Source organism: Cupriavidus sp. SHE (assembly GCF_000812445.1).
In the GTDB taxonomy this organism is placed as follows: domain Bacteria; phylum Pseudomonadota; class Gammaproteobacteria; order Burkholderiales; family Burkholderiaceae; genus Cupriavidus; species Cupriavidus metallidurans.
Window position 1 is genome coordinate 1 of sequence record NZ_JWMB01000010.1, and the last position, 55,584, is coordinate 55,584.

61 protein-coding genes and 1 pseudogene (1 of these 62 only partly in view) are annotated in these 55,584 nt (G+C 62.9%); 32 read left to right on the top strand and 30 right to left on the bottom strand.

Features of this window, described 5'->3' with window-relative positions; translation table 11 throughout:
* The coding region (locus tag RN01_RS34990) for a hypothetical protein (protein ID WP_304413579.1) at positions 1 to 184 on the top strand (184 nt) is incomplete at its 5' end.
* The gene (locus RN01_RS32445) at positions 184 to 552 is read left to right on the top strand and encodes a hypothetical protein (RefSeq protein WP_051705547.1); all 369 of its coding nucleotides are present in this window, start codon (positions 184 to 186) and stop codon (positions 550 to 552) included. The genes RN01_RS34990 and RN01_RS32445, both read left to right, overlap by 1 nt.
* A 102-nt stretch (positions 553 to 654) precedes the next feature.
* Here the strand turns inward: RN01_RS32445 and RN01_RS05130 are convergent, their stop codons facing one another.
* Genes RN01_RS05130 through RN01_RS05140 form a run of 3 tightly spaced genes read right to left on the bottom strand, consistent with a single transcriptional unit; the run spans position 655 to position 2,289 of the window.
* Entirely contained in the window at positions 655 to 1,059 is a 405-nt protein-coding gene (locus tag RN01_RS05130; RefSeq protein WP_035884567.1) for a polymer-forming cytoskeletal protein, read from the bottom strand.
* 11 nt (positions 1,060 to 1,070) lie between these two features.
* Positions 1,071 to 1,664: a hypothetical protein gene (locus RN01_RS05135; RefSeq protein WP_035884566.1), complete on the bottom strand. Its 594-nt coding sequence runs from the start codon at positions 1,662 to 1,664 to the stop codon at positions 1,071 to 1,073.
* 22 nt (positions 1,665 to 1,686) lie between these two features.
* Positions 1,687 to 2,289 carry a hypothetical protein gene (locus tag RN01_RS05140; RefSeq protein ID WP_051705546.1) on the bottom strand — a complete coding sequence of 201 codons (603 nt, stop codon included), beginning with the start codon at positions 2,287 to 2,289 and terminating at the stop codon, positions 1,687 to 1,689.
* A 550-nt stretch (positions 2,290 to 2,839) separates the two neighbouring features.
* Between RN01_RS05140 and RN01_RS05145 the strand changes: the two genes are divergently transcribed.
* The 12 genes and pseudogenes from RN01_RS05145 to RN01_RS05195 all read left to right on the top strand — a co-directional run bounded on the left by RN01_RS05145 (position 2,840) and on the right by RN01_RS05195 (position 13,540).
* Positions 2,840 to 3,247, top strand: coding sequence for a hypothetical protein (locus tag RN01_RS05145; protein WP_231582255.1), 408 nt, complete (start codon positions 2,840 to 2,842; stop codon positions 3,245 to 3,247).
* Positions 3,196 to 4,512, top strand: a complete 1,317-nt coding sequence (locus RN01_RS05150; protein WP_035884565.1) for a hypothetical protein — start codon at positions 3,196 to 3,198, stop codon at positions 4,510 to 4,512. The genes RN01_RS05145 and RN01_RS05150 overlap by 52 nt, the downstream gene beginning before the upstream one ends.
* A gap of 98 nt (positions 4,513 to 4,610) precedes the next feature.
* A complete protein-coding gene (locus tag RN01_RS05155; RefSeq protein ID WP_035884564.1) occupies positions 4,611 to 6,065 on the top strand; it encodes a DNA repair exonuclease in 1,455 nt (484 codons plus the stop codon).
* Between the two features lie 175 nt (positions 6,066 to 6,240).
* Complete coding sequence (locus RN01_RS05160) at positions 6,241 to 6,756, top strand: hypothetical protein (protein ID WP_035884563.1); 516 nt, start codon at positions 6,241 to 6,243, stop codon at positions 6,754 to 6,756.
* Positions 6,744 to 9,068: an AAA family ATPase gene (locus tag RN01_RS05165; protein ID WP_035884562.1), complete on the top strand. Its 2,325-nt coding sequence runs from the start codon at positions 6,744 to 6,746 to the stop codon at positions 9,066 to 9,068. The genes RN01_RS05160 and RN01_RS05165 overlap by 13 nt, the downstream gene beginning before the upstream one ends.
* A gap of 72 nt (positions 9,069 to 9,140) precedes the next feature.
* Positions 9,141 to 9,479 carry a hypothetical protein gene (locus RN01_RS05170; RefSeq protein WP_051705545.1) on the top strand — a complete coding sequence of 113 codons (339 nt, stop codon included), beginning with the start codon at positions 9,141 to 9,143 and terminating at the stop codon, positions 9,477 to 9,479.
* Between the two features lie 2 nt (positions 9,480 to 9,481).
* Entirely contained in the window at positions 9,482 to 9,718 is a 237-nt protein-coding gene (locus RN01_RS05175; RefSeq protein WP_035884561.1) for a hypothetical protein, read from the top strand.
* A 202-nt stretch (positions 9,719 to 9,920) separates the two neighbouring features.
* Complete coding sequence (locus tag RN01_RS05180; protein WP_035884560.1) at positions 9,921 to 11,411, top strand: hypothetical protein; 1,491 nt, start codon at positions 9,921 to 9,923, stop codon at positions 11,409 to 11,411.
* A gap of 19 nt (positions 11,412 to 11,430) precedes the next feature.
* The gene (locus RN01_RS34245; protein WP_035884559.1) at positions 11,431 to 11,874 is read left to right on the top strand and encodes a hypothetical protein; all 444 of its coding nucleotides are present in this window, start codon (positions 11,431 to 11,433) and stop codon (positions 11,872 to 11,874) included.
* Positions 11,804 to 12,034: pseudogene (locus tag RN01_RS34875) on the top strand (DUF4372 domain-containing protein); the annotation flags it as partial. The gene RN01_RS34245 and the pseudogene RN01_RS34875, both read left to right, overlap by 71 nt.
* A 73-nt stretch (positions 12,035 to 12,107) precedes the next feature.
* Entirely contained in the window at positions 12,108 to 12,992 is an 885-nt protein-coding gene (locus tag RN01_RS05190) for a hypothetical protein (RefSeq protein WP_035884558.1), read from the top strand.
* 299 nt (positions 12,993 to 13,291) lie between these two features.
* Complete coding sequence (locus tag RN01_RS05195) at positions 13,292 to 13,540, top strand: hypothetical protein (RefSeq protein WP_035884557.1); 249 nt, start codon at positions 13,292 to 13,294, stop codon at positions 13,538 to 13,540.
* 88 nt (positions 13,541 to 13,628) lie between these two features.
* On the opposite strand, the gene RN01_RS05200 is transcribed toward RN01_RS05195, so the two are convergent.
* The 4 genes from RN01_RS05200 to RN01_RS05215 all read right to left on the bottom strand — a co-directional run bounded on the left by RN01_RS05200 (position 13,629) and on the right by RN01_RS05215 (position 16,363).
* Positions 13,629 to 14,051, bottom strand: a complete 423-nt coding sequence (locus RN01_RS05200; RefSeq protein ID WP_035884556.1) for an HU family DNA-binding protein — start codon at positions 14,049 to 14,051, stop codon at positions 13,629 to 13,631.
* 128 nt (positions 14,052 to 14,179) lie between these two features.
* Positions 14,180 to 14,605 (bottom strand): hypothetical protein, encoded by a 426-nt coding sequence (locus RN01_RS05205; RefSeq protein WP_035884555.1) that lies wholly within the window; start codon positions 14,603 to 14,605, stop codon positions 14,180 to 14,182.
* 204 nt (positions 14,606 to 14,809) lie between these two features.
* A complete protein-coding gene (locus tag RN01_RS05210; RefSeq protein WP_039016651.1) occupies positions 14,810 to 15,724 on the bottom strand; it encodes a site-specific integrase in 915 nt (304 codons plus the stop codon).
* Positions 15,725 to 15,889: 165 nt separating this feature from the next.
* On the bottom strand, positions 15,890 to 16,363 hold the full coding sequence (locus RN01_RS05215) for a DUF6884 domain-containing protein (protein WP_051705544.1): 474 nt from the start codon (positions 16,361 to 16,363) through the stop codon (positions 15,890 to 15,892).
* Positions 16,364 to 16,598: 235 nt separating this feature from the next.
* Between RN01_RS05215 and RN01_RS05220 the strand changes: the two genes are divergently transcribed.
* The 4 genes from RN01_RS05220 to RN01_RS32450 all read left to right on the top strand — a co-directional run bounded on the left by RN01_RS05220 (position 16,599) and on the right by RN01_RS32450 (position 20,341).
* The gene (locus RN01_RS05220; protein WP_039016652.1) at positions 16,599 to 17,498 is read left to right on the top strand and encodes a DNA-binding protein; all 900 of its coding nucleotides are present in this window, start codon (positions 16,599 to 16,601) and stop codon (positions 17,496 to 17,498) included.
* Positions 17,499 to 18,463: 965 nt separating this feature from the next.
* Positions 18,464 to 18,844, top strand: coding sequence for a hypothetical protein (locus RN01_RS05225; protein WP_152564941.1), 381 nt, complete (start codon positions 18,464 to 18,466; stop codon positions 18,842 to 18,844).
* 16 nt (positions 18,845 to 18,860) lie between these two features.
* Positions 18,861 to 20,077 (top strand): IS3 family transposase gene (locus tag RN01_RS05235; protein WP_231582256.1). Its coding sequence is split into 2 segments (ribosomal slippage): positions 18,861 to 19,119 and positions 19,119 to 20,077, totalling 1,218 coding nucleotides; the frame shifts between segments, so codons are not numbered across the junction.
* Positions 20,078 to 20,098: 21 nt separating this feature from the next.
* Positions 20,099 to 20,341 (top strand): hypothetical protein, encoded by a 243-nt coding sequence (locus RN01_RS32450; protein ID WP_152564940.1) that lies wholly within the window; start codon positions 20,099 to 20,101, stop codon positions 20,339 to 20,341.
* A gap of 121 nt (positions 20,342 to 20,462) precedes the next feature.
* Here RN01_RS32450 and RN01_RS05240 read toward each other — a convergent pair whose 3' ends face one another.
* The 6 genes from RN01_RS05240 to RN01_RS34995 form a co-directional block, all read right to left on the bottom strand.
* Complete coding sequence (locus RN01_RS05240) at positions 20,463 to 20,717, bottom strand: hypothetical protein (RefSeq protein WP_008640683.1); 255 nt, start codon at positions 20,715 to 20,717, stop codon at positions 20,463 to 20,465.
* A gap of 169 nt (positions 20,718 to 20,886) precedes the next feature.
* A complete protein-coding gene (locus RN01_RS05245) occupies positions 20,887 to 21,105 on the bottom strand; it encodes a hypothetical protein (protein WP_029309003.1) in 219 nt (72 codons plus the stop codon).
* Between the two features lie 42 nt (positions 21,106 to 21,147).
* Entirely contained in the window at positions 21,148 to 21,642 is a 495-nt protein-coding gene (locus tag RN01_RS05250) for a hypothetical protein (protein ID WP_152415025.1), read from the bottom strand.
* Between the two features lie 190 nt (positions 21,643 to 21,832).
* A complete protein-coding gene (locus tag RN01_RS05255) occupies positions 21,833 to 22,318 on the bottom strand; it encodes a hypothetical protein (protein ID WP_008648221.1) in 486 nt (161 codons plus the stop codon).
* Positions 22,319 to 22,502: 184 nt separating this feature from the next.
* On the bottom strand, positions 22,503 to 22,892 hold the full coding sequence (locus tag RN01_RS05260) for a DUF2513 domain-containing protein (protein WP_008648220.1): 390 nt from the start codon (positions 22,890 to 22,892) through the stop codon (positions 22,503 to 22,505).
* A gap of 172 nt (positions 22,893 to 23,064) precedes the next feature.
* Positions 23,065 to 23,541 carry a hypothetical protein gene (locus tag RN01_RS34995; protein ID WP_008648219.1) on the bottom strand — a complete coding sequence of 159 codons (477 nt, stop codon included), beginning with the start codon at positions 23,539 to 23,541 and terminating at the stop codon, positions 23,065 to 23,067.
* A 1,169-nt stretch (positions 23,542 to 24,710) separates the two neighbouring features.
* Between RN01_RS34995 and RN01_RS32830 the strand changes: the two genes are divergently transcribed.
* From RN01_RS32830 to RN01_RS34520, 12 genes are all read left to right on the top strand, one after another.
* Complete coding sequence (locus RN01_RS32830) at positions 24,711 to 25,043, top strand: DUF2933 domain-containing protein (protein ID WP_080709893.1); 333 nt, start codon at positions 24,711 to 24,713, stop codon at positions 25,041 to 25,043.
* Between the two features lie 19 nt (positions 25,044 to 25,062).
* A complete protein-coding gene (locus RN01_RS05280) occupies positions 25,063 to 25,365 on the top strand; it encodes a heavy-metal-associated domain-containing protein (protein WP_008648212.1) in 303 nt (100 codons plus the stop codon).
* Between the two features lie 9 nt (positions 25,366 to 25,374).
* Positions 25,375 to 27,039, top strand: coding sequence for a DUF3141 domain-containing protein (locus tag RN01_RS05285; protein WP_029309005.1), 1,665 nt, complete (start codon positions 25,375 to 25,377; stop codon positions 27,037 to 27,039).
* 184 nt (positions 27,040 to 27,223) lie between these two features.
* Entirely contained in the window at positions 27,224 to 27,544 is a 321-nt protein-coding gene (locus RN01_RS35050) for a hypothetical protein (RefSeq protein ID WP_369799825.1), read from the top strand.
* Positions 27,487 to 29,073: an oleate hydratase gene (locus RN01_RS05290; protein ID WP_008648208.1), complete on the top strand. Its 1,587-nt coding sequence runs from the start codon at positions 27,487 to 27,489 to the stop codon at positions 29,071 to 29,073. The genes RN01_RS35050 and RN01_RS05290 overlap by 58 nt, the downstream gene beginning before the upstream one ends.
* 138 nt (positions 29,074 to 29,211) lie before the next feature.
* On the top strand, positions 29,212 to 29,628 hold the full coding sequence (locus tag RN01_RS05295; protein ID WP_008648206.1) for a hypothetical protein: 417 nt from the start codon (positions 29,212 to 29,214) through the stop codon (positions 29,626 to 29,628).
* Positions 29,628 to 30,965: a cyclopropane-fatty-acyl-phospholipid synthase family protein gene (locus RN01_RS05300; protein WP_029309006.1), complete on the top strand. Its 1,338-nt coding sequence runs from the start codon at positions 29,628 to 29,630 to the stop codon at positions 30,963 to 30,965. The genes RN01_RS05295 and RN01_RS05300 overlap by 1 nt, the downstream gene beginning before the upstream one ends.
* 299 nt (positions 30,966 to 31,264) lie before the next feature.
* Positions 31,265 to 31,711, top strand: coding sequence for an FtsH-2 peptidase (locus RN01_RS05305; protein ID WP_008648203.1), 447 nt, complete (start codon positions 31,265 to 31,267; stop codon positions 31,709 to 31,711).
* A gap of 77 nt (positions 31,712 to 31,788) precedes the next feature.
* Positions 31,789 to 32,187, top strand: a complete 399-nt coding sequence (locus tag RN01_RS05310) for a hypothetical protein (RefSeq protein ID WP_008648201.1) — start codon at positions 31,789 to 31,791, stop codon at positions 32,185 to 32,187.
* Positions 32,188 to 32,293: 106 nt separating this feature from the next.
* Positions 32,294 to 34,723 carry a D-xylulose 5-phosphate/D-fructose 6-phosphate phosphoketolase gene (locus RN01_RS05315; protein ID WP_008648199.1) on the top strand — a complete coding sequence of 810 codons (2,430 nt, stop codon included), beginning with the start codon at positions 32,294 to 32,296 and terminating at the stop codon, positions 34,721 to 34,723.
* A 31-nt stretch (positions 34,724 to 34,754) separates the two neighbouring features.
* A complete protein-coding gene (locus tag RN01_RS34515) occupies positions 34,755 to 35,123 on the top strand; it encodes a hypothetical protein (RefSeq protein WP_231582258.1) in 369 nt (122 codons plus the stop codon).
* Positions 35,124 to 35,168: 45 nt separating this feature from the next.
* Positions 35,169 to 35,480: a hypothetical protein gene (locus RN01_RS34520; protein WP_231582259.1), complete on the top strand. Its 312-nt coding sequence runs from the start codon at positions 35,169 to 35,171 to the stop codon at positions 35,478 to 35,480.
* Between the two features lie 64 nt (positions 35,481 to 35,544).
* Here RN01_RS34520 and RN01_RS05325 read toward each other — a convergent pair whose 3' ends face one another.
* The 17 genes from RN01_RS05325 to RN01_RS05400 all read right to left on the bottom strand — a co-directional run bounded on the left by RN01_RS05325 (position 35,545) and on the right by RN01_RS05400 (position 52,688).
* On the bottom strand, positions 35,545 to 36,588 hold the full coding sequence (locus RN01_RS05325) for a type II glyceraldehyde-3-phosphate dehydrogenase (RefSeq protein ID WP_029309008.1): 1,044 nt from the start codon (positions 36,586 to 36,588) through the stop codon (positions 35,545 to 35,547).
* A 27-nt stretch (positions 36,589 to 36,615) separates the two neighbouring features.
* On the bottom strand, positions 36,616 to 38,148 hold the full coding sequence (locus RN01_RS05330; protein ID WP_029309009.1) for an AarF/ABC1/UbiB kinase family protein: 1,533 nt from the start codon (positions 38,146 to 38,148) through the stop codon (positions 36,616 to 36,618).
* 92 nt (positions 38,149 to 38,240) lie between these two features.
* Positions 38,241 to 39,254, bottom strand: a complete 1,014-nt coding sequence (locus RN01_RS05335) for a hydroxyacid dehydrogenase (protein ID WP_008648179.1) — start codon at positions 39,252 to 39,254, stop codon at positions 38,241 to 38,243.
* A complete protein-coding gene (locus tag RN01_RS05340; protein ID WP_008648177.1) occupies positions 39,251 to 39,898 on the bottom strand; it encodes a class I SAM-dependent methyltransferase in 648 nt (215 codons plus the stop codon). The genes RN01_RS05335 and RN01_RS05340 overlap by 4 nt, the downstream gene beginning before the upstream one ends.
* Positions 39,895 to 40,539, bottom strand: a complete 645-nt coding sequence (locus tag RN01_RS05345) for a DUF6629 family protein (protein ID WP_008648170.1) — start codon at positions 40,537 to 40,539, stop codon at positions 39,895 to 39,897. The genes RN01_RS05340 and RN01_RS05345 overlap by 4 nt, the downstream gene beginning before the upstream one ends.
* 127 nt (positions 40,540 to 40,666) lie before the next feature.
* Positions 40,667 to 41,566 (bottom strand): ribose-phosphate pyrophosphokinase, encoded by a 900-nt coding sequence (locus RN01_RS05350; protein WP_008648167.1) that lies wholly within the window; start codon positions 41,564 to 41,566, stop codon positions 40,667 to 40,669.
* Entirely contained in the window at positions 41,563 to 43,104 is a 1,542-nt protein-coding gene (locus RN01_RS05355) for a thymidine phosphorylase family protein (protein WP_029309010.1), read from the bottom strand. Before RN01_RS05355 ends, RN01_RS05350 begins: the two co-directional genes overlap by 4 nt.
* Complete coding sequence (locus RN01_RS05360; RefSeq protein WP_008646326.1) at positions 43,101 to 44,459, bottom strand: MBL fold metallo-hydrolase; 1,359 nt, start codon at positions 44,457 to 44,459, stop codon at positions 43,101 to 43,103. The genes RN01_RS05355 and RN01_RS05360 overlap by 4 nt, the downstream gene beginning before the upstream one ends.
* Positions 44,460 to 44,485: 26 nt before the next feature.
* Complete coding sequence (locus RN01_RS05365; protein WP_029309011.1) at positions 44,486 to 44,983, bottom strand: TPM domain-containing protein; 498 nt, start codon at positions 44,981 to 44,983, stop codon at positions 44,486 to 44,488.
* A gap of 1 nt (position 44,984) precedes the next feature.
* A complete protein-coding gene (locus RN01_RS05370) occupies positions 44,985 to 45,893 on the bottom strand; it encodes a YgcG family protein (RefSeq protein ID WP_008646324.1) in 909 nt (302 codons plus the stop codon).
* Between the two features lies 1 nt (position 45,894).
* Positions 45,895 to 46,506 (bottom strand): LemA family protein, encoded by a 612-nt coding sequence (locus RN01_RS05375; RefSeq protein WP_008646323.1) that lies wholly within the window; start codon positions 46,504 to 46,506, stop codon positions 45,895 to 45,897.
* Positions 46,503 to 47,831, bottom strand: a complete 1,329-nt coding sequence (locus RN01_RS05380) for an MFS transporter (protein WP_035833456.1) — start codon at positions 47,829 to 47,831, stop codon at positions 46,503 to 46,505. The genes RN01_RS05375 and RN01_RS05380 overlap by 4 nt, the downstream gene beginning before the upstream one ends.
* Before the next feature lie 19 nt (positions 47,832 to 47,850).
* Complete coding sequence (locus tag RN01_RS05385; RefSeq protein ID WP_029309012.1) at positions 47,851 to 50,307, bottom strand: cation-translocating P-type ATPase; 2,457 nt, start codon at positions 50,305 to 50,307, stop codon at positions 47,851 to 47,853.
* Between the two features lie 33 nt (positions 50,308 to 50,340).
* The gene (gene ppk2, locus RN01_RS05390) at positions 50,341 to 51,204 is read right to left on the bottom strand and encodes a polyphosphate kinase 2 (protein ID WP_008646319.1); all 864 of its coding nucleotides are present in this window, start codon (positions 51,202 to 51,204) and stop codon (positions 50,341 to 50,343) included.
* A gap of 176 nt (positions 51,205 to 51,380) precedes the next feature.
* Positions 51,381 to 52,031 (bottom strand): isoprenylcysteine carboxylmethyltransferase family protein, encoded by a 651-nt coding sequence (locus RN01_RS05395; RefSeq protein WP_008646317.1) that lies wholly within the window; start codon positions 52,029 to 52,031, stop codon positions 51,381 to 51,383.
* A complete protein-coding gene (locus RN01_RS32840; RefSeq protein ID WP_008646314.1) occupies positions 52,028 to 52,276 on the bottom strand; it encodes a DUF2933 domain-containing protein in 249 nt (82 codons plus the stop codon). Before RN01_RS32840 ends, RN01_RS05395 begins: the two co-directional genes overlap by 4 nt.
* 10 nt (positions 52,277 to 52,286) lie before the next feature.
* Positions 52,287 to 52,688: a hypothetical protein gene (locus tag RN01_RS05400; RefSeq protein ID WP_008646311.1), complete on the bottom strand. Its 402-nt coding sequence runs from the start codon at positions 52,686 to 52,688 to the stop codon at positions 52,287 to 52,289.
* Between the two features lie 379 nt (positions 52,689 to 53,067).
* On the opposite strand from RN01_RS05400, the gene RN01_RS34525 reads away from it, so the two are divergent.
* Both RN01_RS34525 and RN01_RS05410 read left to right on the top strand, forming a co-directional pair.
* On the top strand, positions 53,068 to 53,871 hold the full coding sequence (locus tag RN01_RS34525) for a MerR family DNA-binding protein (protein WP_008646309.1): 804 nt from the start codon (positions 53,068 to 53,070) through the stop codon (positions 53,869 to 53,871).
* A gap of 796 nt (positions 53,872 to 54,667) precedes the next feature.
* Positions 54,668 to 55,584, top strand: the 5' portion of a protein-coding gene (locus tag RN01_RS05410; protein ID WP_029309014.1) for an HlyD family secretion protein. 64 nt of this gene lie beyond the right edge of the window; the window shows 917 of its 981 coding nt (coding positions 1–917); its start codon is at positions 54,668 to 54,670; the stop codon falls past the right edge of the window.

Here is a 55,584-nt window from a genome sequence, read left to right on the forward strand (position 1 = left end):
CGTTGCAGAAGTTCCAGACGTAGTTCACCGCTCGGCTTTGCTTGTTCAGCAAACCGTTAAGCGATTTCACCCGGTAGCGGTAGACGACGATCATGCAGTCGATTTTACAGACGGAATGCCGTTGTCAAACAACGGCGCTCCTTTCCTCCTCGCCCTGAAGGACGAGGTTTCTCGGAGCAAATGATGAATGTGGAGCAGATCCCCCGGCACCGGCTGGCGGGGCGCGTCGAAGAATGGTTCTCCGGAGTCTACAATGGAGAACTTGCCCTCACGTTTGACGACTGGCTTGCAGGTGTTGCGTACCCTGTCCGGGCCGCAACAGACGGCATGCGCCTGCGCCAGGGAGTACATGAGTTCGAGCTGCGCCATGGCTTGCGTTATGCAATTGACGATACCGTGCGTGGTGCAAGGACGTTCGACTGCATTATTGATGGCCGTGTGCCGCTCGTCGCGTTCGTCAACGAGAACGGGCAGCGTGCGCCTTGGATAACGGTCAAAAATCTGTTCACGATCGAGGAGATCGTGACGATGGCAGAAGTTCCACAAGCGTAAAAGAAAAGGCCCGACACATTTTGTGTGTTGGGCCTTTTTTGTTTGGGTACCAGAATAGCGATAGCTTTCTGTGAGCTTTCCGGGATTTTTCGTCGAGCGTGCTCAGGTTCCCAAGCTTTCGGGTTCGGGGGGCTGCTCCACCGTAGCGGGTTGGGTTTCCTGCGCTGACCCGTAGGTGATATTGGGCACTCGGTTGATCGTTCCCTCGAGCGCCGCGTTCGTCCCCAGTCTGATCGTACCGGCGTAAATGATGCGTCCTTTCACGCGGCCGTTGATCTGAAGCGATTTCCTCGCTGCAACATCGCCTTCGACCGTGCCGTCCACCTGGACATGCTCCCCCGTCACGGCACCGCGGACAAGCCCCTGGGGTCCAACATGAACCAGTCCATGCGTAGCGCGCAGGTCGCCGTCGACGAGGCCGAAGCAACTGATGCCATGATCCGAGGCGACGTCCCCATGAATGCTGAGGCCGGCTTGGATGAGGCTGAACGTAGTTGGCTGTGTCATGGTCGCGACGCTTAGAAGAGTTTGATCTCGTTGCTCCGGGCTGGCGCGGCGGTCGCGGCGGAGGGTTGTGTCTGGACGGGTGTCGGGGCGCGAGACTGCTGCGCCGGAGGGCTGATGGGCTTTGTTGCTAGAGGGCGAGTGTCGAGACGAGGCTCGCGCTGTTCCGCTTGGGCCGCGGTGGGCTTTGGTGATGCGACCGGTGTCGGAGGCTCAACGGCTACGGGAGCGGAAGCACCTTCATGGCTCGTGGCAGGAGCCGTCGCGACTGCGGTGGAAGCTGGCCACTCGTGGCCAGATGCTTGCGTTGGCATTGCTTTCTCAGTGGCCGTTGAGCTTTCCTCAGCCGCCTTGCGCTTGCCTGCCGAGCCCATGAGGCTGCCCAAGCAATACATGACCACGGCGAGCACGATAAAGAGCACACCCAGCTTCCACGTCGAGCTGATGCCAGCCGGCTTCTCGCCAGCCGGTGCCGCGTCCGGAGACGACATCGGCCCAGGGAGCGCTTGAGAGGGTATGCCAGCGATCGCCGGCGTGGCGTCCATATCGATGGTAAGCGGCGGCTCGCTGTACTGCGCGTGGAGCCTTTCGATTTCTTTGATATCCATGCACTGGTCCTGATAGGTGGCGTTACGCGCCCTCGAGCAACTTGCCGTTCGGGGCGAATCGGTCGTTGTCGGGAATGCAAAGGCGATGAATGGCGCGGATATGTCTGGCGGCGCCGTTGATGGCGTTGTCCTTTTCGCCGTCATTGATGGCTTGTGCCACGTAGGCACCCAGCACGCGGTGGACGAGCCGGTCATGCTGGTTGAGTAGCCGAATCAGTCGGCCTGCGAGCGGGTGAGTAACGACGAGCTGGCGCTGATCGAACTTCAGGCTGATATGGCGCCGCGGCTTCTTTTCAATCCACGCAAGCGCAGCGTCCATCCACTGCTGGGCGTCCCTGAATGCTTCGTCAAGAGCGAGCGTCTTGGCTTTGCCTGCAACGGAGAACTTCGATGTGGCGAAGTTATAGTCGCTACGCAGGAAGTTTCTGACGAAGTCAGTGCAGTAGGAGATTTCCGCACCGCTATCGGTTTGCGGAACGATCTTGGAGACTCGTGTCTCGCTGAGCATGCGCCGAATCGGCTTCGGTCCGGCGACGGTGCTGACGGGTGAGGGCGTTTCGCTCGATGGTATCGGCGAGATGAGACGCGACTCACCATCAGCCAGATGGAGGGAAGGTTCGGCCATGTTCCATGTGTAATAGGATCTCTCTCAGTAACGAATTGTGAGCGACAAAATCATGGAGACAGCCGGAGAAAGAGGTGCCAAATTCGCGAGCTTTCCGACTTTCTTGGCACTTTGGCTGTGCCACAATCCTTTCACACCTCGCGTCATCGACGCATCGAACCTGACTCCCTAGCGAGTCCATCTCTTTTTCAAAGTCGTGCAACTGCGCACGCGCCGACTGGTTGGCTACCAGTGTGGAAATTTCTTGTGCTAAGTGTTTTCGCCGAACACTTCCCTCTTCTGCTCGTAATACGCGTCCTCGCTGTGCCTCTATGAGTGCACGCTGGACACCGTTCGAGCCTGGGACCATGTGGAGCTCTCTCAAAGGCCCCCTCCTAGGTAGAACGGCAGACGTCGAGCCGATCCGTGAACCTGCGGCCGAACCTGTGGGTTCGCGAAAAGGGTTGTTGTGCAGCGTGACCATGCTGCACGAGGACGACATTACGTCCTCAACATAAGAGCAGCGCGCAAAAGTGCGCCGCTCCCTGAGTGCCACGCCCCCGGAAGGGGCGTGGCATTGCAGGTCCTGACACAAAAGCTCGCTGCCGGCGCAATCCGGAGCGAGCTTTTTTTGTTTCTGGTGAGAGACCTCGATCTTCAGGAGAAGCTCATGCACCGGAACGCCGAGATTTCCGCCGCGATCGCGGCAACGCTTGATCTCCGGCGCCCAGAATACGTGGGCATGCCGGAAGCATGGCGCAACCTTTGTGAGGCGGCTCATGTCGCCAGTCTTCCGGAAGCCGCGAGAGCGAACTTCCTCAATTCCGTAACGACCCAGCGCGGGGCCGACACAGCCCTGCGCCTTCGGGAGCATGCTGCGTCCATCCGGGCAAACGTCGTTCGTTTCCTTGATAGGAGAAAGAACGCATGCACGCACCCATCACCTACAGCGAGCCAGGCGGGCGCCGAAGCCTGCTAGAAGAGCGGCCCATGCGGCCGCCGATCATCGGCAAGATTCGGCCGGGCATCAAGGTCTTGACCAAGGCGGCGCGCGACAAGCCCGAAGCCGTGAGGATTCACGATGCAGGCCTCGCGCGAGGCGAGAGCTTCGAACGGATCGCAGCGGACATTACAAGGGCCACGGGCATCAAGACGCCGATGGTTCCCAAGAACGTGCCCTGGTTCACCTGCCGCGGCTCTGACTTCGCCAACCCCGCGCTGGCAGAAGACATCCTGCAGCGCTACGGTGAGGACCGAAACGACGGCAATGGATATCGTCTCTGGCGCTTTCCCGTGGTCTTTGCGTTCGACGACTGGCTGAGCAACATGCCCAACCAGCTAGTTGCATGGACGAAAAGCGGCAGGCAGTACTTCTCGGAGTATGGCCATGACGGCAGGCGCTACTGCAAGATGTACGCGGCGCCTGTTCGTAATGAGCGGGCCAACCGTGCAAAGCGCATGTGGGGCGGCCGCACCATCATCCTGCGACAGGACGAGAACATCCAAGACGGCATCTGCGATCCGCAGGAATGTCCCCAGTACCAGGGCGGACATTGCAACCTCTCGGCCAGTTTCTTCTTCGCCGTGCCGTCCGCTATCGGACTCGGTCTCATCGAAATGCCAACGACCTCGATCTACGTTCTGCAGAAAGCCCACGCGGCAATGCAGACCGTGGCGCTGGCGCGCGGCAGGCTCGTCGGCGTCAAGTTCTGGATGTCGAAGCAGGAGATCGAGATCAGCCGCATCGATGACAGTGGCCAGGCAGTGCGTCAGATGCAATGGCTCATCACCCTGGACGCGGAAGTCGATATTGCGGCATTGCTTGACGGCTCGGACCGCCCCCCACCGGCATTGGAGATGGCAACTCAGGCCGTCTCGGTGCTCGAGGGTGACGGCGAGGCTCTGGCGCCAGGACAGGGCCATGTCTGTGACGCTCCCACGCAGGTAGGAGCAACTGACGGGAGCGCAGTTCAGGCCAATGCGGCGGCGCCTGCTTGTTCCAGTGCTGAGTCCGGGATTGAAGACCTCGAGCGCGAGTACCGCGATCTCGTGCAGCGCCTTGGCCTCAACAGTGAGGATGGCACCCGCCAGCTCAAGGCCTTTGCAACCGCAACCTTCGGGCGCGGATGGTCTAAGCGCGACCAGGATGTCCGCCGGTTCTTGTCAGAAATGCGTACTGCACTTGGTAACCCCATGGCTTTCCGCGAACAGGTGGCGGCCATCGCTGCAGACGTCGCTTCATAAACCGCCATCCACGTGCCGGCGTTGCAGGGAAGCCTATGGGCTTCCCTCTTTTTCTTTCTCGCCGCGAAATCGCCGGCACATCCCTTGGAGGTATCACCATGCTGAACCAAAGCGAGGGCTTGCGCCTTGCGCATTGCTCAGACTTGCATTACTCGCCGGGCAATCTTGCCGAGGCAGACCGCTGCTTCGGCTTTGCCGTGGAGCACGCGATCGAAGCTGGCTGTCATCTCGCGGTGGTGTCGGGAGACTCCACTGACTATGGCCTCGATGCTCACACGCCGGCTTTTGGCGCGCTCGCCAGACGCATCCACAGGCTCTCCGCGCATTGTCCAATCCTCATGCTTCAGGGAACATACAGTCATGAACCACCCGGCACGCTGGACGTGTTCCGGCTCATTGGCGCGCGGCATCCGGTGTACGTCGCCGACCGCATCCAGCAGGTTGCGCTTTGCGACGGTGAGTTCCACCCATCGGAGGGACCGATCTTCTCGGAAGCCGAGTTTGATGTGTTGCTTGCGCAGCATGGCATGCCCACAGTCGTCTTCACCTGCGTGCCTACCGTCAACAAAGCGGTGCTGGCATCAGCCGTTGGCGTCGCCAAGGCAGCAACGGCGATCGGCGACCATCTCGCCGCATATCTCACGGCGGCGGGGAACATGAATCGCAGGCTCCGCAACAGGGGCGTGCGCACTGTTGGCGTCTCCCACGGTACCGTGAACGGTTGTGAAACCGAGCACGGTGTGCCGATGGCGGGCTTCGATCACGAGTTTTCGATCGGGGCGCTGTTTGACGCAGAGTGTGACGCCTTCTTGCTTGGACACATCCACCGCGCCCAGCAATGGGCACGAGAGGGCAGGGTGGTGGCATACCCTGGGTCGATCGGTCGGTTTCACTACGGTGAGATCGGCGCAAAGGGGTACTTGCAATGGGAGATCACGCCTGGCCATGCCAGCGCATCGCTGGTGGAGACGCCGGCGCGTGAAACGGTGTGCGTAGACTTTGACGGCCCGCCGGACATGAACAGGCTTGCGGAGATTGCTGCGCAGGCCTCCGACAAGTTCGTGCGCGTCCGCTGGACGGTCAATGAGGAGCACCGCCAGCTTGTCGATCGTGATGCCATCGTTGCGCTATTCGGAACGAGTGCGGACTTGAAGCTGGAGGCGCGAGTCGTACCGGCCGTGCGCAGTCGTGCGGAAGGCATCAGTCGCGCTGCCACGCTGCCGGACAAGCTGTCGCGCTGGGGTGAGTTGACAGGTGTAGATGCCCGTCCGCTGGTCGACCGGCTGGCAATGCTGGATGCACTTGACGCTCAGTCAATTGCCGATGGTGTCCTCGAGCAACTGCGCGCGGCACCGTCGGAGATGTCGCTTTCTCCAGTCCATGTGCCGGTGCAGCTGGAGCCAGCGACGACGCAGTCGCCATTTACGCTGTTGGAGGATGACGCTGTTGTCACCGTGGCGCATGACGTCGCGGATGCGCGTCCGGACTCGCCCACGCCAGCTGCAGCCGACAAGCTTCCGATGGACTGGCTGACCGACGACCTTTTTGCGTAGCGATACGCCAACCCTTTGAACATGTGAGCCATGTTCCGACAGCCCATTGAGGCTGTCGAAACCCGGTTTTACCCGCGTCTTCTGACGCATCGACCCCGCAGTATCCATCCTCTTTTAATCTACCCTGACGGGTGCTCCCGTCAGGGGTGCACTCCGTCTTCAACAGGAGTGCAACATGATCCTCTATCACGCGGGCCCGGAATGGCTCTTCGTCGAAGAGACGTTTATCAATCGTTTGGAGATGGCCAAGCGCCTCTCTGAACAACACGGCTTTACGCAGTGCATGCTGTACGAGCCGTTTGGCCCTGGCCGCGGTTCGGTGATCGCCAAGCGCGATCACATGCTGGTCATGGCGCTTGGCGAGGCAGGTGGCAACACCTTCTTTGCCGTGGCCCCGGCCAAAGAGCTGCAGGACTTGATCTGGTCCTTCTCGAACGGCCTGGCTTCTCAGTGGAGCCAACTGGAACTTCGGGCACTTACGGGCCAGGATGACTGGAAGGCCGTGATGACGATGGCAACCGCACAGTTTGCGGACGCCCGCCGCTCCGTCGAGCGAGCAATTTCGGGCAAGCCCGAGCGGGACGCCCCGGCGATCGCCGAGATCCCTGTGTTCGAAGACGATGCCATGGAAGTGCCCTCGGACTATCTCCATTCCTTCAACGGTACGGAGGAAGCCGAATGCGCCCACTGAAACTCACCCTGTCGGGGTTTTACGGCATCCGGGATGGCATGCAACGGGATAGCGTCACGGTGGACCTGACGACGCTGCCCACTGGCCTGATTGCGATTGTCGGCCCTAACGGTGCCGGCAAGACGACGATCATGGACAACCTGCATCCGTATCCGATCATGCCCAGCCATGCGGCGAAGATGTCCGCCGACGCGTTCTCGTACTGGGACCATCTGTGCGCTCCGCGCGCCGAGAAGGATCTGGAATGGGAGCACGGCGGTAAGGTCTATCGATCTGCCTTTGCCTTTCGCAATCCTGGAAAGAGCCGCAAGGCCGAGTACTACCTGTTCGAAAAGGCTTCTGACGGTGACTGGAAGCCGGTGCAATTGGCTGACGGTACTGTGTCCGATGGCAAGGCGGAGACCTACGGTCGCTGCCTCGAATCGGTGCTCGGGTCGGCGGAGGCGTTCTTCACGAGCGTGTTTTCCGCGCAGAATCGCCGACCGCTGGCCAGCTACCAGCCTGCCGAGATCAAGAAGCTGCTCGCCGAGTTGCTCGGGATCGATTACCTGCGCGAGAAGTCCGCGAAAGCGGGCGATGTCGCCAAGGCACTCGGGCGGGCGCTCGAGAACCTGCAGCGGGACGTGCTTGTGCTGTCTGGCAAGCGGGACACCGCGGCGGCCATGGCCAGGGAGATCGGTCAGATCGACGAAGCCTTGGTTGCTGAGCGACGTCAACGGGAGGCTGGCCTGGCCAGCGGTAGCAAGCTCGAACAGGAACGGGCGACGCTGGCTGCAAAGCAGGCGGCATCCGCCGGTACCGAAGCACGGTTGCGCGAGCTGAATCAGCGCCAGCGTGAATTGACGGCGCGCCAACAGGAACTTGCTTCTGATGATCGTGCGGCATCCGCAAGGGCCACATCACGCAGGCAGGATCTGGAGCGGGCCGCGGCCGGCCACCAGGCCACGCTGGCGCAATCCGAGGCGATCGTGGGTGCCGCGGCACGGCGAGACGAACTGCAGATGGCACTAGGCCGCCGTCAGGCGGAACTGGAAGCCCGGCAGAAAGAGCATGCCGAGTTGCAGCCGTTGGCGACGCAGTATGCGGCGTTGACTGCAGAGCTTCGCGGCATGGCGGATCGCGGATCGGTTGCGGCGCAGTTGGCCAAGACCCTGGAGGCGCAGACTGCCGTCATGGAGGAAGTGCCCTGCAAAGACCACGACATCCATGCTCAGTGCCCGTTGCTTGCCCAAGCCCGCGAGGCGAAGGGCAAGCTTGGCGAGCAGGTTATCGAAGTCAAGAACCTGCGGACCGGGTACGCCCAGAAGCAGGAGGTGGCCAGGCAGTTGACTGCCACGTTGGAGCGTCTTCCTGCCGTCCAGCAAGCCGTCGAGGCTGGACAGCGGGAGATTGCGCGTGACCATCAGGAGATTCAACGCCTGACGAGCCTTGCAGCCAAAAAGCCAATGCTCGAAGCGGCCGGCGCCGGTCTGGAAGTGGTCCGCCGCGATCTGGATGGCCTCGCCAACGAGGAAGCGGAACGGAAAGAGCGGCTTGCCCGCGACGTCCAGGACGCGGAATCGCAGCTGGCCAGCGTACAGCGAGAGCGGGACACGCTGGCCGTGACTGACGTCACCGGGCTCATTGCTGATCTGGACCGCCAGATCGCCGGCGGCCGCGAAGCTGTGAGTGCTGCTGACGGCAGGATCGAGGCGCTAATTCGCCGCCAGAGTGGCCTGTCCACTGAGCACAGTCTCCTCGAAAGGGAGCTTGGTGGCATCGGTGCGCTCGAAGGGCAGGCAAAACGCCTGTCGGACGAGATCGCGCAATGGAAGCTGCTTGCAAAGGGGCTGGGCAACGATGGTGTGATCGCACTGTCGATCGACGATGCGGGGCCCGCCATCACCGGCATGGTCAATGATCTGCTTCTGGCCTGCTATGGACGGCGCTTCACGGTTGCCATCCAGACGCAGACCAGGCTGGCCAGTGGTGAAGCTCGGGAGGGCTTCGCGATCTCTGTGCTCGATGCCGACAACGACAGCACGAAGGATTTCGCTGTCTTGTCAGGCGGACAGAAGGTATGGATCAACGAGTGTCTCACGCGCGGTATTGCTCTCTACAGGGCGCAGGACGTGCAGCAGCCGTTCCAGACCCTGTTCACCGACGAGGCCGATGGCCCGCTGGACCCCGATCGCAAACGAGCCTTCATGCAGATGAAGCGAGAGGTATTGCGCCTCGGCGGCTATGAGCGCGAGTTCTTCATCTCGCAAACACCGGATCTCGTCGACGAAGCCGATGCCGTGATCAACGTTGTTGAGCTGGCGCAGCAGTAAGGCGCCGATATCCCTTAACCATGCCCGCTCGCCCCTTTGGGGCGGCGGGCATTTCTTTTTCCGGAAGCCATCGTGAGCAATGAATCGACGCAGTTCACTCCCGAACAGGAGCGCTGCATTGCCGCAGCAATCCAGCGCGGGAAGAGTGACATCAGACTCTGGATCGCCCAGGGCTGGGTTCCGCCCACGGTCACCAGCTTCTCCGAGCTACAGGACTTCCAGGATGCAAACACGGCCGGCGGCCTGTGCGAGGAAGGTGGTCAGTTTGATGCGGCATTTCCGACGACGACGCCAGACGAGCGCGAAATCCATCTGCACGCTGCGAACAACGTGCAAGCCGCGCTTGACGAGTGGTTGTCCAGCGAGGGCAACGATCGAAATCGTCCGATCCAGCAGCGCGGAGGGGTGTGACCATGACCAAGACTCTCACGTGTGCATGTGACACGGTGTACTCCAAGGCGGACGTAGATCGCTACAGGCGTGTCGGTATGGTGACCTCCAACGGTGTGGTTTACGACTTCTCTTTTGCCTGGTCGGCAGGTGCGTATTTCACGCTGGTTCGCGAGGAAGGGCTGTCGGACGACGTAGACCGCATTAAATGTGTCATCGTTTTCGACAGTGAAAGTGTCACTTCGCGTTGTCGGAACTGAACTTCCGTCTTCGGGCCATGAAGGCTATTCCCGCCCATCGCCCGAAAAATGAAAATCACGGCGATGGGAAAAAATAGCCTACTTCGGATACTATTCGGATTCGATACCGCGTCGGAGCGCACGTTCGGAGTCGTGTGCGCAACAGAATGGGCGTGACTCCAGCGCCTCTGGTGTTTCACTATCTGAACCTAGGGATTAAACAATGTTCTCTGAACGCGTCTATATCTTCGAGAAGATAGTTTCCGGTGTACCTGCAAATGAGTACATTGAGGGCTTTGTCCAAGCCCGTTATCCAGACTTGTCGCGCGAAGAGCGGCAGCAAATTACCGCGGATGCGCTCGATACGTACCGAGCGCTCGCCGCCACCCCCTTTCTTCTGAGCACCGACAATGACCTGAAGGCGGTACTCCCTCATGAGAAACTGGCCGAACTGCGCTTGCATCAAAGCGAATTGCGGAAGCAGATGCGGCATCGCTTTTTCTTGCCACCTACCGAACGCATAATTCGCGACGAAGTGTCCGTCCTGGTTCAGGATGGCGGGGCTTTGGCGGCTGGAACCGTAGTGTACCGACGCGAGACGTCCCATGCGGTCATGCTGTGCGCGCTCCCCTACAGCATCCTCGACATCAAAACAGGACGCTTCTCTCATGCGCTATCCCTGCGACCAGCTCATGAGTCTCAGCAGATGGAACACTATACGTGGTTGTTGGCGTTTGCCGCATCAAACAGTACGGCAACTGTCGTATCTGGCGCTGCTCCTCAGGTGGCGGCAGAAGTGGCGGCCGAGATTGCTGTCAGCGTGGCGCCGAAACTCCCTCCCTTGGCGGTCGAGTTGATCGATGATGGACTGACGATAGCCTCTGTTCTGGTGTGGGCGCTCCCGATGCCTTATGGCCCCATCGGCGCCGGCGTTGCCACCTTGGCTCAAATACTCTTCGGCGCTTTTGGCCATGACAACGGCTCTCCCGTCATCGATGCGATCAAAAACGCTGTCGAAACGCTCCAGAACTTCATTGACCAAAAAATCATCGAAGACAAACAAGGCGACTTGATCGTTTTTCAGGAATGGATTTCAAGGCAAGCCTTCATACTGAATTCCATACAGGAAAACTCTGCTCCCTACATCGAAGACAGAATACTCCCCACCCTGAACAGCATGCTGGGTCTTGTTGGCGGAACTCTACCGAAGGCAATCAATACCTTCGACTCGATGTTTTGCAAATTCGAGGTCAAAACCGTTGAAGACTACAAATACAAAATATCTCTCTACCATTTGTGGATGGCAGCGGTGAGTTTGTATTTGATGGCCTTGAGAATGCGCTTTGTTTACGGCCTCAAGATTGCCGACCATTATTCAGAAATGCGTAATGAAGAGAAGGAGAGCCGCTACACGGCGCTCTGGCTTGGCGACTATGCCGAGTTCATTGCCGTCATTCATGGCGATCAAGGCACCTTGAAGGGCTGGCCCGAACGTGTCGCCGCTCATCTGCCGGCTTTGCGCCGTATGCGAGATGATTTTGTGACCCTGGAACGGATGCCCGAAGAAGGGTACTACAAGGTCAACCCCGGAACCCATGATGGCTCGGTCTCCTGGATCAGAGAGACCCCCGCCGGTTGGGGGCTTTGTCGACAAGGTCACAGGTGTCTCGCAAAGAGCTGGCGAGGACGAGGGTCGGACCGGTTGCTGCAGTAAGACGATTGAACACAGAGAAGTGGCCGAGGCCCGGCGTGCCGCCTACCTTCAGAACATCAATCGAGACGAGTTATCGAAAGCATCAAAGACGATTGAGCAATGGAATCTTGCCGGCAATGACTGGTACGAACACCAGCCGCCACTGCCGCCGCAGAACGTCATCAAAATCGCCAATGAGTGGACCGCCACCACACCCCAAGGTCCTCGCTGGATCAAAGGCAATTCAGTTCGATATGCCGTTCGATTCAAGAACAACCGGGGACCGTCAGCCCTGGGGCCAGCCACCGATTGGATCGAGATCGACGACAAGGCTTTTCCAGTGCTGAGTGGCTTCCCGGTCGATCCTCTTGAGATGGCCACCACCCTCATGATCTACAGAAGCTTCAAAAGCGATGAGTCGCACTGGGTCCAGATCGCTCAAATCCCCGCGTCCCAAAAGACATTCAAGGATACTGTTCAGTAGCTGCGCTCGTCTCCGGCCTCGATCTCTTCATCGGCATCCGTTTGCGCGCATCGTCAATCGATATCGCGGCGATGCGGGCGTGCGTACGCTGGGCTGCGCAGACCTACTTCGAGTGATGGCCTTTGCCCAGCCGACATGGCGGGAACCAGTTGAATCTATTCGATTTTTAACCAAACGCTGGTAATTGCGAACCCATCTGCTGTCGATCAAGACAGCGCCAACCAGGAGTTTTCATGTCCCGTCACGGCCCCGCCCATCGCGCCGAATCGTCCAATCACAAAACTGCTGAAGAGGTGAGGAAGGAACTCGAACTCACTGGCACAAATGCGAAGCACGATCTCGAACCCGAGAAACTGGCTGCTCGCGAGAAAAGCCAACGCCACGCCGAATCCCTGACCCGCAGCATCGAAAATTCTGTCGACGCGAACCGCGCCGTCGAAATGCAGGAAATTTTGACGGTCGATGTCCACCAAGAAATTGCCACGCCCTCGTCGTCGCTCAGCAGCTTTGTCGGTCCGGAGCCTGGTGGCGGCAGCGACAAAGTCGCTCTCGACCTCGATGCGGATCAGAAAAAACTCACCGATCTCAATGAATCGGAGCATAAAAAGAAGCCGAGCAAGGAAGCTCGCAACCTGCACGTTCAATACGTGATGGGGATCACGGGTGTCGTGACACTCTTGTTCAGTGCCGGGTCTTTTGTCTATTTGGCGGTCAAGGACAATGCCAACGGCCGCAACGATCTCAGCGACCCGGAAATCAGACGATTGGCGAACGCCTGGAAGGACAAGCCGGACGTCGATTTTTGGGACGAGATGGCGAATTATTTCGAGAAAAATCCCCAGATTCCCATGGTCGAAGAGGCCAATGTTCTGAAGGTGATCCAACCGCTGTGCCGTGAGACCGGCTGGGTCTGGGCCTCCAAAGAGGAGTTCAACCGGGCCGTCAGTGAATTTTCATCGGACATCCAGTCCGGGAATACCGCTCCTGCCTATCGTGAAGTCACGGTCAGGACCTATTACTCGATCGATGCGCCGAACACACCAGCCCTGTTACCGCGGCGCATCGCTTGCGATGTCCTGAATCTTGCCATCGCCCGCTACCTGCGCCAGCAGCAATGACTGGATGAGACACATGGCAGTAAGGAATACCATGCACATGGTGGTCTGAGACGACCACCATGTCAGATTGAGCCACCAATCTTCATTAACATGCGCCACTTGCGCCGGTGAATCATCCTTTCTAACAGCCCCGACGTCGCGAGACGTTCGGGGCTTTTTCTTTGGGCGATCGATCGAGATCCAAAAAAAGTCCTGAAAGCTCGGGAAAACTTTGCCTGTTTCTGGGGAAACCTACCCACAGAACGTGGTGATAATAGGAGCCGGATGTTTTCCGTATAGGAAAGGGAGAGAGAGGACGCATGAGCAACGATCGGGCCCAGCAAGCCGTAGAATCAGCACGGCAAACACAGCCGGCGGGGAGAGACATTGCAAACGCTGGCACGACGGTCTATCAGGAGATCGACTTGAAATCATTTGTCGACGCGCGTTTCGCGACCGGCGAAGGCGTGTTGACGCTGTGTGAGGCCGCGCCGGATTCTCTAATCGTCATGCTGATCAAACAGGCACTGGCTGCGGGCAAGCCGTTCACGGTAGTCCCTGTCCGATAGGCACGAATACACGCCAGCGGATCTGCCGCATGAAGCAGAAAGGCCTGGCAATTGCCAGGCCTTTCTGCTTGATAGGCTTCGCCCTCAATTACAGCGCGGCGTCCTTCAGCTTCTTCAGCGGACGAACCTTCACCTTGACCGAAGCCGGCTTGGCGGCGAACCATTGGTCCTGGCCGGTGAACGGGTTCTTCCCAAAACGCTTCTTCGTGGCGGCGACTTGAATAGCCTGCACCTTGAACAGGCCAGGCAGCGTGAACTCGCCGGCGCCCTTCTTGTGGATGGCGCTCACGATCGTGTTTTCGAGGTGGGCGAGCACCGTTTGCACGGTCTTCTTGTCCAGCTCGGTCTGGGCGATCAGGTGGGCCAGCAGGCTCGACTTGTTGAACGTGTCCTTCAGCGGCTTCGCTACGGGCGTCGCAGCAACCTTCTTGGCCGCAGGGGCAGCCTTCTTTGCAGGCGCTGCTGCTTTTTTTGCCGCGGTTTTCGTGGCGGCCGTCTTCTTCGTTGCCATGTGGCTCCTGTTGCAGGATACCGGCACCATTGCCGGAATCGGCGCAGCATAGCGAAGATCAGTGCCTGTGTGCAATGGGGATGATGCAAGTATGCGGCCTGATCACTGCAAAAAGACGCACCCAGGGCCTAGCATCCCATTCGATACTGCTGATCGCGGACGCTGCGATGCTGCTGGCGCCGGCCGTCCTGCCACTGCGTACCGTTGGGCCGGCGCATCGAGGCCTCGATCTCGCGGGCCTGATCGGCAAGGGCCTGGCACGCGGCAGCGGCGGGCGGAGAAGCCTGTACCGAGTCAGTTGTGACGGCGCCTGAGTTTGGCGTTGCGCCCCCTGCGCGCGCCGCGAGGAAATCCCGCTCCTGCAGACGGATGGTCTCGCTCTTGCCTATCGTCGACACCGTGCCAACTGCCGCTGGAGAGACCGGAGTGTGGCCGGCAGGGCAGTGCGCGTCCTGCGTATAGAGCGTTTTGCCGCCGCGCTGACACTTCGTAAAGGCCTGCGACGCGGGGGCAAAACCCGCGATGCCCGCTGCAAGTACAAGCAGCGGGATCATGCGTCGGTGTCTCGACAAAGGTAGGTAAGGCATGGATCGTTCTTTACGATCCAGCGCAGTGCGACAAGAAGCGTGGCCAAGAGGCCAAAGGCATAGCCTGCCCAGGCAAGCGCAACTTCGTCCATAGTCCCCTCCCGGCTTTTTATTCAATGTTGAATCCGGAGTTCCGGCGCACAGTATGGCCGCGTGAAGGGAAGTAGGGGGCTATTGGTGCGGTGGCGTACCGATTGTGGCCGCGATGCGATCGACCGTCCTGTTGCTGGCCAGCCCCAAACGCTGCGAAACCTCGTCGCGTGCGACACCGGCGAGGAGCTGCCGGCGGCCGAACGTATTCCGCAGAATGCGGGGGCTCATGTCGTCCGCTTCAAAGTCGATGCTCTCTAGAGCTCGGCGTACGACGATTCCGAGGCTCATATCCGTGATCGGCTTGCCAGTGGCACGCAGTGCGAACAGAAGATCCCCGTCGATCGGCAGTGTGATCCGGCGCTTTTTCCAGAGGGTGAGGATTGGCACTGCAAACTCCGGGAGATGGACCGTTCGAGCAGGTCGCGGGCCATGCGCGTCGACGTGCAGATATGGTCGACGCCCACTTGCCTGAAGCGATTCGATGGTCGCGGCACGGCCCTCCGACGCCGATATTCCAGTGCCTAGGAAGAGGGCGACGATGGCCCGCGAGCGTAGAGTCGGCAGAGCATCCTCGTTGCTGGGCTGAACGTACGCCTGCAGGCGTAGGTCATCTTCTTCGGGCAGGTAGAGGGGTTCAGGCTCATCCTGTGGCCACCGGCCAGCGCGGGCCATGTCAGCCGCGGGATTGCTGTCGCGGACGGCTACGGCAACCAGGTGCCTGCAAAGTCGATCGAGCAGCTTGAGGTACCGCATACGCGTTGTTTCGGCATAGCTGCCTGCGTCAGCGGTCTGCCAGAACGCGTCGATATGGTCGGGGCCGAAGCTGGCCAGCGTTGAGCCGACGGTCAGCAGATGGTGGTAGAAGTGCTCGAACATCGCTTGGTGCTGCACGATCGAGCGCTCTGCGAATCGTCGTCGATCGGCGCCGGCGGCTTCATGGCGTTGCCAGTCGGCATATGCCGTAGCGGGATCGGTGAGCCAGAGAGTGTCCATCCGGTATTTATATACTGAAAGTTGCTTACCCCACCAGCATATCCGCCGCGTTGCGGCGGGCCATCTGCTTACAGAACCGGAGGCGGCACCCGGCACTCTCGCAGGAAACCCTACGGGATGAGGCCGATCGCCTGCGAAGATTGCAAGTCCCCGCCGCAGCGGGGATCAATTTCCGAGGCCCCTGAGATATGCCCCCAGTTGGGCGCGCTGCTGGCCGATCGCTCCAAACGTCTCGCGCGCCATGGCAGCAGCCTCTGGGCAGAGTAGGGCAAGGATCGCCCGCATGACGCGTCGATACTCGTGTCCACCGGCAAAAAACGCCGATCCGATGGAGTCTGGCCAGATCCCCGGCGCGGCAAAGCCGGCCAGCCCAGCAAGCATTTCGTCGGCTCTCTGGGGCGTCATGCGTCTGTCGTAGGGGTCGAGCATCTGTTCCGGCGAAATGAATCCGTGCTCTGCGGAGAGGATCACGATCGCGGGCATTGCTTCGGCTTTTCGGTGCGCGCGCAGCGTGGAGTACATCACGCCGTGGTACAGATCAATGGCCCTCGCTCTCGTTGCGGTCTTTCGCCCCGAACAGGCGAGGATCAGTAGGAGTGTGGCGTCGGGGGAATAGGGCACGGCGGGCAGGGCGGTCATGCGGCAAGTCCGAGATGGCAGTGCTTTTCATCATGCACTAGGCCAACCGATGTCAAGTTAGGGCCGAAGGTCGCCGGCGCCGAACCTCCCGTGGCGCCCTACTTGGGCCAATCGGGCGCGTTGCCTCACCCGTATTGCAACCACCGGGCCTCAATGCGGCACAAACTCCTTGCGCAGTGTATCGTATCGTACTATTTTTAGTACGATATCATTATTTTTACGGGGAGCAATACGTATGGCGCGTCAAGGACTCACGTACGAGCAGGTGGCCGCAGTCGCGGATATCCTGGTGGCCGAGCAGGTCAAGCCTACGCTGTCTGCCCTGCGCGAACGCCTTGGCAGTGGCAGCATGAATACCATCCACCGGCATTTCACCGCCTGGCAGGGCAAACAAAAGCCGTCTCCCCGCAAGTTGAGCGAACCGAACCCAAGGTTACTTTCTGCCCTGGGTGCCGAACTGTCCAAGGTTGCCGAAGAAGCCTCGGCCGATGCGCACGCGGAGCTTCAAAGCGCTCTGAGTGAACTCGCCGCGCTCGCAGCAAATGGGGAGGCACTGGAAGCCGAGCGCGATGAATTGAGTAAGCAGCTCGCGGATACCGCCACCGAGCGCGATACTCTTGCGGGCAAGGCGAACGAGCAAGCAGCCGAAATTGAACGTCTGAAGGAACAGGCCGATCGACAGAGCGCAGAGCTTGCGCGAGCACGCCGTGAGCTTGCTCAGGCCGAGCTTCGACTCGAAGCGGTGCCGCGGCTTGAGCGTGAACTGGGGGATCTGCGAGCCCAGATAGTCGACGAGCAAGCCCGTCGCACAGCAGCAGAAATGGCGGCAGCGGTTGCAGACGCGACGCGAGCTGGAGCGGAAACGGCCCGCGACCGAGCAGAGTCGCGATTGGAAAGTGCGGAGATCCGCGAAGCTGAGACGCGAAAGGAACTGGCCACCGCTCACACGACCCACGAGGCGACTCGCCGCCAACTGACCGAAGCGGTGGGCCAGGCCGCCGGCGCGGTTGCCGAAGTGAGAGAGTTGCGGGCCCAGCTCGAGGCAATCCCTGGCGCCCCCTCGCAGGAGAGCGCGACTGAGCTAGGGACGGACCTAACAGGGTCCCGCCAACCAGCTGCCCGCCGCAAGCGATAGGTGCGACGGCAGACGAAAATTTCCCCCGCTGGTTCAGCGAAATATGGGCCGCAACTACATCCTCGAACGAACCATCGCCGATCCCAAGGCACGCGCCTCACATATGGGGGCCCGAATGCGGGCCAGGTCCAAGCGGCTCAAGGCTGAGCAGGCAGCTTTGGCCGCCTATCGAGAGCGCGCCCGCTGGTGTGCAAATGGTTGCGGAAAATTTGTTGCCACGGGCGATCAAGACGGCAACGGTAGCTGGATTCCATGTTGTTCGGAGGCCTGCTTTTTTGGCAGTGGGATGATACTGTCAATGTTACGGCGGAAGCCCGACGCGTAAGACTTGCCCGGAGCTAGGCTTTTTGCCGCGATCCGCAGGTGCGTCACCCAACTAGGCGCCTTCTGGCATAATAAATTCCGAGGTTGTTTAGGCCAGGGGCGGCTGTGAGTAGTTCGACCCTACTGGGTGCCTCGTACTTAGCCTTTTCCTTCTTGATTGTCCTTGGCATTGGTATGGCCATGCTGGTTTGTATGAGCAAAATCAACTCGACGTCTTCGGACGTTGGAAAGGGTAAAGGTGATGGTATGGGTAAAAACTCTCTTGGATTTGTGAAGCTTTTGGTAGCCGCATTGTTGGTAACTGTTCACGGGCTAAGTATGAGTGCACTTGTGGCTGTAGCTCTGCCCTAAACGACTTCAACTTTGGTATAAAGAGCCGCCCTAGGGCGGCTCTTTATCATTCAAGGGAAGGCGGTCCAACGAAACGTCCTCGGCCGAGAACCACTCTGGGCGCAGCCACAAAACATCGGTTCTTTCAGTTGCTCGGTGGGTAGCCACACTTTGCCTTCTCGTGGTGGCCTTCGCCTTGTGGCTAATCTCTGGTAGCCAACGGGATTTGCTATGCCTTCTGCTTCATCGAGTACGGAAAGCCGTACCTGCCGACGCGGCCTACTGATTTTCCGCCTCACGGTCCAATAGCCATGCCGAGCGAAACAACGGTCACGGCCGCATTGTGGGCTGCAGGCGGTGCGCTAGTTGTAGCGGTTTTCAACCAGGCAATGACCTATTGGAAGGAACAGCGCCATCGAACGGACGAGCACCAACGCGAGCGCACACGCACGGCACTCACCGTAGCCGTCGCGCTGGAATCGTTCGCCTTGGAATGCTCAAAGTGCATCCAAGACATAGGCATGGCCGAATCGGAAGCATCAGCGCAGGGTTCGGAAGACCCCTTGCGAGGCATCAAGCTTCCTGAATTTGTCATGCCCGACGAGCCTGACTGGCGGTGGATTGCGCCTCCTCTTGCCGACGGCATTCTCGGTCTGGAGGTGACCCGTTTTTTCGGACAGTGCCTATCTTGAGAACAGGAGGTGCACCATGCCGAAAACGCGCCCACCGTACAGTGCCGTCTTCCGCCAGCAAATGGTTGACCTGGTCCATGCGGGTCGCCGCCCGGAGGATCTGGCCAAGGAGTTCGAACCGACGGCCCAGACGATCTACAACTGGGTCGCCCAGGCCGATCGCGATGCCGGGCTTCGTCAGGATGGTCTGACCACGGCAGAGCGACAGGAACTCACGCGGCTACGCCGTGAGAACCGGCAGCTCAAAATGGAGAGGGAGATACTTGCAAAAGCCGCGGCCTGGTTCGCCCGGGAGACCGACACGCTGCCCGACAAGGGTACGAATTCATGAAGGCGAATCAGGCCCGCTATCCGCTATCCACCATGGCGCGGCTGCTCAAGGTCTCGCGCAGTGGCTTCCATGCGTGGATGGAACGGCGTCCGAGTGCTCATGCCGTGTGTGACAAGCTCTTGCTCGCGCAAATCCGTGAGATTCACGCCCGCTCGCGCGGTACCTATGGGATGCCGCGCGTGCATGCCACGCTGCTGCGCCGGGGCATCCACGTCGGGCGCAAGCGCGTGGCGCGTCTGATGCGTGAGGCGGGCCTGCGCGGGGCTTGCCGGCCGCGCTTCATTTGCACCACCCACCGCGCGCCGGCGGGCAGACCCGCGCCTGATCTGGTGCAGCGGCACTTCTGTGCCGATGCGCCCAATCAGCTGTGGGTCGCCGATGCGACGTACATCCCGACCGCTGCCGGCTTTTACTATCTGGCTGTTGTGCTCGACGTCTACAGCCGGCGCATCGTAGGCTGGGCCATGGGTAGTCATCTGCGCACCGCACTGATGCTGCAAGCGCTGGATATGGCGCTGGTGCAGCGACATCCCAGCGCAGTGATTCACCACTCTGACCAGGGCTGCCAATACACGTCTGTTGACTTCGGGCGACGTTGCCGCGACGCCGGTGTTCAACCTTCGATGGGCTCGGTGGGCGATGCCTACGACAACGCCATGTGTGAGTCCTTCTTCGCCACGCTCGAATGTGAGTTGCTGATGAGTTCGCGCTTCGCCACGCACGACGATGCACGGCGGGCATTGTTTACCTGGATCGAGGGTTGGTACAACCCGCACCGCTTGCACAGCGCCCTGGGCTATCGCTCACCCGAGGAATTTGAAAAGCTGCCTGTCAGTGTCACGAATCCGTCGCTACACCCGGCCTACACCGCCCCATCACAAGGAGAAAACCCATCGACATAAATTCAAATGCAGATCTGTCCAATGAAACGGGGTAACCCCACCCTCCAACTAAAGGTGCGGTACAGCCGCGCCTATATTCGCGCCCAGGCTGATTTCGATACGACGGCCTTTGACACCGTAGCGACGATTGAAGACCACGCGCGCCGACGCGGCGCCAGAGCTTGGGAGTTGGCCAAACAGATCCGTGCTGAATGCAGCTTGCCGGCCTCCGACCTCGCCGGTGAAGAGTGGGATTTCACCAAGCACCTATATCAGGATCGGTAGCCTACAGACTCACCGAATGGTAGCTGGTAGCTACCAGATAGCTATAATATAAATTATGTTAAATCGCACATGACGACTCGGCAGGTTGTTGTGACAAAAAAGCCGCCCACGGAGGCGGCTTTTACCGGTGGAAGCGCTGAAGATCAGCTTTCCCACTTTCCCACTCGTCGCCGTCCAAGGTGGTGAGTGCGTCGTCCTTAGCCTCGTCTTCTGTAGCGAACCCCTGCTTCAATGCACCAACAGGAACGCCCTTGTCGACCAGACTCCATTGCCAAGTCGTGCCGTTCATTGACACTTCGACCGTCGCAAACCACGGAATCGAAAAGCCGGGGCGCGTCGCTTGGGGCTCGCGACCAAGCAAGGTGTGATAGGCCATCTCTAACTATGCTCCTACGGTGCCGGCCGGTGCGGGGCGCGTGGTGCGCCTAGTTGTCACTGTGGGGGCAATCGGCATGCGGGTACTTCACTGGCCAGCCCGCCGGAGATCGGTAGTCAGCGGCAGGCGCAGGCAGGGTCGTTGCCGTCAGCCCGCTCGCCCTTCCCTGTCAAACGATCTTGATCGTCCCTCGCTCCACCAGGCTGTTGAAATAAGCCTCCGTGAAGCCAGCGTTTGATCTCGTGAAGTCGGAGATATAGAAGCCGACATCTTTGCGCAGGCGGTTGCGGAGCTTCTTCTGTTCATCACGATCTGCCCTGCGAACCTTATGCAGTAGCTCGCGCACGAGCTCTGCTTCGGCAGGCGAAAAAACGCTCTTTCCCTTCATGCCAGCTCCGGTGGCACTATCCCCGCGACAAATCTTTGTACGCTAGATGTTCTCACGTACGTGGAACCGCGAGAGATCCATCGCCACGTCGAATATGCCTCCAGCCTTGTACGATCGCTCCAGTACTCTCAGGTCTTCAAGTTTTCCGAGGAGGTCGCCATCCTTCCCTGCGATCGGTGGTGCTACCGAAAAGCCGAATCTCCGCCAAAAATCCGTCACTTCGCTCCGTCTGTCCGAAATCAAACCGGTAACGCGTGTCTCGCCGCTCGACGCTGGCATCCTCCGTAAGGCTTGGATAGCAACATTTACTACCAAGGTGCCATATCCTTGGTTGTGCCTGGTTTGCGACCCAGGGCCGGTACCCGTTAAGTCCGCGATGCGCGGAGAATTCACGAGCGCGATATCGAGAAGGACGCGAGGACTGAGAACTTCCGAGAACTCAATCCAAACTTCAAGTTGCCGAAACGCATAACTACGCAGTTCATGAATCCTGCGCATTAGCATGTCCATGACGAAGACACGGTCGAACGTTGTCACGTAAGTGGCCGCAAGTGCCTCGTCGCTAAGGCACGCAGTCACTTGCGATGGCTCCACCATTTGCCGCAATGAGTAGGTCTATACGCGAGGCACGGATACGATAGTCGATCACTCGCGCATTTTTTCGATCTATCACGCGCTGCAGGTCTTCAGGCCCTAAGGATGGAACAAAGCCCGCGCGCGACGGTTGTCATATGTCATCGATGCCGCCGGGTGTGTGATAGACCCAGACCGCCTCAAACTCAGTGGACTCCAAGCCGGCGGCGATCGACGCGCCATGGGACCAGGAGACATCAACCCCTCGCGTCCCCGTATCCAGCATCGACACAATCCGAAGCAATTCGTCCGCCACAGCCGGCCACCTTCGCTTTGGAATCGGTTCGGCAAATGCCCCGGCAAAGGCCGCAGTGACCCGGAGGCCCGGCTTGATGCCGATTAGCGATGCCATTCCCTTCGCCAGTTTGCAGATCTGTGCTTCCGCAGCATCACTATGCGCGCTTCGCTGATGCATCTGCACAGTCAGTTCCACGCCGTAGCAGAGTGTGTCGGTGGTAACAACGATATCCGGATTTTCCCCTTCATGATCGACCTCGCCCTCCGGCCACAGATCCGGACGAATCTGTTGGGCCCAAGAGAAGACGCGCAGTTCCTGATTATTTTTTTGGTGTTGCGACATCGTCTATCCCTCGCACATGGTTGTGATGTCGGGCGCCTTGTACCGAGCTCAAAAGTACGCTGGCGCTATTCCCCGCGTCACCAAGGGGCAATGGCGGTGACACTCTCAATACGCACTACGTGTGGGTAATTCCCCGGACCAAAAGGAAGCCCGCACGCTGGCGGGATTTGCAAGCGACGCCGCGCTACAGCGTGATGCCGGTTTTCTCTTCGATCTGCTTTTTCATGTAGCCCTTGGCCAGATCGACCAGAAGCTGGACCGTAAAGCCACCAGCGGCCATCGCGCCCGATTTCGTCTTTGTCCAAACGGCATTGTCCCGTACCGAGTCGGCGAAATCGTGGCCGGCCCAGCTGAGGCGTTCGAATCCGTAGCCATCCATGGAGCCAGCGCCCGCGTCTTCGACCAGGCCGGCCTCATAGATCAGGCGCATGTGGTAGTCGACCTCGTCGACAGTGTAGTTGTCGAACTTCAACTCGTCGTCGTCCGGCCCAATGATGAAGATGTCACCGCGCTTCATCGGCAGGCTTTCAAGCCGCAGCACCAGCTCGCGTACCAGGTCCATATCCCGCTTCATGCAGATCTCCTAGAAAATAACCTCGATCGCACCTCGAATCACATACGCCTCGTCACCGTCCACCGCGCAGGCGCGCATGTCCGACCAGATGAACCGCTTGGCGAACTGGGCCAGCGCCAGCGGCCTGGCGGTCGGCCAGCTGCAGCTGTACCTTCAACGGTGTCGTCCATGGTCATGCCGCCCGGCGAAATAGTCGGTGGTGTTTGTCATGTTCGACGCTGGCGACCTTGAGCTGCAGCAGAAAGCTATGTTCGTCTTCCTCCTCGCGCAGCGGCGTGCTGCGATTGCGCATGCTGTAGGTGAACGTCACGGTGCTGGCGCCATCCTGGTGGCTGTAGCCAAAGTGCCGGTGGTATGGCGCGATAATCGGCGCGCTGGGTGTCATGAATCGATCGCCGGCGAGCACGGCCGCGCCGGGATCTTCCTCGGCGATGGCCGCCTCGATGGTGGCGCGCATGGTGTCGAACAGATATCGGGCGGTGGCGGTCGGTTCCCAGCGGGCACGGCTGACCGGAAAGCCGCGCTCCTGCAGGTAGCGATCCATTGCCACGCGCGCCAGCGGTGTCAGGATGACCCTGGCTGGCTTGCCGCCTTTGCCCACCAGATGCAGCCAGTGATCGTCCGCGGCATCGACCTCGATATTGCGCAACGTGGCACAGGATTCCGCTCCGTATTCGCAATGGCTGGTGGTCGCCGGCTGCCGCCCCTAGTTGTGCGCTGCGACTTCCTCCGCTGGGTCAAAGGCCAAAGAAAACGGTGCGAAGTTAACAGCGACCTTTCACGCATATTACATTTCCTTACCTCCGTGCAAATTATTCCGTACCCCGTAGCCGAGTACGGAGTGCTTATTTGATTAACATCAAAGGACTGTGCTTAGTTCAGTTTTATTCTGAACCAACCAAACTACGCCTGACTCACGTCAACCATGCTCCGCAACCGTCGCCGACTTCGCCGCTGGGCCATCCAGGTGCTCCTGGTGTGGCTCTTCGGCATCGTGACGGGAATAGCGCATGCATGCGCGGTCCGAATAGCCGATGACCATCGCGGATCAGCCCATCGCCATCACGGAGCGATGGTTGCCGATCACTCGTCGCATTCGCACGGCCACGCCGTGCTCCCCGGCGAAGATACAGCCGGGAAAGCGAACTGCCTTGATTTCTGCGAAAAGGCCTCGTTGAGTGCGCAGCCGCTGAAGTTCAGGCTGGACCCGAGTGCGGAGGCTTCGGCGATGGCTCATTCTTCGAGTGCATCGCCTGACCTGATCGACTGGCCCGCCCGCACGTTCGCGCGATCGGGCGGTGTGTTTTACCAGCACCGAGGACCTCCGCTGCGCATTGCGCTCCAGCGGCTGGCTCTCTAGCCGCTCGTAGCCTCACTACGTCTGCGCCCCACCGCACGGGGCTTGAAGCATCTTGCGCCCTTGGTCCATGCGGGCTGGGATGAGGGCCGACGATGCTGCGTTTGCATCTCCTCTCTCTTCGTGGAGTCGTTGTCATGAGTACGCGTTCTCGTTGCCTTTTCTCACTTGCCCTCGCCGTCCCCTTGTTCACCAATGCAGTGATGGCTCAGACCGATCAGCCCCCCGCGGCTGCGGCCACTGTTCCAGTCGCAGCCTCAGAGGCCCCCGTACTGACGAAATGCAGTTCGACGGCTAAGCGCCACGACCACGGTGCTGAGCGCAACGTTTCGGCGGCTAAGCCTGTTCCCTGCTTGCCGGACAGCGCCGCCTCCGGCACCAAGACGGCACCCACCTCCGTGCACGACCACGGGAAATTCCACAAGAACCAGTAAGTCCCATCCTCACCAAGGAGCATCACCATGAACCTGCCATCCGACCCACGACAGAGCGGACGAAGTGGCTCGAACTGGTCACGCATCAACCAGTGGCTGCTGTGGATCGGCCTTGCCGCCGCCGTTGCCTGGATGTTCTATCGCCACAACGCTCATCTTCTGCAGTTGTTGCCCTTCCTCTTCATCCTCGCTTGCCCGTTGATGCACATCTTCGGTCATGGTGGTCACGGGGGACACGGCGGTCACGTCGGGCACGGCAACGCACCTCGGGGCGACGAAGGCGACTCACCCGAGCGCCGTTCAGACGAAGGCCGGAACAGATCAGCATCGAGCGGCGTCCAGTCCGGACACCACCACTGAGACTCACTGAAGGAACACCATGGAATCCATCGAACTCAAGGTCGCAGGCATGACCTGCGCTTCCTGCGCGAACTCGGTCAGCAAGGCGCTCAAGCGCGTACCTGGCGTGGAAGACGTGCATGTTGATCTCGCTCGCGGCACTGCGACTGTCACTGGCGACCAGGCGGCGCAGAACACGCCCGCGCTGATCGCTGCGTTGTCCGCCGCCGGCTACGAGGCAGTCGCCTCTTCGGCGCCGGCCAGCGCGTCCGGGCAGGCGTCCTGCCATGCCCCGGCTGGCGCCCGCCCGAAGGGACACGGCGGCGGCTGCTGCTGCCGCTGATTCTCAGCCATGAACACGACGACAGACTCGCAGCGAATCGCTGCACCAGTTGCGTTGTTCGCAGCTTACTGGAGCGACATGCTGTGGCGCGCCGTAGCGACCGGCGAGGCGCTGAGACAGCGGGCGAACAACATGACCGAACACGAAGCGGCGGGAATGCCTCCGCTGCTTCATTTCGAGTCAGAGCAGGTGGCCGACGGGCACGACATGCAACCGGCGAGTAACTACCGGCTCCTCCGCGTCACGCGCTGTGGCACCGACGCCTTGGAGAAGCATGTGCGCAAGGGATCGTTGCCGGTGCTCGTGGTCGACCCGCGCGCCGGCCACGGACCAGGCATCGGCGGATTCAAGCGTGATTCCGAAGTCGGCATGGCCCTGCTCGAAGGCCATCCCGTGTACTTCGTCGTGTTCGATCCCGAACCTGTCGAGGGACAGACGATGGGGGCGGTCGTGCAGACGCTGGCCGCGTTCATCGACATCGTGGCCAAGCGCCACGGAGGCAAGGCCCCGATCGTCTACGGCAACTGTCAAGGCGGTTGGGCGATCACGTTGGCGCTGTCGCATTGCGAGCACCGTGCAGCGCTGGCGGTGCTGAACGGATCGCCGTTGTCATACTGGGCCGGCGAGAGGGGCGTCAATCCGATGCGACTGCTTGGAGGGTTTACGGGCGGCATATGGCCGGCGCACTGGGTTTCGGACCTCGGCGCCGGGCGCTTCGACGGCGCCTGGCTGGTCCAGAACTTCGAGGCGCTGCGGCCCGAGGGTGTATTCAAAAAGTACGACACGCTGTTCGCGCAGCCGGAGGCCGAGAGCGATCGCTTCCTGGAGTTCGAGCGCTGGTGGAACGGCTTCTACCAGTTGGCGCGTGAGGAGATGCTGTCGATTGCCGGCGATCTGTTCGTCGGCAACCATCTGGAGGGTGGCGAGATCGTTGTCGACGATCACTGCCGAGCTGACTTGAGCCGCGTTGGCGCGCCGCTGATGCTTTTCTGCTCGAACGGCGACAACATCACGCCGCCGCACCAGGCGCTTGGCTGGCTCAAGGCTGTGTATCCGACAACTGCAGACCTCGTGGCCGCGGGCCAGCGCGTCGTCTACCTGCTGCACCAGCACGTGGGCCACCTCGGGATCTTCGTCTCCACCGGGGTGGCGCGACGGGAACACCGTGCCATCCTGCACCACGCTGAATCGATCCAGGCACTCGAACCCGGACTTTACGAGATGATTCTGGATGATAGCGCTTTCGCCGAGGTTGCCGCCGGTGCCCGCTTTGAGCCGCGGCGGCTGGAAGACCTGCCCTTCGATGCCAACCCAGCCGGATTCGACAAGGTCAAGGCGATTTCGGAAGCCACCGAACGCCTCTATGCGCAATGGGTGTCACCCTGGGTCCGTCTCGCGGTTACGCCCGAATCGGCCCGCGAACTGCGGGCGCTGCACCCCATGCGCGTCAGCCGCAAGGTCTGGTCCGAGCAGGTGACGCCTGCTCTCGCACTGCTGCCTTGGATGCAGCGATGGCTTGAGCAATGCGGTGCACAGGACCCCCATCGGCATGTCAATCCTTGGTACCAGTTGGAGCGTACCGGTGCAGACGCGGTTGAACAAGCGATGGAGTCGTGGCGCAAGAGCCGTGATCTGTGGGCTGAGCTTGTGTTCGAGCAGACCTATGCAAGCTGAACGACCGTCCTAGGAGATGTAATGAATGCCTCCCTTCCTACGGGGACAACAAGCCCTGGAGCGCGAGATGAATAGCGTGCCCATGTGGGAGGTTGGCTTGTCCGCAAGACAAGGTGGCCCCCCCCTAATGGAATACGGCATCAATGTGCCCAGGGCGTGATAGACCGGGGTCTTCACAAACACCATCGGGCGTCCGAGATTTGTCCACGGTCGATCCGTCGATACCTCGATAGGGATGACGGCTCCGGAAGGTCTTGTGATGGGCACGCGCGGTGGCGACCTCGACCCCAGCGTTCCAGGCTTTGTCGCGCACACCCTGGGCTTGCCATTGTCGAAGGAACGGCAACAGCCGTTCCTCGCAAGCCTGGGCGGAGCAAATCCCGCCAGGCGCGTGACGAACGTTCGACCAGTTTCTACACCATCGAGACCTCACAAGGCGACCAACTCATGCAGAACAACGAAGAACGTCAGGCGTACATTGTTGGCGCGGGCATCGGGTCGCTGAGCGCCGCCGTGCTGCTCATCCGCGATGGCGGCTTTCGAGGCTGCAACATCCGCATCATCGAGGAACTGCATCTCACGGGCGGCGCTCTTGACGGATCGGGCGACCCAGTGAAGGGGTACGTTTCCCGTGGCGGACGGATGCTGACGGAGGAGACCTATGTATGTCTCTGGAACGTGCTGGACGGCGTGCCGACACTGCAAGACCCCGGCACATCCGTCAAGCAACAGGTCTGGGCGTTCAACGACGAATGGCGATCGAACGCGAAGGCACGTTTGATTGATCGCGAACGGCGCATCCTTGACGCCAGCGACCTGGGCTTCAGTCTGCAGGATCGGCTGGAGTTGATGCGATTGGTCGCTACGCCAGAGCGCCTGTTGCACACGGCGCGCATCGAAGATTGCTTCTCGCCTCACTTCTTCGAAACGAACTTCTGGGCGATGTGGCGCACCACTTTTGCGTTCCAGAACTGGCACAGCGCGGTCGAGCTCAAGCGCTACCTGCTTCGCTTCCTACAAGAGTTTCCGCGCATTCACACCCTGGCGGGTGTACGACGCACTCCGCTCAATCAGTACGACGCCGTCGTGCGTCCGATGGAGCAGTGGCTTCGCGAGCGCGGTGTGGTCTTCGAGCTGAACACCAAGGTGGTCGATGCCGACTTTGTTGAGCAGGGAGCGGAGCGTCGTGTCGAGGCATTGCACGCGATGCGGCATGGCGAGCCTGTCACCTATCGACTCGGCGCTGCCGACCTGGCGTTGATCACGATCGGGTCGATGACGGCTGATGCAACCTATGGCGACGATGACCACGCGCCCTCTCTAGTTCGAGACAAGCGCGATGGTGCGTGGACGTTGTGGGAGTCCATGGCCCGCAAGACACGCGGTCTCGGCCGCCCCAACGCCTTCTGCGGCAACGTCGATGAGACCAAGTGGGAGTCGTTCACGCTGACGATGCGCAGCCCCGCGCTCGTGCATCGCATCGAGGAGTTCACCGGCAACGCGCCGGGCACCGGCGGATTGATGACTTTCAAGGACTCCCGTTGGCTGATGTCCATCGTCGTGCCACATCAACCGCACTTCGCCGGCCAACCCGAGGACGTCTATACCCTCTGGGGCTACGGACTGTTCATCGACAACAAGGGCGACTATATCGACAAGAGCATGGCGCAGGCCACAGGCCGCGAGATTCTGCGCGAGCTGATGCACCACCTGCGTTTCGATGACATCCGAGAGGAGGTGCTCCGAACCACCACGACCATCCCCGTCATGATGCCGTACATCACCAGCGAGTTCGAGCGCCGCGAGGCATCGGATCGTCCCTTGGTGATCCCCGGTGGGGCAACCAACTTCGCACTCCTCGGGCAGTACGTCGAGATTCCGGAGGATGTGGTTTTCACCGTCGAATACTCGGTGCGCGGCGCGATGCACGCGGTCTATGGGTTGCTCGGACTGAACAACGAGATTCCTCCGATCTACCGCGGCATATCCGATCCGGTAGCAGCGTTGGCCGGCCTCAGGACGTTGGCGGGTTGAGGTCGGAGATAAGGTCGTCGATCGGAAACGCGGCATGAACCACAGCCCCGAAAGTGCTGACAGGCCATGGCGTCCCAGAGGCGTCGCCGTCTGCGGCCAACGTCTCGGCGACCGTGTTGGCGGCAAAGGCGCGTGCCGATGACGTTCGTGCCGACCACCGCTTCTTCTGGCGCCAGCGATCTCAAGACTGAGGATGCTGCGAGCGGCGCTGCCGTGGAAGAGGTGATCGCCCTGGTCCGATCATGGACCCGCGTGTGTCCGACGCCGGTTGGGTGGGACACGGAGCGCGTCGTCGATCACCATGGCCTGGATCGCATCCCCGGGTATCGGACGACACCGAACGTTGCGGCGATCGTCGCGGCAGGGGAGCTGCCCCACTTACCTTGGCATGTCGACGCCAGCGCCACTCATCTGGTGGCATCGGCCAGCGCGCAGCGCCTCGCGGCATTGATGGACGATCTGCGAAGCACGCCACTGATCGCCATCGGCGACGAGCAGCCAGCGCCCTTCACATCGCAGCTTCCGCTGCATACGAGCGACCGAGGCGCCAACTGATGAACCACTCCACAACACCTCAGCCATCCCCATCACCAGACACGCATGCCGCTGTGCTGCGGATTCTGCGCCGGTTGCTGGCTGGCATCGAGCGTCAGCCGGCGTTGCGCCTGGGCGATGTGCTCCTGCACGAGTTCGAGTCGCATCCGGAGTACACGCTGGTCATCCGCGACCCGGGCCTGCTGCGACGCCTCGTGCTGCGACCGGATCCGCTGCTGTTGGCGGAGGCCTACTTCCGCGGCACTATCGACATCGAAGGGGACCTGTACAGCGCGCTCGGGCTCAAGACCCACTTCGAGCAGTTTTCGCTCTCCTGGCGCGACAAGCTGGCCCTGCTGCGCGACGCTCTGATGCTGCGCGTGTCGGAACAGGAGGGGTTGAAGCCTTCGCGCGGCCTGGCTTCGCGGGTCGCCCGACGCTTCTCCCACCGCCATTCTCGCCAGACCGATCGGGCAGCGATTTCGTTCCACTACGATGTCTCCAACGCGTTCTATGGCCTCTGGCTCGATGCCGAGAGGGTCTACTCCTGCGCCTACTTCGAGAGCCCGGACGACACGCTGGACCAAGCACAGCGCAACAAGCTGGAGCACATCTGCCGCAAGCTTCGTCTGCGGCCCGGCGAACGTCTGCTCGACATCGGCTGCGGCTGGGGCGCGCTCGTGTGCTGGGCGGCACGAGAGCACGGCGTCCGAGCCCACGGCATCACCCTCAGCCAGCAGCAGCTCGAATACGCGCGTGAGCGCATCCGATCAGAAGGCTTGCAAGACCTTGTCACGGTTGAACTGTGCGACTACCGGGACCTCGATGGCACGGCCGTCTATGACAAGGTGTCCAGCGTCGGCATGTTCGAGCACGTGGGCCTCGCCAATCTGCCGGCCTATTACGCAGCGGTGCAGCGGGTCTTGCGGCCGGGCGGGCTCTTCCTCAACCATGGGATCACGCATGATGAAGAGGGCTGGAACAGAACTGTCTCGACCGAGTTCATCAACCGGTATGTATTCCCTGACGGCGAATTGGACTGCGTCAGCAACATCCAGCTCGGAATGGAGCGTGCCAGCTTCGAAATTCATGACGTCGAAGGCCTGCGGCCCCACTACGCGCTGACGTTGCGGCATTGGGTTCAGCGACTCGAAGCGAGCCGAGAGGATGCCTTGCGAGAGGTCGATGAGGTGACCTTCCGCATCTGGCGTCTGTACATGGCGGCTTGTGCACTAGAGTTCGAGGCGGGCGGCACAGGCATCTACCAGATCGTCGCATCCAAACGAGACGGCGGAAGCTGGCCCGTGCCCTTGACGCGCCGCGATCTCTACAGGAGGACCAACCATGAACGCCAGTGACGGTGCCGCGGGTGCGCGAGAGATGAGCCGGCCCGCTGGCCGGTGTATTGGCAGTCGTGCGCACTGCCCCCAAACTGGTCGCGCAGTTGGACGCCGCCAAGGTGCGCTATGGCAGTGTGCGCGAAAGCAAATGGCTAGGTGCCCTGCTCCGGCGCAGGTGTCCTTTGGCACATGGTGGCTGCTTATGGAAGTGGTCGAATTCCTCAAGAACCCGGACCGCTACAAGCGCTTGGGCGGCAAGATTCCCAAGGGGGTGCTAATAGTCGGCGGGCCGGACCGAACTGCTCGACGGGCGGGACGTGCTGCTGGGCGGGCGTGTAGCCGAGCAGCTGGTGTTCGAGGATGTCTCAACCGGCGCAGGGAACAACCTGCAGCTCGCCACTGACCTGAGACTTCACATGGTGACGCACTACGGCATGAGCGAGGCGTTCGAGCTGGCAACCTACGAGGCACGCCTCGCCCCGCTGTACCTCAACGGTCCGACGCTGCCCGAGCCTTGCACCTTCAGCGAACGCACAGCGGATGCCATCGGCGGCGAGGTGCGCCGTCTACTCGAGGAATCGCGTGAGCGCGTGACGCAAACGTTGAGAACGCACCGCGAAACGCTTGAGTCGTTGGCCACGCTGCTGCTGGAGAAGGAGGTGGTCGACCGAGCGATGCTGGATGGTTTGCTGGCGTCGGCCCCACCTGCAGGTCAGCTTCGCGTGGCCGCGGTGGCGCTGCCGCCGCAGGACGGTGCGCCGTGAGCCGCCGACAAGTTCATCGGGATGCCCGCCGACCCAGCGCCGTGGCGCCTCTGCGTCCGCAGGCGCCGCGCACCTCCATGTGGCTGGTCATGGCATGCGGCGTCTGGCTCGTCGGACTGGGCGCCTACTTCGTGTTTCTGCGGCCCGCGCTGCTGCCCGAGGACCCGCGCTTCATCGGTGTGACGTTGGAGCGGCTGCGCGAAGTGGCACCCGGTCTGGAGGCATGGCTACGGGTCGTGTTCACGGTGATGGGCGGCTTCATGGCCGGCGCGGGCGTGCTGACCGTCCACCTGGCGCGCACTGCCGTGCGCGACCGGCAAAGTGGTACTGGCTGGGCCGTCGCTCTCGCAGGGTTTGCGACGGTCGGGCTGATGAGTGCGATGAACTTCGTCCTCCAGTCGGACTTCCGCTGGGTGCTGTTGCTGCCTGCTCTGCTGTGGGCCGTTGCCGTGGTGCTGTACGCGAGGCAGGCCTGAGGCGCCCAGCGCCATGCCATTCGTTTCTGCGTTGGCGATCCGAGACGCCGGCGTTCCCAACCCCATCGACGCTCGTCATTCCGAGCCGGTTTCAAGGACCTTCAACATGAATCACAACCTTCCCTGGGTCGCCGAGCGCGTTCGACTGTTTCGCGAGTCCGATCCCAAGTTCGCGCGCTGGGCGCGCGGGCATGGCCCCATCGCCCACAACGACCTCACGCAACTGCGAGTCCACGATCTCGCACAGATGCTGGTGGCCGAAGGCAAGGCAAGCGACACAGCCGCGGTCTACCGCACGCTGTGGGCTGCAGACCGCCTGGCTGTGGCCAGTATGTGGCTCACGGTTCACATGACCTATGCCGATCGAGTCTATCCCGACGGTCGGGACATGGCGGCCGAGGACTTCAAGGAGACGCCTGAAGGCCACACCGGCGGTTCACTGAACATCGTGCCAGCCTATGTCGGCTACCTTGCCGCGAACGCACTGAGCGGTCTGACACGCGGCTGGCTGATGGGCCAAGGCCATTGCGTCGCGGGCGTCGATGCCTGCAACCTGCTGGTGGGCAACATGACGCCGCGCCACGCCGAGCGGTACGACCGCAGCGAGAACGGCCTTACACGCTTCGCTCGGGACTTCTACAGTTACGCGATCGACGCACAGGGGCATCCTGCCTCGCCGCTGGGCAGCCACGTCGGCCCGAACACTGCAGGCGGCATGTCCGAGGGGGGCTATCTCGGCTTTGCCGAACTGCAGTACGTGCACATGCCCTTGCCCGGCGAGCGGCTGGTGGTATTCCTCAGCGACGGCGCATTCGAGGAGCAGCGCGGCAGCGACTGGGCGCCGCGCTGGTGGCGTGCAGAGGACAGCGGATTCGTGGCTCCGTTCATGATCCTCAATGGTCGCCGCATCGAACAGCGCAGCACCATGCAGCAGCAGGGCGGCCGAGAATGGTTCCACCAGCATCTGCGGCTGAATGGCTTTGACCCGATGGAGATCGACGGTACCGACCCCGCCGCATTTGCCTGGGCCGTCCACGCGATGGAGGAACGGCTGGCGGCCTGCGCGAAGGGGGTTTCGCATGGTACCTTCCAGTACCCGGTACCGCTTCACTACACCATCGCCGAAGCGCCCAAAGGATTCGGCTTCCCCGGTGCCGGAACCAACGCCGCGCACAACCTGCCGCTGGCGGGCAATCCCCGTGTCGACCTCACTGCCCGGCAACAGTTCAACGAGGGCGCGCGCGCTTTGTTCGTGCCGCCGGTCGAACTCGACGAAGCGGTGGGCCTGCTCTGCCGGCATGAGGTGCAGCGTCGTCCCCTTGAGCGGGACCATCCCCTAGCACATCGCCAGGTCGCAGCGCCGAGGCTCCCGGAGCCGCAATGGCACGCCGCGGACCACGGCAATGTCTCGCCGATGGATGCGCTCGACGGAACCTTCGCGGCCATCATCCAGGCCAATCCCCAACTGCGTCCGCGGGTCGGCAATCCGGACGAGCTACGCAGCAACCGCATGGGCCAGACCTTGGACCTGCTCAAGCACCGCGTCTTCACGCCCGAACCGGGATTGGCTGAAGCCGTCGATGGCGCCGTGATCACGGCCCTCAACGAAGAGGCGGTGGTTAGCGCGGCGCTGGGCAACAAGGGCGGTATCAACCTCGTTGTTTCTTACGAGGCATTTGCCGTCAAGATGCTGGGCGCGCTGCGACAGGAAATCCTGTTCGCTCGCCACCAGGCGGAGGCCGGCATGCCTCCAGGCTGGCTGTCGGTGGTGACGGTGGCGACATCCCACACCTGGGAGAACGGCAAGAACGAGCAGTCCCATCAGGATCCGACACTGGCCGAAGCGATGTTGGGCGAGATGTCCGACACCGCACGTGTGTTGTTCCCGGTCGATGCAAACAGTGCCATCGCGGCGCTGCGAGCTGCCTACGCTTCGCATGGCCAGTTCTGGACACTGGTCGTTCCCAAACGGCCCGTCGCCAGCCAACTGAGCGGCGAGCAGGCCCAGCGTCTGGCCGATGAGGGTGCATGCGTGGTGAAGCCCTGCGACGCACCCGATGTGTTGCTAGTCGCCATTGGTGCGTACCAGCTACAGCAGGCGCTGCTTGCGGCGCGGCGCCTGGACAATGCCGGGCATCGGACGGCAGTCACCTGCGTCATCGAGCCGGGCCGCTTCCGGCTACCACGCGACGAGCGCGAGCGGGCTTTCGTGGCGGGCGACGCGGCATTGCGCTCGCTGTTCCCGGACACCGCTGCGATGCGCGTCATCGTCTCGCACATGCGGCCGGAGCCGACGCTGGGCCTGTTGCGCCGCATCGATACCGGGCCTCGGCAGACCCGCGCACTGGGCTATCAGGCGCGCGGTGGGACGCTTGACGTTGCCGGCATGCTGTTCGCGAACCGCTGCACATGGGCGCACGTCGCGGCCGAGGCCGCGCAGGCGCTTGGCGTGGATCCGGCGCGCGTATTGACCGCCGAGGAGTTGGCCACCGTGGGGGGGCATGGCGATCCGCGCGTGGTGATGATCCCGGCCTGAATCGCCCTGTTCGGCCCAAAGGGTCTTCTCGATGCGCGAAAGCGGCCTTCGCCTCAATGTCCAGCACCGCAACGCGTTATCGAACGATATGGGGGCGCTGGCCGGACTGATATTCAACATCGGCTCGGGCCGGTACGCGGAGCCGCCGCGCGGTGATGATGCGGCGGCCGTCCAGGGCTGGGAGGCCGATCTCGAAAAGGTGCGCGAGGAATCGACGGCCGCCCACAAGCGCTGGGCAGCGGAACGCGAGAGCGACGCGACCCACACGGAAATCCAGGGATGGCTGCGCGACCTGGGTAAGTCGCTCGGCGACGGTGTCTGGATTGCGTCCAACGATCAGGGGCGCAGTTATCGGGGAGGACGCCTCGGCGACGGCTGCCTGATACAGCTTCCCGCGTAGGCCCGGTCCGGTCTGGACTCTGTTCGCCTGATCGACGTCATTCGGGTGGAGGCCGACGGCTCGAAGATCGCCGCTGCCTTCGAGGTCAAGCACTCGACCTCGATCTATTCCGGCATCGTGCGCATGCTCGACCTGGCCTTGTGGACGGAGCTGGGAGCGGGTGTATTGATGTTCCTGGTGGCGCCGGACGCGCGCCGCGAGGATGTCCTCAGCCAGTTGCGTCGGCCAGCATTTGCGCGGGTGGCGGAGCTGGGAACCCGCTACCTCCCCTGCACCGAGCTTGGCGCGCATCGCGATGCAATCGGAAGGTTCGGCTCGGGCCTGAAACCGTTGAACGAGATCTCGCATCTGCTGTGATGGGCGATCGTCGAGGCACGATCGGCACCAGCGGTTGCGCGTACCGTCCACGCGTCGATCGAGCCTAGTCGCAATCGCGGATGAAGTCGTGCCGTAAGCCGAGCGCGGCGTCGGTTCGGACGATCGACGCTGACGGATCGGACTCGACGCCGCTTAGCGCGCGGATCGCGTCGATGGTTTCGGGAATCACGATCGCCTGGTTGAAGACCTGGTAGGTGTAGTAGGCCTGGTCTCCATCGACTGCAAGGCCGTCCTCCCACAGGGCGACTTCCCACATGTCGCCGCGAGGGCGGCCAAGATCAGCCATCAGTTCCACCGTGCTGTTGAGTGCCACGAGGCCATCCGAGGAACGCACGAACGCGATCCGTGGCGCTGCGCGAAAGGCGGCCAGCACCTCGTCGCGCGTTGCCGGCCTCGTCAGTTCGACCCACCAGGTGTGCAGGTGGCTGCTGTTGTGCGCAGCCTTGACCGCGATCGTCACCACATCCAGGTCCGGGATCACGGTGCGCGCGTCCGGTCCCTGGTGGCTGGGGATCGTCTTCTCAGGCACAAGCGTGTTGATGATGCCCTCGGAATGCGCCTCCCAGGGGTCGGATGCCCGCCGGATCAACGTCCCGCGCGCACGCTTTAGCAGGCCGGCCATCCTCAGCGCACCCAGCGTGCGCACGATCGAGGTGGTGTTGCACGAGACCACGCGGGTGGAAGTTCGGCCGATGGCCGACGCATAGTTCGCCTGAGCAACGAACGAGTGCCCCGTCAGCGCATGGGACTCGCCGCCATGGAAGACGGACTTCACGCTCGCGGCGTCGTACAGCGCCTTGTTGACCGCAGCGACTTTCTTGGGCGTGCAGTCGACCACGACGTCGGCCTTCGCGAGCAGCTCGGCCAGATTGCCCGCCACCGGGATGCCGGCAGAGCGCATCGCTTCTTCGGCGTCGGGGGTTGCAGCGTGAATCGCGAAGCCGCGCCGCGCGGCGACCTGCAGGCGATAGTCATGCACTACGTCGGCGATGCCGGCAAGCGCCATGTCCTCCTGCAGAGCGACCGCGTCTGCCACCCGCTTGCCGATGACGCCGTAACCGTTCACCGCCACTCGGACTTTGTTCATTCCCTGCTCCTGTCATGAAGGGACGCGTCAGCCGCAGCTGCGCGCAATGGAAAACGTGAACCGGATCGCCAGCGCATAGCCCAGCAGCGCGAGCACCGGCATGTCGCCCCAGCGCGGGCCTACGCCGTGCTGCATCAGCAAGCTCGACGCGATGTATAGGCCCAGTGTCACAAGCGCAAGCGCGATGCGGCGGCCGAGGCGGTCGAGGCCGCTCAGCATCTTGGCGTCGGGCTTGATCGACAGTTGCAGCAGCTCGCGCTGTCGCAAGACACTGTGCAAGCGCCGCGCCAGCAGCGTGGGCAGGACGCTGGCCGCGCTCCCCAGCTCGTAGGGCAGACGCTGCGACGCAGCAGATTTGCGCTCATCGAAGATGCCGGTCGCGGTGTGGCGCGAGATCGCCTCGATGATGGAGAAGTCCGGTGCCAGCAGGCGCACCGTCCCTTCGAGCAGCAGCAGGGTGCGGGTGAGCACCAGCAGATCTCTGGGAAGTCGGACATCCTGGGTTCGGCCGGCCGCCACGAGCTGCGAGAGCGCATCGGAGAGCGACCAGTCCTTCAGCGGACGCTCGGCGCAGTCCGCGACCAGGGTGCGCACAACGGGCACGAACACGGCCCGATCCGTGCCCTCGCCGACCAGACCCAGATCCAGCCAGGCGTCGACCACCCAGTCGGCATCCTGCTCGACGAAGGCCAGCGCGAAAGCCACCAGCGCGCGCCGCATGCTGCGGGTGACGCGGCCCACGATGCCGAAATCGTGGAGACAGATGCGGCCGTCGTCCATCACGAAGACGTTGCCGGGGTGTGGATCGCCGTGGAAGAAGCCATCGCGGAAGACCTGCGCGACGTAGCTGTCCACGAGCTTGCCCGCAGCGGCCACGGCCATGGCGGTAGGCAGGCCGTGCAGGTCGGCTCCGTGGCTGAACTGCTGGACCATGACGGTCGACGTGCACAGCCCGTTCACCACGTCGGGGATCACGATGTCGGGAGAGCCCCGCCACGCGTCAGCGAACCGTCGCACGGAACCCGCCTCCCGGGACAAGTCCATTTCGTAGCGAAAGTTGGCCGCTACCTCATCCACGATGGCCGCCAGACCCCAGCGCCGCAGCGAGGGAACGAACCACTGTATGACCAGAACAAGCCGGCGCAGGATTCGCATGTCGGTCTCGGCTTGCTCGGCTGCTCCAGGACGGCGGATCTTCACCACGACCTCCGTCCCGTCGAGCAGCGCTGCGCGATGGATCTGTGCGATCGACGCTGCGGCCAGCGCCTCCATGTCAAAGTGCGCGAAGACCTGCTGCCAGGGGCGGCCCAGCGCCGACTCAACCTCCTGGACGGCCTGTTCCGAAGGAAACGGCGCCACATGCGCCTGCAGGCTGGCCAGGGCCTGCTGCGCATCGGATGGCAGAATGTCCGCCCGCAGGCTGAGGTGCTGGCCCAGCTTCACGAAGGTCGTCCCCAATCGCTGCAGCACTTCGGCGAAGCGGTCGGCCGCCCGGTGCGTGTCACAGCGCATGAGTCCCCGATGCCAGGCCACCCACAGCAGGAAGCCGGTCAGCGCCAGCGCGATCTGCACCACCCGGCGCAGGGCCGAGCGTTGCAGTGGACGGCCCGGCGGGCTGGCGGCAGGAAAGGGGTGGTCAGGGCGCATGACGGTCAGTCCACCCGGTTGCGCGGCTGGCCGGAATGCCAGGCTGCAATGTTCGCAACGGTCTCGTCGAGGATGCGCGTGATCGCCTCCCTGGTGTTGAAACCGATGTGGGGCGTCAAGAGCACGTGCGGATGGGCTAGCAGTGGGCCGGATGCCGTCCAGCCGGTATCGCAACCGAGCCCGCCGCAGCCCGTGGGCACTTCGGGAGACAGCGCACCTTCCTGCTCCAGCACGTCCAGTCCGGCAGCCACGACGATGCCCTCGTCCAGCGCGCGCAGCAATGCAGCCTCGTCGATGAGCGCTCCCCGTGCCGTGTTGATCAGCACCACGCCCGGCTTCATGCGCGCGAAGGCCTGAGCGTCGAGCAGGTGGTGGGTACCCTCGGTGGCCGGAACATGGAGGCTCAGGATGTCGCTGCTTTGCAGAAGCTGCTCCCATGTCACGAGCAAGACGCCGTCGGGGTGCTCTGCCGACGCGGCGAAGGCGGGGTCGTAGGCGAGAACGTCCATGCCGAACCCAAGGGCGATGCGCGCCGCGTGGCGCCCGATACGGCCCAGGCCGACGATGCCCAGCGTCTTGCCTTCCAGCTCGAAGCCGGTGAGCCCGCGGTAGGCGAACGAGCCCTGGCGCGCCCGCTCGTGTGCCTGCGTCAGGTGGCGGGTCACGCCGAGCAGCAGGGCAAAGACATGTTCGGCGACACTGGCAGACCCGTAGTCTGGCACGTGGCAGACGGCAATGCCGCGTCGGCGGCATGCGTCCAGGTCGATGTGGTCGATCCCCGCGGAGCGCGTCGCGACGAGGCGCAAGCGCGGCAGCAGGCGGAGCAGCGATTCGTCCACCCGCGTGCGCACGAACACGCACAGGACCTCGATAGCCTCATGCTCGGTGTCGGAGCCCGCAAGGTGTTCGCTCTCGACGAAGTGCGCGCGCCAGCGGGTCGGCAGCCGTTGCTGCAGCGCTGCCTGGTCCGCTGGCGCGATGTCGGAGAACAGGACAGCGAGACGGTGGTCCTCGGTCATGGCGCATCCTTGCAAGGACAGGATGCCGAAGACAGTGACGAAGCGCCGTGCCTCAGCAACCTGCGTAAATCCTGCTCGCCTGAGAACCGATGGCAAGTGACCGGCGACCGCGTCACGGGTGGTCTCGAAGCCTTCGAGCAATTGAGCCGCGAAGAACGCGGTGTGGCTGATTGGTCCGCGCGAGCGACCCCAGTGCGCGACGTACAGTTGGCCGCCGACGCGCGGCACGCGATCTGCCGCGCCGTCGTCGGTTTGTCCGCGGGCGCCAAGTGATGGAAGAAGAGGCTCGACAGAACCCTATCGAACGAACCATCGCGGTAAGGCAGGTCCGTCGATGAGCCTTGGTCGAACCAGAGCGGTGCCGTCGCCCCCGCCGCCTTCCGGCGGGCGAGCGCCAGGATGGCGGGATCGGCATCCAACCCCGTGACACGGGCCTGCGGGCACGCGGAGGACGCAAGCAGGACGAGCGTTCCCGTTCCGCAACCGATGTCCAGTACGTCGTGGCCAGGCTGGATCGCCACCTGCGCCACGAGGGCCGGCTTGAACGCTTGCTCGCGCGTGCTCAGCGCCACCACCCCATCATACAGGGGGGGGAGCACGTGGTAGGCGAGTGCGGGCTTGAAGCCGGCCGAACGATCCGTCATGGCACGGCGAGCCTCGCTTGAGGTTCACGGACCTGCCACAGCACGATGATGCTGAGGACGGCTGCGAAGAAGCACCACACCGAGATGAACCAGGTCGCATAGAAGACGTAGGCTGCAACCGCAGAAACGAAGGCGGCAATCCCGAAAGCCGCCACGCGCCGGTGGCTGGAGACCATCAGACTTGCGCAGGTGCCGATCAGGTACAAGGCCATCGTGGTCAGAACGTAGAAGTGTGGGGAGTCGTAGAAGATGTGCTGACCGACCACTCGTGCGGTGATGGGGAGTCGCGCCAGCATCACTAAAAGGTACACCCCGGCCAGGGCGCCCGCGAGTGCAATGCCCGCGAGGACCCGGCGGCGCCACGGTACGGTCTCCAGCGCCAGAGCCGCCAGCGGCACATAGATCGGCCACAGGACGTGCGAGAAGAACGAGTAGAGATGCGTCAGCCCCACATTCAGCAGAGGCGCGCGGTCGGGGAACGTCAGCCACAGCATGCCTTCGAGCAGCTGCTGAATCCCGAAGAGCAGCGGGATGGCGGCGTAAGGCAGCTCGCGCCGCGCGCGGGCCCGGCGCACGGTGACGGTCCCTATACCCAGCAGTCCCGCGGCAGCCGTGAAACTGGCTAGTGCAGAAAAGCACATCGCTGTCATCTCCTCTCGAATGTGGGTGCCAGGGCGTTCATGGCTGCGGCCGGCCTGTCGGGTCCTAGTAAAGATGTTCCCGGTGCGGCTCGACGCTTTGAACCCGGACCGAGCGCTTGGGTGCCGCTCATGTCGCACTGGCCTCGACCAAGTCCTGGACCGCGGCAGCCAGCGGTGCCACCACGCTGATGCCGTTGGAGGCATGGGGAACGGTGTCGCAGGTCAGCACCCGCTGAGGGCCTGCTGCGAGGAGCGCCTCATAGGCGTCGGCGGCAAAGAGCGCATGCACACCGATGCACACCGGGGGCGGCAATCCGACGCGGCGCACGCTGGCGATGGCCTGGATCATCGTGCGTGCGCTGGACACGATGTCGTCGATGAGCACGGGCTGGCGACCGGCCAGGGCCGAAGTGCTGGGCAGGCTGACCTCCACGTCCTTGTCGCCCCGGCGAATCTTCTGCAGCACGGTGAACGGTGCACCGGCCCCCCGTGCGACTTCCTGGACCCATTGTTCGCTTTCCGCGTCGGGGCCGATCAGCACCGGCTTGTCCACGTTCGCCGCGACCCAGGCGGCGATGGCGGGCGCGGACTGCACGACGCGCGTGGGCACCCGGTAGATCTCGCCAAGCGAGTGGTAGCGGTGCAGATGGGGGTCGACGGTGACGACGCCATCGAACACCGTCGACACCAGCGCGGCAAACGTGCGAGACGTGATGGCTTCGCCCGTGTTGAAGCGCCGGTCCTGGCGCAGGTACGCCAGGTAGGGTGCCGCCAACAGTACACGCGTGGCACCGAGGTCGCGCGCGGCGTCCGCCGCGAACAGCAGGGGCAGTGCCTTGACGTCGGGCTGTGCCAGGCTGGCCACGATCACGACGGTGCGGCCCGTCACGTCGGCGTCCAGCCGCACCAGCGACTCGCCGTCCGGAAACCGGTGCAGCTGCAGCGCGGCCCGTTCCGCGCGCAACGCTCGGACCAGGCCTTCAGCGAAGGCTTCGTCACCTGGCAGGTGAAAAACGAGTGGTTTCATGTGTTTTCCGAAATCTGGAAGATCGCTGGGCGCGACCGGACAAACTCCAGTGCATAGGCCAGTTCGCCCGGCGCCTGGGCATGCAGCGTGAACAGCGGCTGTCCGGCTTCGACGCGATCGCCCAGACGCGCGTGCACATCGATGCCGGCGGCCGGGGCGGTCGGCGCACCGGCAAGCTTGGCCGCACGCGCAAGCAGGCGGTTGTCGATGTGGGTGACGCGGCCGGTGGCCGGCGATTCGACGGTGTGCCGATGCGCCGCCGTCGGGAGGCTGCGCAGGCCGCCCTGCTCGGCGCAGATCGCTTGGAACTTGGCCCAGGCCCGCCCGCCGGCCAGCACCTCGGTGGCGAGCTTCAGGCCGCCGCCAGCCGGCGCCGCGCCGCCGATTTCGAGGATGTCAGCCGCCAGCCGCAGCGCGCGCTCCCTCAGATCGGCCGGGGCCTCAGGTGTCCCCTGCAGGACGGCCAGCACGTCGCGTGCTTCCAGTGCGGGGCCGATCCCGCGGCCGACCGGCTGCTCGCCGTCGGTGATGCGCAACGACACCTGCAGCCCGATGGCGCTACCCACCTCCTGCAGGCGCCGGCCGAGCGACGCCGCGGCGTGTGTGCTGCGCACTTTCGCGGTCGCGCCCACCGGCAGGTCGATCAGCACATGGGTCGAGCCGGCAGCGGCCTTCTTGGACAGGACCGAGGCCACGAGCTGCCCTTCGCTGTCGAGATCGAGCGGCCGCTCGACGCGGATGAGGATGTCGTCGGCGGGGCTGAGCCGCACCGAGCCGCCCCACACGATGCAGCCGCCCGTGCGCTCGACCACGCGCCGCATGCTCGGCACATCCAGGTTGACGGGCGCCAGCACCTCCATCGTGTCGGCTGTCCCGGCCGGTGAAGTGATGGCGCGCGAGGAGGTCTTGGGCATCGTGAGGCCGCAGGCGGCCACGATGGGCACCACGAGCAGGGTCGTGCGATTTCCAGGCAGGCCGCCAACGCAGTGCTTGTCCACCACCAGCGGACGGCCCCAATCGATGCGGTCGCCGACAGCGATCATGGCTTTTGTGAGCGAGACCGTCTCCGCCAAGTCCAGGCGATCGCCGGCGCAGGCGGTGATGAACGTAGCGAGGTGCAGGTCCGAGTAGCAGCCCGCCGCGACGTCAGAGATGATCGCGCCGAACTCGGTGTCGCTGAGGGAGTTGCCATAGACCTTGGCCCGGACATGGCTGAGCGAATCCAGCGGTGGCGCATGGGTGACCGCGACCGGCTGGCCCGGCTCCGCACCCAGCGATGCCCACGCCGACTCGGACAGACCGGCGACGTTCTCGGCCAGCCACTCACCGTCGACGACACTGAGCGTCGCCACGATGCTTCGGCGGCCGGCCGTCAGTTGCACTCGTGCCTGGGTCGTGAAACCTTCAGATCGACAGATCGGACAATCACGCCGCATGTAGACCACCGGCTCCTGGTAGGTGTCGATGCCCGTGCGCCACGCCTGTAGCGTGTCCCCGGCCTCCTTTGCGCGGCCAGCTTCGTGCAGTTGCGCTGTCATGCAAGCTCCACGGTCTGCAGGTAGTCGGGCACCGAGACCGCCCAGCCGAGTTCATGGTCAATACGCGAGCGCAGCGCATCGGCCGCCTCGGGCTCGCCGTGCGTCACGAACGTGCGGCGCGGCGTCTGCGTGAAGCCGCGCAGCCACGCGATGATCTCGTCGGCATCGGCGTGGGCGGAGAGGTTGTCGATTGAGGCCACCTCGGCGCGGATCGGCACGTCTTCGCCATGGATGCGAACGGTGGACGCACCGTGCAGGATCGCCGCTCCGCGGGTTCCACCCGCCTGGTAGCCGGCGAACAGGATCGTGTTGCGCCGATCGGGCGCGAACGACTTCAGGTGGTGAACCACGCGGCCACCCGTGGCCATGCCGCTGGCGGAAATGATCACCATCGGCCCGCGGCTGGCACTGAGCGCCTTGGACTCCTCGACCTTGTTGACGATTCTCGCGGCGTGGCACATGCCCTCGCACTCCTCGGGCGAGAGGCGATGCTCATCACGGTGGGTGTGGTACAGCCGCGTGGCATCGATGGCCATCGGGCTGTCCAGGTATACCGGCAGGTGCTGGATGCGGCCCTGCTTCTTGAGCTGGTAGATGCCATACATCAGGCTCTGGGCGCGGCCGACCGCAAACGCGGGGATGACCACGACGCCGCTGCGGGCGGCGGTCTGATTGATCACGGTCTCCAGTTTTTCCAGCGCGTCAGTCTCTTCATGCTTGCGGTTGCCGTAGGTGGACTCCACCAGCAGGTAGTCCGCGCCCGGGACCTGCACCGGCGGGCGCAGCACCGGGTCATTCGGGCGGCCGATGTCGCCGGAGAAGAGCACCGACCGCTGCCCGTCGCTGAGGTGCACGAAGGCGGAGCCCAGCATGTGCCCCGAAGGCTCCAGCCGGGCGGTGAGTCCGGGCAGGGCCTCGAAGGCCTCGGCGAACGGACGTGGAGCGAAAAGCTTCAAGCAGCGCTCGGCATCCTCCCGCGTGTACAGCGGCAGTGCGGGCTTGTGCTTGGAGAAGCCGTGGCGGTTGGCGAACTTCGCCTCTTCTTCCTGCAAATGGCCACTGTCGGTCAGCAGGATCTTGCACAGCTCATGCGTCGCGGACGTGCAATAGACCCGCCCGCGAAAACCCTGCCGCGCCAGCAGCGGCAGGTAGCCGCTGTGGTCGATGTGGGCATGGGTGAGCACGACTGCGTCGATCGACTTGGGCGCCACCGGCAGCGGCTCCCAATTGCGCAGCCGCAGCTGCTTGAAGCCTTGGAACAGGCCGCAGTCCACCAAGATGGTCGCATCGCCATGGCGCAGGAGGTATTTCGAACCGGTCACGGTGCCCGTGGCACCCAGAAACTGAAGTTGCATGGAAGGTATCCAAGGATGTTGTCGTTCTAAAGAAGGACCGGCCGATCAGGCAACTCGTTGCCGTGGCCCGCGTCCCGCGGAAAGTGCTGCATCAACAGGTGGCTGACGGCGGCGATGCCTTCCATGGCGCCGGCCTCGAAGCGTCCCTGCGCAAACTGGGCTTCCATGCGCTGACACACGCCCGACCACATGTCGGCACCGCAACAGGCATGGATGCCGCGATCGGCCACGATCTCCACCGCCCGGTCGGCCAGCAGCACGTAGATCAGCACCCCGCTGTTGTGCGCCGTGTCCCATACGCCCATGCGAGCGAACAGGTCCAGCGCTCGCTCGCGCGCCGATTGGCCTCGCCACAGCGGCGATCCGTCCAGCGCGCCCTCAACCACGAAGCGCAACTGGCCGCCGTGCTGGGATTCGCCCGTTCGGATAGCCTGCTCGATCGTGTTCAGAGCGCGCGTCGGGAAGGCGCGGCGTACCGCACGGTCCGTGGTGGCGAGGTGGCTAAGAAGTCGTTGAATGTTCATCTCACCACCGTCCCGAAGCGCCACCGCCACCAAAGCCGCCGCCACCGCCGCGGAATCCGCCGCCGCCGAATCCAGCGCCAGGCCATCCACCACCCCGATGGTGCCCGTGCATGCCGCCGTGGCCGCCCATGCCGATGCCCAGCAGCGTGACAAAGAATCCAGCCAGTCCCGCCATTGTGGCCACTGCGAGGGTGCCCACCACCAGCCACGCCGCGGCACCCAGCACGCCTGCCGTGACCACGGCGCCAGGGACACGGCCGAGGGCGTTGCGCAGTAATCCGCCCAGCATCAGGGCCACGATGAATAGGAAAGGCCAGGCCTGGCCAATGTCGTTGGTCCGGCTTTGCCGCCTCGGGTCCGCCGCAGGCAGGGCCTCGCCGTCGACGATGCGCATGATCTGTTCGACACCTGCCGCGATCCCACCGTCGAAATCGCCCTGACGAAAGCGCGGCGTGATCACTTCGTCGATGATGCGCCGCGCCACCACGTCGCTCAGCGCACCCTCGATGCCGTAACCGACTTCGATGCGCACGGCGCGATCGTCCTTGATGACCAGCAGCAGTGCCCCATCGTCCACCTTGCGGCGGCCGAGCTTCCACTGTTCGACCACCCGCATGGCGTACTGCTCGACCGGTTCGGGCCGCGTCGAGCGGACCATCAGCACCGCGATCTGTACGTTCTCGCGTTCCTCGAAGGCACGAAGCTGCGCATCCAGCGCGGCGACCCGACCGGCGGCGAGCGTCCCCGTGAGGTCGGTGACACGCGCCTGCAGCGGCGGAACAGCGACCAGTTCCTGCGCGAACGCGACCGTCAGGAACAGGCTCAGCAACAGCCAGGCCAGGATGCGGGCCAGCCGCAGGTGGGCGGGGTGGGCGGCCGGGTACGGCGCCGCTGTTCTCGTCGCGCTCATGTCAGGGGCGCGACGCCGGTGCCGCGGCGCCGAAATCGACCTGTGGCGGCGTGGCCATCGCCTTCTCGTCGGCGACGGAGAAGTTCGGCTTGACGTCGTAGCTAAATACCCTGGCCGTGATGTTGGTCGGGAAGCTGCGCGTCAGGACGTTATAGTCCTGCACCGCCTTCACATAGCGCCCGCGTGCCACGGTGATGCGGTTCTCGGTGCCTTCGAGCTGGGCGCGCAGGTCCTGGAAGGCCTGGTTGGCTTTAAGCTGCGGGTAGTTCTCGCTCACCACCAGCAGCCTGCTCAGCGCGCCGGACAGCTCACCCTGCGCTGCCTGGAACTTCTGGAACGCTTCGGGGTTGTCGACGAGTTCCGGGGTGGCCTGGATCGAGGTAGCCTTGGCGCGCGCTTTGACGACCCGGGTCAGCGTCTCTTGCTCGAAGTTGGTCTCTCCCTTTACCGTCGCGACGATGTTCGGGATCAGGTCGGCGCGCCGCTGGTACTGGTTCAGGACCTCGGACCAGGCAGACTTGGTCTGTTCGTCCCGCCGCTGGAAGTCGTTGTAGCCGCATCCGCTCAGAGACAGGGCAAGCGCTGCGAGCAAGGCCGTCAGGAAAAGTCTCATGGTTTGGTCTCCGTGGAACTGGATGAAGTGGAACAAGGTGGAGCTGTCAGCAGGGCTGGGTTCGCTGGCCACCACTGCCGCGGAATCAGTAAAAAGGCGAGGGCGACCGCCAACGGGACGGACAGCCATGCGAAGCTGTTCTGCATGACGGTTCCGAACAGCCAGCCAGCGACGGCCGATCCCAGCGTCTGCCCGAAGCCTGCTGCGGCGGCGAGGCCACCCATCGCAGTCCCGAGCCGCCGACGTGTGGAACCCGCGGCGAGGTAGGCAATGGTGGGCAGCACGATGCCAGTGCCCGCGGCCGTGAGACTCACGCCGACGTACATCCAGGTCTCGCTGCCATGGCGGGCCAGCATCGCGAGTCCCGCGATGCCCAGGACCATGCCGGCAGCCAACACGCGGCGGGGATCAGCGCGCTCGAGCAGGCCGGTGAAGAACAGAACCGCGTTGACGCCCAACATCACCAGGCTGCATTCGGCGAACATCAACGACACCTCGCGCGACGAGAGATCGGGATGACGCTGGCCCTGCAGCACGATGCCGAGTTCAAAGCCGGCAAGCACGAACATGACCACGCCGTTGAGCAGCCAGAGCGTGATGGACCGGCGCTTGGACGCACTGTCGTCATCGCCTTCGTCCCCATCTTGAAGGGGCGACGGTGCAGGTAGCGTGGCAGCCAGACCCAGCATCATCAACACGCCCAGCACCGCCGAGAGTCCGATCACGAGGCTGGTCGCTGACCCTTGTACGAGGGCGGTGAAGAAACCCAGGCCGACAAGGCGATCGGCGGCGGCGTTCAGGCCGGGCCCGAACAGGAAGCCGAACAGCGACATCGCGCCCAACCATGCGAAGCGCTTGGCGCGTATCGCCTGCGGCGTGTACTGCGCGACGAGCGCCGGCACCACCGGCACGACGGCGGCGACAAAGAAGCCCGTGGCGCCGCGCAGCGCATAGATGCCGACCACGCCCACAGATTCTGGGCGCAGCAGCGGAAGCAGGCTCGCCACATAGCCGATCAGCCCGACCAGCAGCACGCGGGCGCGTCCCAGCCTATCCGCCAGCACGCCCCACAGTGGCGCCCCGACGAGGATTCCGGCCGTGTAGATGCCACTGAGGTAGCCGACATGACGCGCGAGCACTGCTGGATCGGCGTCGCCCATCAGAGGGCGCAGCCAGTCGGGAATCAAGGGCATCAACGCGCCATACCCGGCCGAGACGACGAACACGGCCGCCGCCAGCCAGCCCAACTGCACGACTCCCAGGTCGCGCTGAGGGGCCGGCGCGGCTTCGGGCGGCGGCGATTGCATCGGGTGGGTCTCGACCATCGTGGCTCGCGGCACAGGCTCACGCGACCGCTTGCACGTTCGCGTGAGACGTGACGCGCTTGATCCCCGGCAGGCGCGTTCGCTTGAGCATCAACGCATTGATGGCGACGATCGCGGAGCTGCCGGACATCGACAACGCGGCGACCTCGGGCGACAGCGTGAAGGGGTAAAGCACCCCAGCCGCAAGCGGGAAGGCGATCACATTGTAGCCCACGGCCCACCAGAGGTTCTGGTGCATCTTGCGCAGCGTCGCGCGGGAGAGTTCGATGGCCCCTACGACGTCGTAGGGGTCGCTCTTCATCAAAACCACCTGGGCGCTTTCCATCGCGACATCCGTTCCGGCGCCGATCGCAAAGCCCACGTCGGCCTGCGTCAGCGCCGGAGCATCGTTGATGCCGTCGCCGACCATGCCCACCTTGTGGCCCTGCTGTTGCAGTTCCTTGATCTTGGAGGCCTTCTGCCCAGGCAGCACGTCCGCAAGGACGATGTCGATGCCCAATTCCTTGCCGATGCGCTCGGCGGTCGCCTGGTTGTCGCCTGTCAGCATCGCGACCTTCACGCCCCGCGCCTGTAGCTTGGAGATCGTCTCCCGCGAGGTCGGTCGAACGGCGTCTGCGATCGCGATGATGCCGATCAGCCGGCCGCCGCGCGCGACATGGACCACGGTGCGCCCGCCGCCTTGCAGCCGCGTTGCCTCGCTGGAAAGGGCGGCCAGGTCCACCTGCTCCGACTGCATTAGCAACCGGTTGCCGAGCAGCACCGTCTCGCCCCCGATGGTGGCCCGTGCGCCTTGCCCATCGATGTTGGTGAAGTTCTCCGTGACTTCGGTCTGCATGTCGCCAGCACGTTTCAGCACTGCGAGTGCAAGGGGGTGCTCGGAGAACTTCTCCACGGCGGCAGCCGTCGTCAAAAGCCTGGTTTCATCGACACCGGGCGCGGCGACGATCTCGACGACCTCCGGCTGTCCAAGCGTCAAAGTGCCGGTCTTGTCGAACACCACCACTGTCAGCTTAGTGGCGTTCTCCAGCGCGGCCGCATTCTTGAAGAGAATGCCGTTCATCGCCCCCAGGCCGGTCCCGACCATGATCGCCATCGGCGTGGCCAGGCCCAGCGCATCGGGACATGCGATCACGAAGACAGTGATGGTCAACGTGAGTGCGAACAGCAGCGTCTGGCCCATTGCCCAGTACCAGACGCTGAAGGTCAACAGGCCAATCACGATCGCTGCCAGCACCAGCCACTGCGACGCCTGGTCGGCCAGCAGTTGGCCGGGGGCCTTCGAGTTCTGGGCTTCTTGGACCAGCTTGACGATCTGGGCCAATGCCGTGTCCGCACCGACTTTCGTGGCCTTATAGCGAAAACTCCCGCTCTTGTTAATGCTGGCGCCCACGACGGTGCTACCCACCACCTTCTTGACCGGCATCGACTCGCCCGTCAGCATCGACTCGTCGACCTGCGAAGCCCCTTCGACGATCTCGCCGTCGACCGGGATTTTGTCTCCAGGCTTGATCACCACCAGTTCACCGGCCACGACCTCGGCGGTCGGCACCTTGGTCTCGACGCCATTGCGCACGACGGTGGCCATCGGCGGCGCGAGGTCCATCAGTGCCCGAATCGCGTCGGAAGCGCCCGCGCGGGCGCGCATCTCCAACCAGTGGCCCAGGAGGATGAAGACCAGCAGAACCGCCGCCGCCTCGTAGAACACCTCGCTTTCGTAGAAGAAGGTCGCGCCGACGCTGAACAGGTATCCGACGCCCACCGACAGCACGACCAGTGTGGCCATGTTGGCAACACCGTTGCGCAAGGCCCGCCAAGCGGCGATGAGGAATGTCCAACCCGGATAGATGATCGCCGCGCTCGCGAAGATGAAAAGGAAAAGCTTATTGTTCAGCCCGAACGGCGTCTGGAAGTCGCCGAACATCTTCCCCATCGGCGAATAGAAGAACACCGGGACCGAGAAGATCAGCGACACGAAGAACCGATTGCGCATATCACGGGCCATGTCCTGCATCGACCCCGACCCGTGCCCCATGTCGTGCATCATATCGGCCATGGCGGGGTCGCCTGCGTGACCCTGGTGCCCGGCATGGGAGGTCGGCGAGGCGGCCGTCTTCGCAGTCGCTCCGGCTGCAGGGGCGTGCCCCAGATGCCCCTCATGCCCCGCGTGATCCTTCTGCTTCGCAGACACGGCATGATGGGCGTGCCCGTCATGGCTGCGGCCCGCCGTACTGCCCGTGGCGGGCTCGCACACATGCTTCGGTGTCAGTTCGCCGCCGCAGTGATACCCACACTCGGCGATCCGGTCACGCAGGTCCTCGACGCTGAGCTGCCCATCGTCGAAATGTACCGTTGCACTCCCCGCGACATAGTTGACATCGGTATGATGAACGCCTGGAAGTTGCAGCAGCTTGCGGCGTACTCCCTCCGCGCTCAGGCTCGAAACGAGCCCTCCGACCTCGACGTTGATTGATTTCATGGATGGTTCTTCCTGTTCGCTGTGTTCGTGTTGTCAACGTGCGAGTCGGCCCGAGTCCAGGCATTCCTCTGAGAACTCGAAGACGATCTCCCGATCGGGAGCGATGAGCTTGTTCTTCTTACCGGCGTAGTGAAGCCGGAAGAGGATGTCCTTGATCAGGTTGAGCCTGGCCAACCGCTTGTTGTCGGCGAGCACGACAGACCAGGGAGCTGCGGCGGTGTGCGTGCGCATGAACATCTCGTCGCGCGCCCGCGTGTAGTCATCCCAGTGCTTCAGTGCTACGGCATCCACCGGGCTTGACTTCCACTGCTTGAGCGGGTCGCGGCGGCGTTCATCGAGCCGGCGGCTCTGCTCCTTCTTGCCGATGTCGAGGTAATACTTCAGCAGCTTGATGCCGGAATTGACCAGCATCTCCTCGAACTTGGGCACGGAGTTCATGAACTCCTCATGCTGCTCGGCCGTGCAGAAACCCATTACCGGCTCCACGCCGGCGCGGTTGTACCAACTGCGGTTGAACACAACGAGTTCTTCGCCAACCGGCAGGTGCGGCACGTAGCGCTGGAAGTACCAACCGGTGCGGTCCCGGTCGGAGGGTTTGCCGAGCGCGACGACCCGGGTTTCCCGAGGACTCAGATGTTCGACAAGCCGCTTGATGCTGCCGTCCTTTCCCGCGCCGTCTCTTCCCTCCAGGAGGATGAGGATTCGGTCGCTGCACTTGATGAAATGACGCTGCAGCTTCACGAGTTCTATCTGCAGCATGTGCAGCAGCGCCTCATAGTCCTCGTGGCCGATCGAGCGTGCGGCTGGCTCGTCTCGCGGCGAGCCGTGTGCAATATCGCCGGCGTTCACGTGAGCCTTGCTTTTCGCGCCTCTCGCGCCCTTCTTGTTCTTTGTCATGGGGTTCTCCGTTAGGCCTTCTCGTTGCAGGCGGCATTGCTCGATAGTGCTCCGGCACCCGATGGGGCACTATCATCAGGTCCGCATGCGAGCGGCACGGGGGCACCATCGCAAGGACCGTACGCTGCAGCTAGGACGGTGTGTAGGCGGGTTGAGGGCGGCGAATCGCCTTCATATCAGCCTCGCTGGCGCGGACTCGAGAGGGATGGCAAGAAGCGCGGTGTTCGCGCGGCGTAGGCATCGAACTCGGCACCGAACTGCTTGCGCATGTCGGCTTCCTCGTTGATCGCCAGCCGCGAATACATCACGACGAGGAAGGGGAACATCAGCAGCGTCAGTAGCGTCGGCCACTGCAGCAGGAAGCCAAGAAGGATGGCCACGAAGGCCACGTACTGCGGGTGTCGAATCCTGGCATAGGGTCCGCTCACCGCTAGCTGTCCGCGTTTTTGTGCGCTGTATAGCACATTCCAGGCGCTCGACAGGAGCCAGAAGCCGCCGCCGATGAAGACGTAGCTCGCAATATGTAGCGGGCTGAAGTGCGGGTCGCCCTTCTCGCCCAGCAGCGTCGACCAGAGATGGCCGCTGTTGTGAGCAAGCAGGTCCAAACTCGGATATCGCGTCTGAAGCCAGCCGGAGAGCAGGTACAGCGTCAACGGAAAGCCATACATCTCGACGAACAGCGCGACGATGAACGCTGCAAATGTCCCGAAAGTTCGCCAATCACGCGAGGTCTGCGGCTTGAAGAAACTGAAGGCGAACATAATGAAGACCGCCGAGTTCATGAGAACGAGCAGCCATAGCCCATAGGCGGGCGCATCGTGATTCATGTGCGATCTCCATGTGTCGTTTTAGCCGGCTTGCAAAGATCGCTTGCTGCAGCATGACGATGCATCAGCACATGGGCAACGACGCATGTTGCGAGAAGGACCGGCGGCAGAGCAGCCAGGTAGTGGGCCCCGTGTTCCGTGAACAGCATGTAGATGCTTGCGCCCGAGAAAGCCAGAAAGCCCAGGAACCATCGCGAGCGTGAAAACGTCGGACTGGAGGGGCCGATGCGGTGAGATGCTGTCATGGCGTCCTCCTCACTTCACCGACTCGGGCAGCCGGTCCATCATCAGCTGCATCATGGATTGGCACATGTCCATGCGCATTTCGAGCATTCGCTGCCTCTCGGAGGGCGGCGCCGACTCTGTGCCTTCCTTCATAGCGCTCATCATCGCCATGCCGTCCCGCATCGCCGGCATGTGCTCGGCCATCAGCGCTTTGCGCTCCTCGGGGGTCTTCGCCGCCACCATCCTTTCGTGCATTGCCTGCATCGACTTCATTTGAGCGTCCATGCCCTCGACGCTCGGCACCAGCGGCGCCGCGGCCGTAGGTGCGCTCGAACCCGCAGGATGATGGGCTTGATGGTCGTCTTGCGCGAACGCAGACAAGGTGACAAGGGCGGCGCCGAAGACGACCGCGATGCAACGCACGAATGCCATTACTTGCTCCTTTAGCCGTAGGTATTTGTCGTGGGGGGGCGAACCATATGTCGTTGCCAGCAGACAAATCCCATATTAAAACTCCGTAGCCGGGTACAGAGTCAAGGTTGCGCGTGCCGGGTGTGACCGGCACAGCTGCTCCTAGAAGGAGGCGTTATAGCGCGAGACGTGCAAACAGCAGCCAGGCTGGCGGCTGTGGAGGAGCCCGCTGGTGGCTTCTCGATGGGATGGCTTGCGAAGCCAGGGCCGAGGTCAATTCCTGGGCGGTATAAGAAGGGGACGGAAGCCCAACAAGGTCGAATGCGAAGGTCGGCGTCTTCTGAATTGCAGACTGGTTGACCTCGTCGCAGAGTTTCAGGCAAGGGGCCTTCGACGGGTCATGGCTCCCCTCTTCATGCTGCCCATGGGCGCCCTCATGCGCCCCATGCGCGTGACCTTGGTCGTGCCCATGTCCAGCAGCATGATGGTGCTGCTGCGGGGACTCCAGCAGGCAGGCATTTGCCATCCCGGTCGCAAGCGCAAACAACCATACCCCCAGCACCATCCACGCGATGGCGCGAATCCTGCGGGAATTGCGGGGGTTGAGAAGTCTGCGCATGTGCGGCCCATATACCCAATGGCAGTAATGCTATGCGCAGGCAAGTTGCGAGATATTGATCTCGATCAAATGAAGGCAGGGGTCAACTACGCAGTACTGCGTTATCCTGCCATGGTCATGAAGAAAACGGTAGATTCCTCGATGAACGAAGGTCCGGGCGATTGGATGACTGTCGGCAGGCTGGCGAAAGTCGCTGGCGTCGGTGTAGAGACGATTCGCTATTATCAGGGGCGCGGGCTCTTGCCGATCCCGAAGACTGCCGGCAGCTTTCGGCATTACCCCGCTTCAATGGTTCAGCGGATCGGCTTTATTAAGCGTGCACAGAGCCTGGGCTTCTCGTTGGACGAGGTGGGATCGCTCTTGGACCTGGAGGACGGACGGAATCGCCGGGCCATTCAGACCGTGACGCGGCGGCGCCTTGAACAGATTGACGAAAAGGTCGGGGATCTTGAGCGCATGCGAGATGCTCTGCGTGACATGCTCGTGCGGTGCGAGGAGACGGGGCAGGCCTCCCCTTGCCCCATCATCGCTGCACTTGTTGGTCCTCCTCCGGACCCGCAGCCGCTTACCAATCGATTGCGATAGCTCGCGGGAACAACGTCGCTGGAGACGTGCGCGAAAAGCTGAGGATTCTGAGGATTCCTCGCAGGCACCGCCGCTGCTGCCTGGCCGCGGCCCCTTGACATTGACACAGTGGTAAGGTGAGTGATCTGCGCGGAGCGTAATTGGCTGCTACTGAGCCTTTTTCCTGCGCCCGACGATACCTGATTGCTTGCGTCTGACCCAACTTGGGATCGCCGTTCGGCGACGCAAGACCGTCCGGGCTTCCGTCAAACGCCTCCCGATCACGCAGAGCAAGGCCTCGGGACGGTCCAGGAATACGTTGCCTGCCGTGTCGAGAAAGGAAATCCGATTGTTGCGCAGGCTCTCGGCCATTTTGGGCGAGAAGGGTCGACTACTGCCTTATGTGGATTGGGCAACGGAAAATTGCCTGGCCGACTCCCGTTGGACCGGGTTCGGCCAGGAGTGGCCATCGACTGTTGTCGCCCAGAGCAGACGCTCAAGGATCCGCCTACCGCCCTAAGACCTTGGGCGGTGGGCGCTAACCGCCGGCACAACAGGGGGCAGGCTTGTGCCGCCATTTGGGTTCCCCGCCGGTGCCCGGTCCTGTGCGGAAAAACCGAAGGATCCTTCTACGGCGGCCTTGCGAACGATCAAGGAAGTCGTTCCTGCAGGAGCTTCCCCCCGCAAACGGGGCTTGTGCAGCGCATCAACGGATGTAGCATGATGCGCTTCATCGCCCCCCTGGGTACTGCGGCGCCTCGCTGCGCCATCGTGCCCGCCAGGCCCGGGGTACCTGCAACGACTCAACGAGTAGTAAATGAAGAACAAACTCCGCTGGGGCCTGCTGGCCTTGCTCATAGTGCTGCTCGGCGCTGCGGCCCTGTGGTGGGGGTACGGCCGGGGCGAGCGGTGGCCGGCCGATATTGCCCACGCGAACGGTCGCCTGGAAATGGCGCGCGTCGACGTGGCCGTCAAGTACGGCGGCCGCGTGGTTGAGTTGCCCGTGCACGAAGGCGATGTGCTGGCCGCCGGGGCGACAGTGGCACGCCAGGATGACGCGGAACTGCGCGCCCAGCTCGAGGCCGCCATGGCCGCGCGAGCCCGGGCGGCCGACGCCGCGCGGCGGGCGCAGGCCGAGACCGGTGCACGCATTGCGCGCCAGCGCATGGCCCGGCTGGAGTGGTCCGAGACGGTCAAGCTGTTCAGTGAAGGGCAGGTGTCTGCGGTCGAGCGGGACCGCCGGCGGATCACGTTGGACGGCGAACAGGCCGGCGTCGACGGCGCCCGTGCGGCACTGGGCGAGGCGCGCGCCGCCATTGCCGAAGCGGATGCCCAGGTCGCGCGCCTGAAAGCCGTGCTGGCGGAAACCACGGTGCGTGCGCCGCTGGCGGGCCGTGTCGAATACCGCGTGGTGGAGGTGGGCACGGTGCTGCCCCCCGGCGGACGCGTCGTCTCGCTGCTGAATCCGGACGATATCTACTTCACAGTCTTCCTGCCCGGCCCCCAGGCCGGCCGGCTGGCCATCGGCGCACAGGCCCGTATCGTGCTGGACGCTTTTCCCGGAGAAGTCATTCCTGCGCGCATTGGCTATGTCGCTGGCGAGGCCCAGTTCACACCCAAGTACGTGGAGACAGAGGGAGAGCGTGCCAAGCTGATGTACCGTGTCAAACTGCAGTTGCCGGTAGAAGTCGCGCGCAAGCTGGCGCCGCGCCTGAAGGCCGGCATGACCGGCGA

Bases quoted from the DNA above. Each gene is read 5' to 3' on its own strand.
- RN01_RS32840 (WP_008646314.1), bottom strand. From the start codon at position 52,276: ATGACAGCATCTCACCGCATCGGCCCCTCCAGTCCGACGTTTTCACGC.
- RN01_RS05175 (WP_035884561.1), top strand. From the start codon at position 9,482: ATGACCAAGACTCTCACGTGTGCATGTGACACGGTGTACTCCAAGGCG.
- RN01_RS05180 (WP_035884560.1), top strand. From the start codon at position 9,921: ATGTTCTCTGAACGCGTCTATATCTTCGAGAAGATAGTTTCCGGTGTA.
- RN01_RS05140 (WP_051705546.1), bottom strand. From the start codon at position 2,289: ATGGCCGAACCTTCCCTCCATCTGGCTGATGGTGAGTCGCGTCTCATC.
- RN01_RS05165 (WP_035884562.1), top strand. From the start codon at position 6,744: ATGCGCCCACTGAAACTCACCCTGTCGGGGTTTTACGGCATCCGGGAT.
- RN01_RS05190 (WP_035884558.1), top strand. From the start codon at position 12,108: ATGTCCCGTCACGGCCCCGCCCATCGCGCCGAATCGTCCAATCACAAA.
- RN01_RS05210 (WP_039016651.1), bottom strand. From the start codon at position 15,724: ATGGACACTCTCTGGCTCACCGATCCCGCTACGGCATATGCCGACTGG.
- RN01_RS32450 (WP_152564940.1), top strand. From the start codon at position 20,099: ATGAAACGGGGTAACCCCACCCTCCAACTAAAGGTGCGGTACAGCCGC.
- RN01_RS05355 (WP_029309010.1), bottom strand. From the start codon at position 43,104: ATGACAGCGCAACTGCACGAAGCTGGCCGCGCAAAGGAGGCCGGGGAC.
- RN01_RS05260 (WP_008648220.1), bottom strand. From the start codon at position 22,892: ATGAAGCGGGATATGGACCTGGTACGCGAGCTGGTGCTGCGGCTTGAA.
- RN01_RS34515 (WP_231582258.1), top strand. From the start codon at position 34,755: ATGCGCGAAAGCGGCCTTCGCCTCAATGTCCAGCACCGCAACGCGTTA.
- RN01_RS05200 (WP_035884556.1), bottom strand. From the start codon at position 14,051: ATGGCAACGAAGAAGACGGCCGCCACGAAAACCGCGGCAAAAAAAGCA.
- RN01_RS05345 (WP_008648170.1), bottom strand. From the start codon at position 40,539: ATGTGCTTTTCTGCACTAGCCAGTTTCACGGCTGCCGCGGGACTGCTG.
- RN01_RS32830 (WP_080709893.1), top strand. From the start codon at position 24,711: ATGAACCTGCCATCCGACCCACGACAGAGCGGACGAAGTGGCTCGAAC.
- RN01_RS05360 (WP_008646326.1), bottom strand. From the start codon at position 44,459: ATGCAACTTCAGTTTCTGGGTGCCACGGGCACCGTGACCGGTTCGAAA.
- RN01_RS05220 (WP_039016652.1), top strand. From the start codon at position 16,599: ATGGCGCGTCAAGGACTCACGTACGAGCAGGTGGCCGCAGTCGCGGAT.
- RN01_RS05215 (WP_051705544.1), bottom strand. From the start codon at position 16,363: ATGACCGCCCTGCCCGCCGTGCCCTATTCCCCCGACGCCACACTCCTA.
- RN01_RS05155 (WP_035884564.1), top strand. From the start codon at position 4,611: ATGCTGAACCAAAGCGAGGGCTTGCGCCTTGCGCATTGCTCAGACTTG.
- RN01_RS05350 (WP_008648167.1), bottom strand. From the start codon at position 41,566: ATGAAACCACTCGTTTTTCACCTGCCAGGTGACGAAGCCTTCGCTGAA.
- RN01_RS05290 (WP_008648208.1), top strand. From the start codon at position 27,487: ATGCAGAACAACGAAGAACGTCAGGCGTACATTGTTGGCGCGGGCATC.
- RN01_RS05340 (WP_008648177.1), bottom strand. From the start codon at position 39,898: ATGACGGATCGTTCGGCCGGCTTCAAGCCCGCACTCGCCTACCACGTG.
- RN01_RS05130 (WP_035884567.1), bottom strand. From the start codon at position 1,059: ATGACACAGCCAACTACGTTCAGCCTCATCCAAGCCGGCCTCAGCATT.
- RN01_RS05365 (WP_029309011.1), bottom strand. From the start codon at position 44,983: ATGAACATTCAACGACTTCTTAGCCACCTCGCCACCACGGACCGTGCG.
- RN01_RS05385 (WP_029309012.1), bottom strand. From the start codon at position 50,307: ATGAAATCAATCAACGTCGAGGTCGGAGGGCTCGTTTCGAGCCTGAGC.
- RN01_RS05135 (WP_035884566.1), bottom strand. From the start codon at position 1,664: ATGGATATCAAAGAAATCGAAAGGCTCCACGCGCAGTACAGCGAGCCG.
- RN01_RS05205 (WP_035884555.1), bottom strand. From the start codon at position 14,605: ATGATCCCGCTGCTTGTACTTGCAGCGGGCATCGCGGGTTTTGCCCCC.
- RN01_RS05240 (WP_008640683.1), bottom strand. From the start codon at position 20,717: ATGGCCTATCACACCTTGCTTGGTCGCGAGCCCCAAGCGACGCGCCCC.
- RN01_RS05310 (WP_008648201.1), top strand. From the start codon at position 31,789: ATGTGGCTGGTCATGGCATGCGGCGTCTGGCTCGTCGGACTGGGCGCC.
- RN01_RS05160 (WP_035884563.1), top strand. From the start codon at position 6,241: ATGATCCTCTATCACGCGGGCCCGGAATGGCTCTTCGTCGAAGAGACG.
- ppk2 (WP_008646319.1), bottom strand. From the start codon at position 51,204: ATGACAAAGAACAAGAAGGGCGCGAGAGGCGCGAAAAGCAAGGCTCAC.
- RN01_RS05300 (WP_029309006.1), top strand. From the start codon at position 29,628: ATGAACCACTCCACAACACCTCAGCCATCCCCATCACCAGACACGCAT.
- RN01_RS05375 (WP_008646323.1), bottom strand. From the start codon at position 46,506: ATGAGACTTTTCCTGACGGCCTTGCTCGCAGCGCTTGCCCTGTCTCTG.
- RN01_RS05225 (WP_152564941.1), top strand. From the start codon at position 18,464: ATGCCGAGCGAAACAACGGTCACGGCCGCATTGTGGGCTGCAGGCGGT.
- RN01_RS05325 (WP_029309008.1), bottom strand. From the start codon at position 36,588: ATGAACAAAGTCCGAGTGGCGGTGAACGGTTACGGCGTCATCGGCAAG.
- RN01_RS05315 (WP_008648199.1), top strand. From the start codon at position 32,294: ATGAATCACAACCTTCCCTGGGTCGCCGAGCGCGTTCGACTGTTTCGC.
- RN01_RS05150 (WP_035884565.1), top strand. From the start codon at position 3,196: ATGCACGCACCCATCACCTACAGCGAGCCAGGCGGGCGCCGAAGCCTG.
- RN01_RS05370 (WP_008646324.1), bottom strand. From the start codon at position 45,893: ATGAGCGCGACGAGAACAGCGGCGCCGTACCCGGCCGCCCACCCCGCC.
- RN01_RS05285 (WP_029309005.1), top strand. From the start codon at position 25,375: ATGAACACGACGACAGACTCGCAGCGAATCGCTGCACCAGTTGCGTTG.
- RN01_RS05245 (WP_029309003.1), bottom strand. From the start codon at position 21,105: ATGAAGGGAAAGAGCGTTTTTTCGCCTGCCGAAGCAGAGCTCGTGCGC.
- RN01_RS05280 (WP_008648212.1), top strand. From the start codon at position 25,063: ATGGAATCCATCGAACTCAAGGTCGCAGGCATGACCTGCGCTTCCTGC.
- RN01_RS05295 (WP_008648206.1), top strand. From the start codon at position 29,212: ATGACGTTCGTGCCGACCACCGCTTCTTCTGGCGCCAGCGATCTCAAG.
- RN01_RS05195 (WP_035884557.1), top strand. From the start codon at position 13,292: ATGAGCAACGATCGGGCCCAGCAAGCCGTAGAATCAGCACGGCAAACA.
- RN01_RS05400 (WP_008646311.1), bottom strand. From the start codon at position 52,688: ATGGCATTCGTGCGTTGCATCGCGGTCGTCTTCGGCGCCGCCCTTGTC.
- RN01_RS34525 (WP_008646309.1), top strand. From the start codon at position 53,068: ATGGCTCCCCTCTTCATGCTGCCCATGGGCGCCCTCATGCGCCCCATG.
- RN01_RS05255 (WP_008648221.1), bottom strand. From the start codon at position 22,318: ATGTCGCAACACCAAAAAAATAATCAGGAACTGCGCGTCTTCTCTTGG.
- RN01_RS32445 (WP_051705547.1), top strand. From the start codon at position 184: ATGAATGTGGAGCAGATCCCCCGGCACCGGCTGGCGGGGCGCGTCGAA.
- RN01_RS05380 (WP_035833456.1), bottom strand. From the start codon at position 47,831: ATGGTCGAGACCCACCCGATGCAATCGCCGCCGCCCGAAGCCGCGCCG.
- RN01_RS05335 (WP_008648179.1), bottom strand. From the start codon at position 39,254: ATGACCGAGGACCACCGTCTCGCTGTCCTGTTCTCCGACATCGCGCCA.
- RN01_RS05395 (WP_008646317.1), bottom strand. From the start codon at position 52,031: ATGAATCACGATGCGCCCGCCTATGGGCTATGGCTGCTCGTTCTCATG.